This window comes from Pseudoalteromonas sp. APM04 (assembly GCF_022809815.1).
GTDB lineage: Bacteria > Pseudomonadota > Gammaproteobacteria > Enterobacterales > Alteromonadaceae > Pseudoalteromonas > Pseudoalteromonas marina.
In genome coordinates this window covers 576714-634384 of sequence record NZ_CP094442.1, presented here as the reverse complement: position 1 = coordinate 634384, position 57671 = coordinate 576714, and the positions used below count along the sequence as shown (strand labels likewise).

49 protein-coding genes (1 of these 49 only partly in view) are annotated in these 57671 nt (G+C 39.6%); 10 read left to right on the top strand and 39 right to left on the bottom strand.

From position 1 onward, the window contains the following. Window positions 1–1722, top strand: the 3' portion of a protein-coding gene (locus MTP24_RS18710; RefSeq protein ID WP_243534085.1) for a DUF4105 domain-containing protein. It extends 99 nt beyond the left edge of the window; 1722 of the gene's 1821 nt are visible here — the last part of the coding sequence; its start codon lies beyond the left edge, outside the window; the stop codon is at window positions 1720–1722. Between the two features lie 55 nt (window positions 1723–1777). Here MTP24_RS18710 and dapA read toward each other — a convergent pair whose 3' ends face one another. Beyond that, complete coding sequence (gene dapA, locus MTP24_RS18705; RefSeq protein WP_243534083.1) at window positions 1778–2695, bottom strand: 4-hydroxy-tetrahydrodipicolinate synthase; 918 nt, start codon at window positions 2693–2695, stop codon at window positions 1778–1780. Window positions 2696–2867: 172 nt separating this feature from the next. On the opposite strand from dapA, the gene MTP24_RS18700 reads away from it, so the two are divergent. After that, window positions 2868–3521 carry a DUF6058 family natural product biosynthesis protein gene (locus tag MTP24_RS18700; protein WP_008127925.1) on the top strand — a complete coding sequence of 218 codons (654 nt, stop codon included), beginning with the start codon at window positions 2868–2870 and terminating at the stop codon, window positions 3519–3521. Between the two features lie 119 nt (window positions 3522–3640). Here the strand turns inward: MTP24_RS18700 and MTP24_RS18695 are convergent, their stop codons facing one another. The 3 genes from MTP24_RS18695 to MTP24_RS18685 all read right to left on the bottom strand — a co-directional run bounded on the left by MTP24_RS18695 (window position 3641) and on the right by MTP24_RS18685 (window position 6126). Continuing rightward, window positions 3641–3928 carry a putative quinol monooxygenase gene (locus MTP24_RS18695; protein ID WP_243534081.1) on the bottom strand — a complete coding sequence of 96 codons (288 nt, stop codon included), beginning with the start codon at window positions 3926–3928 and terminating at the stop codon, window positions 3641–3643. 64 nt (window positions 3929–3992) lie between these two features. Then, a complete protein-coding gene (dkgB, locus tag MTP24_RS18690) occupies window positions 3993–4808 on the bottom strand; it encodes a 2,5-didehydrogluconate reductase DkgB (RefSeq protein ID WP_008127928.1) in 816 nt (271 codons plus the stop codon). A gap of 145 nt (window positions 4809–4953) precedes the next feature. Next, window positions 4954–6126, bottom strand: a complete 1173-nt coding sequence (locus MTP24_RS18685) for an MFS transporter (protein WP_039037448.1) — start codon at window positions 6124–6126, stop codon at window positions 4954–4956. Window positions 6127–6240: 114 nt separating this feature from the next. On the opposite strand from MTP24_RS18685, the gene MTP24_RS18680 reads away from it, so the two are divergent. Both MTP24_RS18680 and MTP24_RS18675 read left to right on the top strand, forming a co-directional pair. Then, entirely contained in the window at window positions 6241–7128 is an 888-nt protein-coding gene (locus tag MTP24_RS18680; RefSeq protein WP_008127930.1) for a LysR family transcriptional regulator, read from the top strand. Between the two features lie 58 nt (window positions 7129–7186). Next, entirely contained in the window at window positions 7187–8224 is a 1038-nt protein-coding gene (locus tag MTP24_RS18675; RefSeq protein WP_243534078.1) for a metal-dependent hydrolase, read from the top strand. Here the strand turns inward: MTP24_RS18675 and MTP24_RS18670 are convergent. From MTP24_RS18670 to MTP24_RS18650, 5 genes are all read right to left on the bottom strand, one after another. Continuing rightward, the gene (locus tag MTP24_RS18670; protein WP_138739663.1) at window positions 8221–9144 is read right to left on the bottom strand and encodes a diguanylate cyclase; all 924 of its coding nucleotides are present in this window, start codon (window positions 9142–9144) and stop codon (window positions 8221–8223) included. The two genes, MTP24_RS18675 and MTP24_RS18670, sit on opposite strands and share 4 nt — an antisense overlap. Before the next feature lie 5 nt (window positions 9145–9149). Further along, window positions 9150–9956, bottom strand: coding sequence for an alpha/beta hydrolase (locus tag MTP24_RS18665; protein ID WP_243534076.1), 807 nt, complete (start codon window positions 9954–9956; stop codon window positions 9150–9152). 132 nt (window positions 9957–10088) lie between these two features. Continuing rightward, window positions 10089–10355, bottom strand: a complete 267-nt coding sequence (locus MTP24_RS18660) for a hypothetical protein (RefSeq protein ID WP_243534074.1) — start codon at window positions 10353–10355, stop codon at window positions 10089–10091. A 314-nt stretch (window positions 10356–10669) separates the two neighbouring features. Continuing rightward, window positions 10670–11056 carry an OsmC family protein gene (locus MTP24_RS18655; protein WP_008127939.1) on the bottom strand — a complete coding sequence of 129 codons (387 nt, stop codon included), beginning with the start codon at window positions 11054–11056 and terminating at the stop codon, window positions 10670–10672. A 9-nt stretch (window positions 11057–11065) separates the two neighbouring features. Then, the gene (locus tag MTP24_RS18650; protein WP_039037452.1) at window positions 11066–11455 is read right to left on the bottom strand and encodes a cytochrome b562; all 390 of its coding nucleotides are present in this window, start codon (window positions 11453–11455) and stop codon (window positions 11066–11068) included. A gap of 693 nt (window positions 11456–12148) precedes the next feature. On the opposite strand from MTP24_RS18650, the gene MTP24_RS18645 reads away from it, so the two are divergent. Continuing rightward, entirely contained in the window at window positions 12149–14992 is a 2844-nt protein-coding gene (locus tag MTP24_RS18645) for a TonB-dependent receptor (protein WP_243534072.1), read from the top strand. A 45-nt stretch (window positions 14993–15037) separates the two neighbouring features. Here the strand turns inward: MTP24_RS18645 and MTP24_RS18640 are convergent, their stop codons facing one another. The 11 genes from MTP24_RS18640 to MTP24_RS18590 form a co-directional block, all read right to left on the bottom strand. Beyond that, window positions 15038–16816, bottom strand: coding sequence for a sugar phosphorylase (locus MTP24_RS18640; RefSeq protein ID WP_243534070.1), 1779 nt, complete (start codon window positions 16814–16816; stop codon window positions 15038–15040). 40 nt (window positions 16817–16856) lie between these two features. Then, window positions 16857–18077 (bottom strand): hypothetical protein, encoded by a 1221-nt coding sequence (locus MTP24_RS18635; RefSeq protein ID WP_006791735.1) that lies wholly within the window; start codon window positions 18075–18077, stop codon window positions 16857–16859. Next, window positions 18070–19815 (bottom strand): HAD-IIB family hydrolase, encoded by a 1746-nt coding sequence (locus MTP24_RS18630; RefSeq protein ID WP_243534068.1) that lies wholly within the window; start codon window positions 19813–19815, stop codon window positions 18070–18072. The genes MTP24_RS18635 and MTP24_RS18630 overlap by 8 nt, the downstream gene beginning before the upstream one ends. A 144-nt stretch (window positions 19816–19959) precedes the next feature. Further along, window positions 19960–21198 carry a uracil-xanthine permease family protein gene (locus MTP24_RS18625; protein WP_008127951.1) on the bottom strand — a complete coding sequence of 413 codons (1239 nt, stop codon included), beginning with the start codon at window positions 21196–21198 and terminating at the stop codon, window positions 19960–19962. Window positions 21199–21336: 138 nt separating this feature from the next. After that, window positions 21337–21966 carry a uracil phosphoribosyltransferase gene (gene upp, locus MTP24_RS18620; RefSeq protein ID WP_006791732.1) on the bottom strand — a complete coding sequence of 210 codons (630 nt, stop codon included), beginning with the start codon at window positions 21964–21966 and terminating at the stop codon, window positions 21337–21339. Between the two features lie 142 nt (window positions 21967–22108). Then, entirely contained in the window at window positions 22109–23065 is a 957-nt protein-coding gene (locus MTP24_RS18615; RefSeq protein ID WP_243534066.1) for a kinase, read from the bottom strand. 121 nt (window positions 23066–23186) lie between these two features. Next, window positions 23187–23609: a DUF4174 domain-containing protein gene (locus tag MTP24_RS18610; protein ID WP_243534064.1), complete on the bottom strand. Its 423-nt coding sequence runs from the start codon at window positions 23607–23609 to the stop codon at window positions 23187–23189. A 211-nt stretch (window positions 23610–23820) separates the two neighbouring features. Next, window positions 23821–23997, bottom strand: a complete 177-nt coding sequence (locus MTP24_RS18605) for a hypothetical protein (RefSeq protein ID WP_243534061.1) — start codon at window positions 23995–23997, stop codon at window positions 23821–23823. Window positions 23998–24084: 87 nt separating this feature from the next. Next, a complete protein-coding gene (locus MTP24_RS18600) occupies window positions 24085–24894 on the bottom strand; it encodes an alpha/beta hydrolase (protein WP_243534059.1) in 810 nt (269 codons plus the stop codon). A gap of 131 nt (window positions 24895–25025) precedes the next feature. After that, entirely contained in the window at window positions 25026–25859 is an 834-nt protein-coding gene (locus tag MTP24_RS18595; protein WP_243534057.1) for a hypothetical protein, read from the bottom strand. 135 nt (window positions 25860–25994) lie between these two features. Next, window positions 25995–26294, bottom strand: a complete 300-nt coding sequence (locus tag MTP24_RS18590) for a hypothetical protein (RefSeq protein ID WP_243534055.1) — start codon at window positions 26292–26294, stop codon at window positions 25995–25997. A gap of 125 nt (window positions 26295–26419) precedes the next feature. Here MTP24_RS18590 and MTP24_RS18585 point away from each other — a divergent pair, with 125 nt between their 5' ends. Continuing rightward, window positions 26420–27574: an IS110 family transposase gene (locus MTP24_RS18585; protein WP_138740772.1), complete on the top strand. Its 1155-nt coding sequence runs from the start codon at window positions 26420–26422 to the stop codon at window positions 27572–27574. 643 nt (window positions 27575–28217) lie between these two features. Next, entirely contained in the window at window positions 28218–29480 is a 1263-nt protein-coding gene (locus MTP24_RS18580; RefSeq protein WP_243531257.1) for an IS110 family transposase, read from the top strand. Between the two features lie 32 nt (window positions 29481–29512). Here MTP24_RS18580 and MTP24_RS18575 read toward each other — a convergent pair whose 3' ends face one another. The 5 genes from MTP24_RS18575 to MTP24_RS18555 form a co-directional block, all read right to left on the bottom strand. Further along, complete coding sequence (locus MTP24_RS18575; RefSeq protein WP_243534053.1) at window positions 29513–29965, bottom strand: hypothetical protein; 453 nt, start codon at window positions 29963–29965, stop codon at window positions 29513–29515. A gap of 123 nt (window positions 29966–30088) precedes the next feature. Then, window positions 30089–31281, bottom strand: a protein-coding gene (locus tag MTP24_RS18570; protein ID WP_086007403.1) for an IS3 family transposase whose coding sequence is annotated in 2 segments (ribosomal slippage) — window positions 30089–30973 and window positions 30976–31281 — 1191 coding nt in all. Because the reading frame shifts where the segments join, the coding sequence is not laid out codon by codon here. A gap of 85 nt (window positions 31282–31366) precedes the next feature. Beyond that, a complete protein-coding gene (locus MTP24_RS18565; protein ID WP_243534051.1) occupies window positions 31367–31747 on the bottom strand; it encodes a hypothetical protein in 381 nt (126 codons plus the stop codon). Between the two features lie 352 nt (window positions 31748–32099). Then, a complete protein-coding gene (locus MTP24_RS18560) occupies window positions 32100–33188 on the bottom strand; it encodes an IS91 family transposase (RefSeq protein ID WP_243533907.1) in 1089 nt (362 codons plus the stop codon). Beyond that, entirely contained in the window at window positions 33185–34018 is an 834-nt protein-coding gene (locus MTP24_RS18555) for a tyrosine-type recombinase/integrase (protein WP_243533905.1), read from the bottom strand. Before MTP24_RS18555 ends, MTP24_RS18560 begins: the two co-directional genes overlap by 4 nt. 446 nt (window positions 34019–34464) lie before the next feature. Here MTP24_RS18555 and MTP24_RS18550 point away from each other — a divergent pair, with 446 nt between their 5' ends. Continuing rightward, complete coding sequence (locus tag MTP24_RS18550; RefSeq protein WP_243534050.1) at window positions 34465–34596, top strand: hypothetical protein; 132 nt, start codon at window positions 34465–34467, stop codon at window positions 34594–34596. Between the two features lie 167 nt (window positions 34597–34763). Here MTP24_RS18550 and MTP24_RS18545 read toward each other — a convergent pair whose 3' ends face one another. From MTP24_RS18545 to MTP24_RS18525, 5 genes are all read right to left on the bottom strand, one after another. Next, complete coding sequence (locus MTP24_RS18545; RefSeq protein ID WP_243534047.1) at window positions 34764–37019, bottom strand: acyl-CoA dehydrogenase; 2256 nt, start codon at window positions 37017–37019, stop codon at window positions 34764–34766. A 472-nt stretch (window positions 37020–37491) separates the two neighbouring features. Continuing rightward, a complete protein-coding gene (locus tag MTP24_RS18540) occupies window positions 37492–38520 on the bottom strand; it encodes a zinc-binding dehydrogenase (RefSeq protein ID WP_010556710.1) in 1029 nt (342 codons plus the stop codon). 9 nt (window positions 38521–38529) lie between these two features. After that, window positions 38530–39942, bottom strand: a complete 1413-nt coding sequence (locus MTP24_RS18535; protein ID WP_243534045.1) for a TolC family protein — start codon at window positions 39940–39942, stop codon at window positions 38530–38532. Further along, window positions 39935–43087: a multidrug efflux RND transporter permease subunit gene (locus tag MTP24_RS18530; RefSeq protein ID WP_008127493.1), complete on the bottom strand. Its 3153-nt coding sequence runs from the start codon at window positions 43085–43087 to the stop codon at window positions 39935–39937. The genes MTP24_RS18535 and MTP24_RS18530 overlap by 8 nt, the downstream gene beginning before the upstream one ends. 10 nt (window positions 43088–43097) lie before the next feature. Beyond that, window positions 43098–44267 (bottom strand): efflux RND transporter periplasmic adaptor subunit, encoded by a 1170-nt coding sequence (locus MTP24_RS18525; protein WP_243534043.1) that lies wholly within the window; start codon window positions 44265–44267, stop codon window positions 43098–43100. A gap of 120 nt (window positions 44268–44387) precedes the next feature. Here MTP24_RS18525 and MTP24_RS18520 point away from each other — a divergent pair, with 120 nt between their 5' ends. Continuing rightward, the gene (locus MTP24_RS18520; RefSeq protein ID WP_033025041.1) at window positions 44388–45326 is read left to right on the top strand and encodes a LysR family transcriptional regulator; all 939 of its coding nucleotides are present in this window, start codon (window positions 44388–44390) and stop codon (window positions 45324–45326) included. On the opposite strand, the gene MTP24_RS18515 is transcribed toward MTP24_RS18520, so the two are convergent. The 7 genes from MTP24_RS18515 to MTP24_RS18485 all read right to left on the bottom strand — a co-directional run bounded on the left by MTP24_RS18515 (window position 45323) and on the right by MTP24_RS18485 (window position 53311). After that, window positions 45323–46357, bottom strand: a complete 1035-nt coding sequence (locus MTP24_RS18515; RefSeq protein WP_243534041.1) for a diguanylate cyclase — start codon at window positions 46355–46357, stop codon at window positions 45323–45325. The two genes, MTP24_RS18520 and MTP24_RS18515, sit on opposite strands and share 4 nt — an antisense overlap. 105 nt (window positions 46358–46462) lie before the next feature. Beyond that, window positions 46463–47434: a GTP 3',8-cyclase MoaA gene (gene moaA, locus MTP24_RS18510; RefSeq protein ID WP_243534038.1), complete on the bottom strand. Its 972-nt coding sequence runs from the start codon at window positions 47432–47434 to the stop codon at window positions 46463–46465. A 198-nt stretch (window positions 47435–47632) separates the two neighbouring features. Continuing rightward, window positions 47633–49924: a molybdopterin cofactor-binding domain-containing protein gene (locus MTP24_RS18505; RefSeq protein WP_243534036.1), complete on the bottom strand. Its 2292-nt coding sequence runs from the start codon at window positions 49922–49924 to the stop codon at window positions 47633–47635. Between the two features lie 12 nt (window positions 49925–49936). Then, a complete protein-coding gene (locus MTP24_RS18500; protein WP_010556716.1) occupies window positions 49937–50425 on the bottom strand; it encodes a (2Fe-2S)-binding protein in 489 nt (162 codons plus the stop codon). A gap of 235 nt (window positions 50426–50660) precedes the next feature. Beyond that, window positions 50661–51260 carry a nucleotidyltransferase family protein gene (locus MTP24_RS18495; protein WP_243534033.1) on the bottom strand — a complete coding sequence of 200 codons (600 nt, stop codon included), beginning with the start codon at window positions 51258–51260 and terminating at the stop codon, window positions 50661–50663. Between the two features lie 3 nt (window positions 51261–51263). After that, window positions 51264–52283, bottom strand: a complete 1020-nt coding sequence (locus MTP24_RS18490; protein WP_243534031.1) for an XdhC/CoxI family protein — start codon at window positions 52281–52283, stop codon at window positions 51264–51266. Window positions 52284–52450: 167 nt separating this feature from the next. Further along, a complete protein-coding gene (locus MTP24_RS18485; protein WP_243534029.1) occupies window positions 52451–53311 on the bottom strand; it encodes a DUF6279 family lipoprotein in 861 nt (286 codons plus the stop codon). 399 nt (window positions 53312–53710) lie between these two features. On the opposite strand from MTP24_RS18485, the gene MTP24_RS18480 reads away from it, so the two are divergent. After that, window positions 53711–54436, top strand: a complete 726-nt coding sequence (locus tag MTP24_RS18480) for a tetratricopeptide repeat protein (protein ID WP_006791705.1) — start codon at window positions 53711–53713, stop codon at window positions 54434–54436. Window positions 54437–54506: 70 nt separating this feature from the next. On the opposite strand, the gene MTP24_RS18475 is transcribed toward MTP24_RS18480, so the two are convergent. Then, the gene (locus MTP24_RS18475; protein ID WP_243534027.1) at window positions 54507–55925 is read right to left on the bottom strand and encodes a coniferyl aldehyde dehydrogenase; all 1419 of its coding nucleotides are present in this window, start codon (window positions 55923–55925) and stop codon (window positions 54507–54509) included. A gap of 139 nt (window positions 55926–56064) precedes the next feature. Next, the gene (locus MTP24_RS18470; protein ID WP_243534025.1) at window positions 56065–57531 is read right to left on the bottom strand and encodes an SLC13 family permease; all 1467 of its coding nucleotides are present in this window, start codon (window positions 57529–57531) and stop codon (window positions 56065–56067) included. Between the last annotated feature and the right edge of the window lie 140 nt (window positions 57532–57671).

Genomic DNA, 57671 nt, shown 5'->3' with positions numbered 1-57671 from the left:
CTAAGTTTAGGCCATTACAAAAAACCAGCGTTTAATGAGAGCTATATTACAAACACGTCATTTTTTATATCTCCACTGGGAGCAACAAGCCCTTTTGAAGAACTAAAAGCGACTGTGCAAAGCTTTAATTCAAATCCATTAACACAATGCAAATACCCAGCAAGATACACGTGGCTACAAAAACAAGGGCTCACATTTACACAGCCTAAATCCTCCTGTATTGAACTAGAACAATGGCGAGATGAGCAGCCTATACATTCTATAAGCCTAATATTTGCATCGGGTTATATGAGTAACCCCGCATCACTTTATGGGCATTTGTTGTTAAAACTAAATCGGTCATCAGCCAAAAATAATAAACTACTCGATTACAGCATAAACTATGGTGCTCATGTACCGGATAACGAAAATGGACTAGTTTATATAACAAAAGGCTTGTTTGGCGGTTATAAAGCGGGATTTTCAGATCAATTATTTTACCGCCACCAACATAATTATGGCGAGATAGAACTAAGAGACCTTTGGGAATATAAGTTAGCCTTAAAAAATAACGATACAAGGTTTATTGCTAATCATTTATGGGAAATACTCGGTGCGCAATTCGATTACTATTTTGCTGATGAAAACTGTGCTTTTCATATTGCGCAGCTAATAGAGCTTGTTATAGGAGAGCAGTTAACAAATAACAGTTCGCCTTGGATGATCCCTACAACTGTTTTTTCAAAATTAAATCAGGCAACTTATAACAATAAAAAGCTGGTTCAAGACGTACTCTTTACGCCATCTAGGAGTACTGTTTTTATTGAGTACATGAAAAAGCTGACGGCCAACGAATCAAACATTGCAGAGAAAATATACAAAACACCTGATTTTCTTGAGCAAAATGATTTCACCTCACTCAATATAAAAAGTAAAAAGCGAATTATTGAAACATTATTTGAACTAGTCCAATTACAGCAAATAAAAAAACACAATATTGACCATATTAAAAGCTTAAAAAAGGCGCTTATTAAAACGCGTTTAACACTCCCAATTGGTAATGAAGTGCTAGTCTCATCATATACCCAACAAGCGCCTCACAAAGGGCAAAAGCCGTCAAACATTTCTGTTTCTTCAACACGAGTAAATGAACAGCACAACCTAGGGTTAGGATTTAGGCTAAGTTATTTTGATTCCTTAGCGTCAGATGTTGCACGCATTGCGTTTTCTAATTTAGAAATGGTTGATACCGAAGTCTCAATTTTAAACTCTAAGGTGTACCTAGATAAACTACACTTACTGGACCTTGAGTCCTTTTCACCAGCCTACGTTGAATGGCCACAAGAAAATAACTTATCATGGAAAATTAATGCTGGTTTTGAAAGACAGAATACACTTTGCCGAAGCTGCACAAACACGTTTTTAATGGGGGGAATAGGTAAATCTTATCTCACTAACAATAATAAAACCTTAATATTCACGCTTGCTAACGGGTATATTGGAGATCTCGCTGCTACAGACAAGATTTATGATTCATCGTTAGAACTAGGTGTAATAACAACACTATACTCAGATATAAAATTAAGAGCTTCTCACGAACAATTTATTTTAGGAAATGATGAGAAGTCATCAACTCAAGCTGAAATATCAATTCCAATTAATCAAAATTTTGACATTCGTTTCAGTTATAAGCATGCAAACTTAACAAGCTGGAAATTTAAATTAAATTATTACTGGCAATAAAATAGGCCAAAATTGAATTCGTCTGAGCACGTTTCACTTTTGGCTTAAATCTTAATTAAGAAAGAGTTAATACTTCATCGCTGTTAAGTAAACGCGCCTTGCCACCTACTACATCAGCTTCATTTAACTGATTAATGAGTGGCAACCCTATTTGTTGCTGCTCATCATTCAGTGGCAAATACGGCAATCTAAATACGGGGGTTACCGCGCCCGTCATCATCAATGCCGTGTTTATTGCAATCGGGTTTGGCTCGCAAAACAACCAGTTCATTAAAGGTTGTAATGAGCTATTTAACGCATCATTTTTAGTATCCATTAGCTGGCGAAACAACCCAGGAATAAGATTAGAGGTAACCGATATAACACCGTGGGCTTTGTGTACATGGCGTGCGTCGTGCGCTTCGTCATCGTTACCAGACCAGCACGCAATACCTTGCTGCTCGTAATGTGCAATTCGCTCGTTACCACCGCATTCTTTTACACCAATTAAGTTAGGGTGTTTTGCTAATGGCTCAATAATATCAGGTGTTAAATCTTGCCCTGTGCGCCCTGCTACGTTGTAAATAAACGCAGGGCCTATATCGAGCACGCGTTTAAAGTGCTCTTTTACACCCGCAATAGACGTACGGCCATAATATGGATTAATTTGCAGCGCTGCATGCATTCCACTTGCAAAGCCATATTTAGTAGCTTTTATTGCCTCGCGTGTATTATTACTGCCTGTATTACCAACAATTAGTAACTGATTGCCATACTTGTTTGCACTGTGCGCAATAAGCATTAAATGCTCTTCCCAGTTCATTAACTGACCTTCGCCGGTTGTACCACCAACCACAATGCCATCTACACCCGCTGCAATTTGTATTTCGACGAGTTCATCATACTTGACTAAATCTATTTCACCATTAGCTAAATACGGGGTTTTAATAGCAGTAATTAAGCTTGCTTGTTTAATTTGTTCTAGGGTGCGCATAAAAATTCATTATTTATAAAACTTGCGCTATTTGTAACATACTTACACGCATTTTTGCAGGCCTAAGCTAATAATAAACGTAAAATGGCTTGTGTTATTTAGTTTGATAATACAAAATACAAACACTGTACATTTAAACAGTGTTTGTATTTTTAACTTTAAGCGAGCCTTTATGCGTTTATCTGACTACTTAGCCACTCATTTTTATACCACCGATGAGCTTTGCCATGCTTTAAATATTGACGCCGAGCAACTAGATACGTGGCAGCAGCAAAGTATTTTTCCTAAACCAAGTTATTGTATAAAAAGCCAGTTAAGTTGCAGCTCGTATTCTGGTTTGTATGAATGTGAAGAGTACGATGATTATTACCCGCGAGGTTGTGTAAATTGGGGGCAAGGGCTAATAAAACAAAAAATTGAATCCTCAAGCAATGCCTTTAATTACTTTGCGCAGCAGTACACAGCAAGCCTGAGTAAACTTGCTCAGCAAGGCTTTAATTTTAATGAAGAATTATTTGGCTGCGAAATAGACGAGCATTTACAGCAAGTGTGGCAACAGTTTTTATGCAGCAAATACGGTGTACTGACACAAAACGGGTTAATTGACGAAATAGTATGTGTGGATATAGGCCGCTTGCTGGTAGACGATATTACTGAATTGCGTACTAAAGGAAGTTTAAACCAACAAGAGCGTACGCAGCTTCACCCCGCTATGAAGCTGCTTAATAAAGCATTAGGGCACGGGGCTGATCACGAAAAACAACACACATTGCGTGCCCGTTACATAGATGCACTTATTTTAAAGTACGATTTATCGATTAAATAAATATAAATACGGCTGAGATTTATACAAGCTTGGGGTTTAAAATACAGAGTAACGCAAATGGCGATATATGTTTACGTCGCCACTGTATTTTACTAACTAACTAATAAGAGTGCTTTTTACTATCCAATGGTGTTGTAAACGTCAATATTACTGCTTGTTAGAAGCCCGGTAACTTGTGTTCCAAAAGCTTTAAAATGTGGCTCGTTTTTGTGCGATTCAAAATGCTCATCTGATGCCCACTGTTCAGTCACTAAATAAGTCGTTTGCTGCGCGTCACTTTTTACCGATAGCTCATAACGTAGACAGCCAACTTCTTGGCGCGAGTACTTTTGCAGGTTTTCGAGTGCAGTTAATACAACATCTGCATCAATATTTTTGCTCGCGATTGTGGCAATTACCGTTAACATGATCAGTCCTTTTTAAAAACAAAGGTGCAGTTTTGCTACACCTAATGTTGTTTTGCGTATTTTATTACTGATCCCACTGCGGCGCAAAATCAGGCGTTGCTTGGCGGTCGCCACAATCAAGTGCATCAATACGGGCAATGTCTTCATCGTCTAACTTAACATGGTCGTTAAAGTTATCTTCCAAGTTTTTACGCTTGGTTGACGATGGAATAGTAGTCATATCATTTGCGTTTTCCCAAGCAATTACAATTTGCGCAGGTGAAGCGTTATGCTTATTCGCTATATCAAGAATCGTTTCATCTTTTAGTACTTTACCGACCACAAACGGCATATAAGCCGTTACGTGTATACCGTGCTGAGCGCAAAACGCACGTAATTTTGTATTGGTTAAGTACGGATGTACCTCAACTTGGTTAGTAAATATTTCACGCGAGTCTAGCGTTTGCATTGCTTCGTTTAAGTTTGCAATAGTGAAATTAGACACGCCAATATGTTTTGTTAAACCAAGCTGTTTAGCTTTTAAAAGCTCAGTTAGGTACTCACTCATTGGCTCATCGTTTGATGGCGCAGGCCAATGAATAAGCAATAAATCAACAGAGTCTACTTGCAGCTTTTCTAAAGACTTTTCTACGCTTGCAATAAAATCAGTTTTATTGAGTTTGTTATTCCACACTTTAGTCGTTAAAAATATTTCGCTGCGCGGAATGTTACTATCTTTTATAGCTTGGCCTACTTGCTCTTCGTTACCATAAATTTGCGCTGTGTCTATATGGCGAAACCCGACATCTAATGCCATTTTTACCGAGTTGTATGCAGTATCGCCTTCTAAACGAAATGTTCCAACACCTAAATTCGGCATTTCAATTACACGTTGTGTCATGAATCTATCCTTATACGTTGGTTTAAAATACAGCTATTGAATAGCGTTAAAAAATACACCTTTTACTTTCTCAAAAAATAACCTCACAGTAGCTATGAGGTTATAAAAATGCGTTTCAAGGGTTTAATGATACAAAGTTTACACTTTATGCTCGCTGAATTTCACGCTTATCGAGCAAGCCACTGTAACGAGTCACTATAAGTGCCAATACAGAAATGACGGCGCCTATCCATGCTGTGTCTCGCAGAGTCATACTTTCCACTACGCTTCCACCAATGATTGAGCCAAGTGCTATACCAATATTAAAAGCGGCTATATTTAATCCAGATGCAACATCCACAGCATTAGGTGTATGTTTTTGTGCTTGTTTTACAACGTAAAGCTGTAAGCCTGGCACGTTACCAAACGCAAAGGCGCCCCAAACTAAAATGGTAAGTACGGCAGCTACTTTATTATCCATGGTAAATGTAAGTGCCAATAAAATAATGCTAAGAGCACTAAATATAATACTGAGTGCACTTATTGGTCCGCGTTTATCCGCAAGTTTTCCACCCCAAATATTGCCTACCGCTACAGATGCACCATAAACCAGCATAATTAAACCAATAGCTGAGGGTGCAAAGCCAGTTTCCTGCTCTAAAATCGGCGCTAAATAAGTAAATGCTGTAAACGTGCCGCCATAGCCTAAAATAGTCATTAAATATACGAGTAATAAGCGCGGTTTAACAATAACCTGAAGCTGTTCTTTAAAGGTTGCAGGGATAGACTGCTTCAAGTTTTTGGGTACCAAAATAGCACTTCCTACCAAAGCAATTAAGCCCAACACTGATACCACTAAAAATGTTGCACGCCAGCCAAAATGCTGGCCTATCCACGTTCCTAATGGCACTCCTGTTACAAGTGCAACCGTGAGTCCCGTAAACATAATTGCAATAGCGCTGGCCTCTTTATCTTTACTTACTAAGCTTGTGGCAATCATAGAACCAATTGAGAAAAACACCCCATGGGCTAAGCCTGTTAAAATACGCGCAAGTATTAATGTTTCATAACTTGGCGCTTGCCATGCTAATAAGTTCCCCAGCACAAATAAGCCCATTAAGCTTATAAGTACAATTTTACGATTCCATTTCCCGGTGAGTGCAGTAAGTACCGGTGCACCAATAGCCACACCTACCGCATATAAACTCACTAGCAAACCCGCTGAAGGTAGGCTTACGCCTAAATCGTTTGCAATAGTAGGCACTAATCCCACTATTACAAACTCGGTTGTTCCTATTGCAAATGCGCTTAAGGTGAGCGCCCACAAAGCCAATGGCATAATTAAATCCTCATTATTTGTTAAGACTTACAGTTTGACTAAAAATGTGTTTGCAAAAAATAGCATTAGTGACAAAATACTTTTGTAATAAATGCAAAAGTAAGGTGCTAAAATATGGCTCAGCATGCAAAAACCGAAGACTTAGAAATGTTTTTAACGGTAGTAGATAGCGGGAGTTTTTCAGCAGCCGCGAATTTGCTTAATCAGCAAGTAGCAAAAGTGTCGCGTGCCGTGTCTCGTCTTGAAAATACGCTACAATGTACGTTACTAAACAGGACCACTCGCCGATTAGAGCTAACCGAAGAGGGCCATACCTTTATTAAATATGCTCGTGATGGCTTAAACACCTTACAAACCGGCGAAGAGGCAATCAAACTGTTAAAACAGTCGCCCAGTGGAAAGTTACGTATTGATGCAGCAAGCCCTTTTGTACTGCATCAATTGGTACCTTTGATTGCTGAGTTTAATATGCAGTACCCCCACATTACGCTTGATATTACCTCTCACGACAGCATTATTGATTTACTAGAGCATAAAACTGACCTAGCCATACGTATTGGTGATTTAAAAGATTCAAACCTGTATGCAAAAAAGTTGGGGGCCAGTAAATTGCATTTGGTCGCAAGCCCTGAGTATTTGAAAAACGCACCTGAACTTACTCAAGCAAGCGATTTGGGCCAACATAAACTTATCGGCTTTACCGACTCACCCGCGCTCAATAACTGGCCTCTTAACATACCCTCAAAGCTTTCGTTTGAAATCACAGCAAGCAGCGGCGAAACAATTAGACAACTATGTATAGCAAACCAAGGCATTGCTTTACTCTCGCATTTTATGATTGGAAACGATTTAAAAGCTGGTAGGTTAGTCAATGTTTTACCAAATAGTATTAAAACACCAAACCACCGAGAAGATATACAAGCCGTTTATTACAAAAACAGTGCGGTGTCGTCTCGCATTGTTGCATTTTTAGATTTTATAAAACCAAAGCTTGCATTATAAGTGGCCTTTTTACGCTTTTAATCAGTATAAACAGACTTATAATTAATAAAGGATTGATATGGACTCGTTAACACAGGTTGCTTTGGGTAGTGCTGTAGGCTTCGCCGTGCTAGGCAATAAAATTGGTCGTAAAGCGGTATTTTGGGGTGCAGCGCTTGGCACCTTGCCCGACTTAGATGTTTTTTTACCTTATGGCGGCCCTGTAGAGTCATTTACTTATCATCGCGGTTTTAGCCATTCCTTCTTTATCCATTTATTAATAAGCCCACTTATCGTATGGCTTATATTAAAATTACACTCTGGCATGCAAACTTACAAAGTGAGATGGTTTTGGTTAGTGTTTTTGTGCTTATCAACCCACGCATTGCTAGATAGTTTTACCGTATATGGCACCCAATTAATGTGGCCGTTTACTGAGCACCCTTTTGCGTTATCAAATATGTTTATAATTGATCCCCTTTATACACTTCCATTATTGCTAGGATTGGTGTGTACGTTACTTCCTAAAGTATCATCAAACACCGCCTACAAAATTAATAGTATTGCGCTTGGATTAAGCTCACTTTATTTATGTACGTCTTTTGCATTGAAAGTCATGATTGATGACAAAGTAAAAACGGCGCTAAACAACAAAAACATTACGTATGAGAAGTATATAAGCACACCAGCGCCACTTACTACCTTGCTTTGGCGAGTCGTTGTTATGTCTGACGATCATTACTATGAAGGCTATGCCTCTGTATTTGATGAACCCGACGAGGTAACACTTAGTGCATATCCTACAAATCCCTCGCTATTAAATAACATTAAAAATGAATGGGGTGTAAAACGCTTGCAATGGTTTACAAAAGGGTTCTATTCAGTAAGAGAGCAGCAAAACAAAGTGATTTTGTCAGACTTGCGCATGGGAATGGAATGTCAGTATGTGTTTAATTTTCAAGTAGGTGAAATAAATTCAGAGGGACTCACAGCCAGTAATTTTGACAAAATAAGTCAACGTCCAAGCTTCAATGATATGGATAAAATATGGGATAGAATTTGGCAACCCAGCAATTCACTCCTCAACAATACATGCAACAACGATACTAATCATTAAATAGTGTTATCGTCCCCAAACAGCTGAGTTCTATTTTTACCAAGCGATTTTGCTTGGTAAACAGCGTTGTCTGCTTGTGTAAATAAATCTATAAATGTGTTTATTGTATTACTTATGGTCATACCTATACTCACAGTCACAGGCTTATTATCGACTAATATGTCCGCAATAATGGCATGCAATCTATTACAAAATAGTAAGGCCCCTTTTTTATCTGTGTCTGATAGCATGATTAAAAATTCTTCACCACCATAGCGGGAAATTAAATCGGTTTGTCGTCCAAAACTTTTTAGTGCTTGCCCAAGCTCTTTTAAAACACGATCGCCTTCTAAGTGGCCAAAAGTATCATTAATTAATTTAAAATTATCTATATCTATAACAAGCAAGGCTACAGACTGCTTTGATCTTAACGATTGTTCTAACAGTAAAGTACTGCGGTAATTCATTTCTCTTCTGTTTAACAAATTAGTTAGCTCGTCAGTAGAAGCTAATGACTTTAACTCTTCAGCCTGCTCTTCTAGTTTTTCTCGTGTTTTTATTAGCTCATCATAAAGTTGATCCTGCTTTGATGAATTGAATAGGCTCCAAAACACCAATCCCTCTTCATTTATATGCGCGTTAATAGTCATCGGGGTTTTTCGCCCTTGCCCATTAAAAATGATCAACTGCATTTCTTCAGACTTTTTCTCATGAAGTACGGTGGGAATAAGGTAGCTTTGAAAAAAAATTCTTGACGATTTTGTCAAAATTTTATTTATATTTTGACCCACTAACTCGTCCGGCTTCCAAAGTAAGTGGCTTTCAAAATAGTTGTTTACATAAACAATTGTATTTTTAGAGTCAGTTATTAAAGCACCGCATAGAAAGCAGTCAACTGAATAAGTTGTTGGTGTTACATTATTTGGGTTGAATTTACTCACACCAATTACTGCATGTAATTAATAATAGATTCACTTACAATCTCGGGATGAGTCATTTGTAAACAATGACCTTGGGCGGCTATAACAATGAGCGAGCTGGTTTCTATCTCTTGTTTTACGAACTCACCAACAGATACATCCGCCAAAGCATCATCTTGGCTTTGCAAAATTAATGTAGGTTGTTTTATTTTCTTTAATAGAAAACGATAGTCAGAAAAAAACGTCGCCTCTGCGAAATTTTTGGCTATAACAGGATCGGTAGAACAAAAACTACCTGAAAGCTCGCCAATCAACTCAGCCGAGTTAGCATTACCTACAACTAAAGGTGCAAGGTAATCAGCCCAACCGATATAATTTTTATCCATTAAGCTTAATAATTCTTGCAAGTCTTCTTTATCAAAGCCACCTTGGTAATCTGGCGGGAAATTTAAAAAGCAAGGCGAGGGGCATACCATAATTAACTTACTAATTAAATCAGGCCTTTCAAAAGCAGCCAAGGCACCAATCATACTACTGACAGAATGACCAACAAATACAACATCAAATAATTCCAAAGCAGTACATACTTCTATAACATCTAATGCATAACCTTCTAGTTTCTTGTATCGCTGTTTGTCGTATTGAGATATATCCGAATTACCTGACCCCACATAATCGAAAAGCACAACCCTAAATTGCGTATCTAAATAAGGGGTTAAAAAACGCCACATGTTTTGGTCACAACCAAAACCATGTCCGAATAATAATGTTTTAGGGCCGCTACCAATTATTTTTACGTTATTTCTAGATTTTATTGTTTCTGAATTTAGCACGTTAAAATACGCCTTTATCACAAGTAACTAATCAATGTTGTCGCTAAGCTATTAAAAGTTAATTTGTATTCACTTTTAACTAAATTAGCAGCCATATAAAATACTTTTAAACATACTTACAATAGTACAGAATTAATTTTGGTGTTCGTATTGGCCTCTGTATACCTCAAAAACTTTTAGGACTGTGAGTTGTTCTTTTGACAAATTATCGTACCAATCATCAAATAATTCGTCATTTTCTTGCTCGCTCAACGCCATATAGTGAGCCAGCAGCTCAATAATATCGTTGTGGTTGCATGCAAGATGGTTAACTTGCTGTGCTAAGGCACTATGGTCGCGCTCTCTTAAGGTCTCCATTACCCCTTGATCTATTTGTTCTTGTTGTATTGCGTCGCTCATAAAATACCTCAGTACCTACTGTAAATATGGTTTAACTATTTTTATTGTTGTGTTTATAGTTATAACAGCCTAAACATGAATAGCCAGTATTTTTGAACTAAGTGATTACTTTTTGATTTATTTGTTTAAATAGCCATCAGGAGTGTTTATAAAAGCATCACATATTGAAAAGCCAATAAAAAATACACCAAATTACAACTCGTAATTGTTGTGTTTATAGCTATCTAAAAACGTCGTATTTTAGGGTGAGCGGCAAGGCAAGGGTATTAAAATGAAAGAGGTAACTCGTTAAAGTTACCTACATATTGGTGAATTTATTTTACAACAACAGAAAACTCAGGCACAGCTTGAATTACTTTTTTAACAGTACATGTATTTACTGCCGCAATTAATGCTTTTTTATACTTTTGAGGAAAACCATCAGGCAAATTAATTTCGATTGAAAATAACTTTTTACCATTTTCATCTACATTTTCGTTGTTTTGTGTAAGTGTCATACCTTCTGTAGAAATGTCACGTTGCTCACAAAATTTTCGCGCATAAAACCCTGCACACAAAACCATACTCACTAAAAAGTAGTCAAATGGTTCTGGGTGCTCTGCACCACCACCAGCCGAAATACTCTGATCGCTAATGACTTCCAAATCACCAAATTTAGCACTTTGCTTTTGGCCTTCTAATAATGAAACCGAAATTTCCATAACTATTCCTTACTTTCCAAACAATAATTCAAAAAAGCCTGGTGGCTCATGTAGTTTATGATATTTTTTTCGTAAATCATCAATGCGTTTAAGCGGTACTTTAGCAGCAGTAAGCCCTTGCTGATTAGCCGCTTGTTTAGCAAGCCTTGCTTGTGTAAGCACTTTATCAAGCCCCTTAACCGACTGTTCGGGCTTCTTGTAAAACTTTGCCGTTTTGCTTACTTCAACCAGCTTAATAAATTCATCAATTGCGGTATTAAACTCTGTTAACTGGCTAGCTTGTACCGCTTTTTTATAAGCAAGCCCTGTGTTTTTCATGTTTAATTCTAGATCAATAGTCTCGCTAGCATAACTGAGCGAGCTAAATAAAATGACAATAATGAGGTAAGTGTATTTCATGAATAACCCTAAAAAAACTGATAATACAAATTGTATCAAGTAAACAGAATAAAGTAACGAATCAGCAATCACTCTTTATATGCTGTAAAGGGGGTTTACAAATTATTATTGGTAATTGTCAGCATTAAGTTAAAATCAAATAACTACCTATCTTACTAACATTGAATATATCTAGATCAACAAATGAATAACGACACATTTAATAAAGATGATGAAATTTACTCAATTTAAACATTTATTTTAATAACACCATTGAACGCCCCGCTCGCTAAATCAGCAAAAATATACATTTAAGTAACTTAATAGCACAATTAACAAACACACCTGTTAATTACATCTGCAATTTAACTATCATTTTGACGAGTCAAATAAACAGCAAATAGATCAAAAATACCGCGCCAATTTTAATATTAATAACTCAATGTAAACAACGTGGCCAAAAAAGGTAAACAACCAAGAAAAACCCCATCTTATTGTCATCATAATTTAAACAAAAGTAACAACTTAAAACACTATAAATAAAATTAATTTCAAACCTTAATACAACAATATAGAGGCTTTCAGAGGGTTTAATCTTATTTACGAGCGTGTAATAATCGTTAGTTCTTTAGCCAAATGTGATGACAATGTTGCTATTTAACTATGCCAATTTTGTTAAGCATTTTTTCATAACAAACACCCATTAGGGAACTCATGAAACATTATTCTTTAATTTCCAACAGCATTAAATGTGCACTACTAACCGCTGCTGCAACAGCGAGTAGCACAGTATTAGCTCAAGATGAGCAAGTAGCAAAAAAAATAGAACGCGTTGAAGTAACAGGCTCACGCATATTACGTGAAGGCGCAATTGCACCGGCACCCGTAACCGTAATCAGTGGCGATCAACTTGTAAATAGTGGCGCTGTTAATATTGGTGAAGCATTAAATAACCTTCCTGCACTGGGTAGCACTTATTCAATGGCTAACTCTGGTCGTTTTATAGGTACTGCAGGTTTAAACATCCTTGATTTACGTAATATGGGAACAGACCGCACACTTGTACTTGTAAACGGTAAACGTCACGTATCAAGCTCTGCGGGCTCTCAATCAGTTGACACTAATACAATTCCAAGCGTATGGATTGAACGTGTTGAAATTATTACTGGTGGCGCCTCTGCTGTATATGGTGCTGACGCCGTAACGGGTGTAGTTAACTTTATTTTAAAAGATAATATTGAAGGTTTAGATGTAAGCCTAACCCGTGGCTTTGCCGACCTAAATAGCTATAACAACAAAAAAGCGACTTTTTCATACGGTTCAAACTTTAATGATGATCGTGGTAATGCAGCTTTTGCAGTAGAGTATTCGTCACAAGAGTCGTTAAATGCTTTAGACCACCCTTGGACTAGCACATCGTTCAGAAGCCTACGTAATCAGGCGCAAACCGATGAAAACAAAGACAGCGCAGACTTTCCAGACAAAATACTAACACCTAACGCTGGTTACTACGCGATCAACAACGCAGGTGTTTATGCATTAGAAAATGGTTACACAAATAGCTTCAACCCAGATAGTACCGCTCGCGACTTATACATTGGTGACAATGTTGACGGCCTTTCATGTGCTAACTGTGACTTTTTTAACCTAGGTCAGTTTGAAGAAATTCAACCTGAGTTTGAACGTTACAACGTAAACTTTAAAGTTAACTACGATGTGACTGATGATTTAAATGCTTACTTCGACGCTAAATATGTAAATAGCCAAGGCGAAAGCATAGGCCAACCTGCGTTTTTCTTTTTTGACAGCGACAACAGCATTAAGCTAGATAACCCATACCTAGACCCAAGCATTAAAGCGCGTATGGAAGAAGAAGGTGTTGAGTCAATCATGGTTAACCGCATGATGACTGACTTAGGCCGCCGCGTTGAAAACAACACCCGTGAAACAACCCGTTTTGTTACAGGCTTACAAGGCACTGTATTTGAAGATTGGGAACTAGATACATCAATCGTATACGGTAAAACAGAATTAGAGCGCGAAAATGGCGCTAACATGATTTTAGCAAACTACTTTAATGCGCTTGATGCCGTTGAAGATGCAAATGGTAATATTGTGTGTCGTAGCGCAGAGGCGCAAGCTGATGGCTGTGTACCTGTTAATATTATGGGCTTTGGCGCACCAAGCCAACAAGCCATTGATTACATAAACACAGTGTCTATTGGCGACTCCACCATTGAGCAAACTGTTGTATCAGCTTCGCTTGCAAACGGCGCTATTTTTGAGCTACCAGCCGGTTATGTAGGTATTGCTTTTGGCGCAGAGTATCGTAAAGAAGAAAGCGAAACGAACGAGCCAGATAACGCAGAAGGTACATTTTTTAACGCACTAGGCGAAGATAAAGGCTCGTTTAACGTGCGTGAAGTGTTTTTTGAAGCTTCAATGCCTATCTTAACTGATTTACCGCTTATTCAAGACTTAGTGTTTGATACCGCGGTACGCCATGCCGATTACAGTACTATTGGCGAAGCAACTAGCTGGAAACTAGGCCTTGATTGGACAGTAAACGACGAGCTACGCGTGCGTGTAACGCAATCTGCTGCCCTTAGAGCGCCTAATATTGGTGAAGTTTTTGGCGCACCTAGCCAAACTTTCTACAGTGTTGACGATCCATGTCGTGCTGAAAACCTAAATGACTTGTCAAACAGCACGACCCGCCGCGCTAACTGTGCCGCATTAGGTGTAGCAAATGATTTTAACTCAGACTACGATTCAGCGTCTTTAAATGGCTTAACAAGCGGTAACCGTGACGTAAAAGGTGAAGAGTCAACAAGTACAACGGTAGGTATTGTTTACCAACCAGAGTTTATTGACAACGCAGTATTAACTATCGATTACTGGGAAATTGAACTTGAAGATGCCATTGATACAATCAGCGCGCAAGATATTCTTGACCGCTGTGTAGACAGCACTACTGGCATCAACAACCAGTACTGTAATTTAATTACGCGCGATGCAAACAGCGAAATTTCGTTAATCCAAAACTCTGTATTAAACGTGGCGGGTCAAAAAGCATCAGGTGTTGATTTCGAACTAGGCTACGATTTTGAAGCCCTAGAAGGTAGCTTTAAAACACGTTTAATTGGTACTTACTTAATTGAACGAAAAGACTACCCTTTCCAAGATGATCCAAGCAACTTTATTGAAGCAGCAGGTACTTCTGGCGAAGCTAAATGGCAAGCAAATCTATCTGTAAGCTACTCAATTGACCGCTTTTTCAGCACTGTTGAAACACGCTTTATTGACGAAGTAGACCTTTATACAAATGTTGAACTTGCTCAAAACTCAAACCCTAATAGCAACATGAGCTACGGTAAATACTTTATTACCGATATGACTGTAGGTTACAACTTCGATAGCGGTGTTGGCGTTAAAGTAGGTGTAGATAACCTATTTAACCGTGAACTACCATACGGTACACGCGGTACAGGCGCCGGTAGCGCAAGCTACGATAACATTGGCCGCTTTGGTTATGTAAGCTTTTCTTACAAGCTTTAATTTAAAGTGAATAATAGGCCAGGCAACGCTTGCCCGGCCTATTTGTTATTTTATATTACTTAGCCAAACACATTGATACGGTTCAAGTTCAATCGTTAACTGCCCTTCCTCTATTGTTTTTCCTGACACTAAGTCAAACCACTGCTGAGTATTAATTAAATTTAAGTCAGCTAATAAAAGTGTTTGCGGTTTATCGCTAATATTAAATACACAAAAAATACTTTGTCTGCGGTCTATACTCTGGCGCCAAAAGCCAAATAATCCACCAGAAAGATGTAACGTAAACTGAGTGGCATTAGGATGGAATGCACGTTGTTTTTTGCGCACACCTAATAAGTTTTTAATTGAAGTGAACACTTTGTGATGATGGCTGTATTTTTCGCCAATTGCGGCTAACAGTTTTGATTCTTGCCAACGATGGCGATTAATTGCCCTGTTGTGTTGCGAGTTTTCAAAACGTTCATAATCGTTGGTTGTGGCAAGTAAACTATGAATATATAAGCCAGGTATCCCCTCAAGCGCGAACATAATGGCATGCGCGCACATAAAACGCTCAAAGCCAAATTTGTCAGGCCCATTATGTGTTCCTTGCATTGCATCAAATAACGCAATATTTAACTCATATGGTGTATGGGTGCCATCGTTACTGGTTCGCATTGAAACGCGACCACCAAATTGCATGGTTGTACTGACCAGCGACGCCACTTCAGTTGGCTGCAATAATCCCTCAATTGGACGAAGCCCTATACCATCATGAGACGCAATAAAATTAAAGTATGCGGTACCGTTTTGCGCAGGTGGCATGCTCATCATCCAATGCTTGAGTGCCGAACTATCACCACTTAATAAGGTATGCAGTAGTAACGGAGGTAAAGCAAAGTTATAAATAGCATGCGCTTCATTGGCATTACCAAAATACGACAGGTTTTCTTGGTTTGGTATATTTGTCTCAGTGATGATCACCACACTTGGCTCAACATGCTCAATAAGTGTGCGCATTAGCCTAACGGCTTCGTGGGTTTGTGCCAGATTAATACAACTTGTATTAAGTTGTTTCCACAAAAACGCCACTGCATCGAGCCTAAAAAGCCTCACACCGTTATCTAAATAATGACGAATAATGCCTACAAACTCTTTCAAAACTTCCGGGTTTGCAAAATCAAAGTCAACTTGATCATGGCTAAACGTACACCATACATGCTTTTCACCACTGGGAGTTGTTACTGTATTGAGTAAAGACGATGTGCGCGGACGCACAACTTGGCTTAAATCATCGCTTAAGCTTGCAGTTTTAAAGTAATCTTTGCCGGGGTGTAAATCATTTAAAAAATTTTCAAACCAAACACTTCGGCTAGAGCAATGGTTAATAACTAAGTCAGCCATTAGCTTTACATCTTTAGCAATGCGTTTTATGTCTTCCCAATCACCTAACGACTCGTTGACTTGCACGTAGTTCATCACCGCAAACCCCTCGTCAGAGCTATACGGGTAAAAAGGTAAAATATGCAGGGCGTTAATTTGCATATCGCACTGCTCTTTTATAAATCGATGCAAGGTTTTTAGTGGTGCTTCGATTGGGTTTGCTACCGCAAACTCAGTGTCGTCGTGCTTTATAATCGAATCACCATAAGCAATCAGTACAATGTCTTGCTCATCCCATCGGTTAGTGTGTGGAGTTGGGTCGCGAAGTGGACTGTCACCTAAAATAATTTTAATGAGTTGCTGTGCAAACTCTGCTATCGATATAGGCAGCTCAACATCTTGGTAAATAATGTGTAGGTGCTGCTCTACTCGCTGTAAAAATAATTCATTCACTGTACTCACACGCGACTCCTTTAACCGTTTTTATATTTATTTTTTTAACTTAACTGTATTCTTCGTTATCGAGCTCTACCGCCTCTTTTAAACGTTCAAATACATCAGGCATAGCCGATACCACTCGGTTCCAACTTGGCACAAATGGCGCTTCCATTGGGTTATCTAAAAAGTGTTGGCCTGCTTCCATAATGTTTTGTGCAAACATTTCTACGGCTTTTTCTTCTTGGTGAACATCCAGTGTTAGTCCGTTCATAAGCGCATCATTGTGGTAGGTTTCAATAAAATCTAAGCCAATTCGGTAGTACGTTGCTTTTAATGAACGAATTGTTTCGCTAGTAAATGTCACCCCTTGCGTAGCGAGTTTTCTAAATAATGCCTTGGTAATATCAATCGACATTTTAGACAAACCGGCACTTTGATCGTCAAGCGACAACGCTTGATGTTTGTGATCGTAGTTATCGGCAATATCTACTTGGCATAAACGGTTATGCGAATAGTTTCGATACATTTCACTTAATACGCCTATTTCAAGCCCCCAGTCACTTGGAATACGAATATCGTTTAATACGTCGCGCCTAAACGAAAACTCACCCGCTAATGGGTACCTAAACGAATCCATATATTCAAGGTAGTCTGTATTACCTAAAATGGTTTTAAATGAGCGTAACAAAGGTGTGACTAATAAACGCGATACGCGCCCATTAATTTTGCCGTTGGCTGTACGCGGGTAAAATCCTTTACAAAACTCGTAGTTAAAACGAGGGTGTGCAACCGGATAAATAAGACGTGCAAGTAAGCTTCTATCATAGGTTAAAATATCGCAGTCATGAAGCGCTATAGACTCAACCTCGGCGGTCGCGAGCTTGTAGCCCATGCAATACCAAACGTTACGCCCTTTTCCCAGCTCTCTTGGTGCAACGCCTAATTCTTGAAGCTCTTTATCAAGTGCTTGCAAGCGTGGGCCGTCGTTCCACAACACTTTGTGATTTTGGTTTAACTCTTTAAAAAAACCAAGTGCATGGCGGTATTGCTGCTCATCGGCCCTATCTAAGCCAATTGTTATTTGCGACAAATACGGTACTTCTCTTAACTCTTTTATTATATTTTGTAGTGCAGGACCTTCTAGCTCACTAAATAAAGAAGGAAGAATTAGTCCCATAGGGCGTTGTTTACTAAAGCTTATTAGCTCTTCTTCTAGTGCTTCAATCGGTCTATCTGCAATATTGTGTAAAGTCGTGATAATGCCATTTTGATAAAAATCAGCCATGTGATTTTTGCTCCTCAATAGTATTTAAAATGCTGCTAATGCTTGGCAATGTTGTTATTTCTTCAACCCAGCCCTGCGGCGCGGGCGATTGAGAATAACGTGCCTTGTTATGCGATAATTTAACCGGCTTTTTACTGCTTGGGTTATTGATGATGATGGCGATATCAGCGTGTTCTAACATCTGCTTATCGTTGTCGCTATCACCTAGGGCTATTACTGTGAGAGGCTTTCTAAAATGTTGAGTAAATTGTTTAACTAACCACTGCTGCGCAGCGCTTTTATCTGTATTTTTAGCAATATGAATAAATCGGCCACCTATCTTTATTTCGTAGCCAAGTGCTGTTACGTCATTTACAAAGGTATCGAGTAATTCATCACTGCCATACCAGTACAAAGGATCGGAGTAATCGCGTGTTTGAGCGCGCCTAGCTTGCGCATTGTTTAATCCGGTAAGCTCGCTTATTTGCTCGCTGCTTAACTCACTAAATAATTTATAGTGTGCTTTATATTGTGCATCTAATGAGTCTAAATCACTTAACAAGCTTGATAGCGGAGACGCTAAGGCGTAACACCAATAACCTGCCACTTCTTTACAGCCTATTGGCTTAAGCTCAAAATAGTTTTGCGGTATAAATACTGCTGCGCCATTTTCAACAATAAAAGGTTGCTGAATGTTTAACTCGTTTTTTATTTCAACCACTTCGCAAAATGTTTTGCTGGTATTAAATACCACAGGAATGTGTGCGCTTTGTAACTGCTGAAGTAGCTCACTTACATTGTTTGTGTTGTAATCTGTATGGTCGAGTAAAGTACCGTCTAAGTCAGTAAAAATAATAGGCTGTAAGGTATCATCACTTGTTAAGTGCATGCTTACTATGTCTCGATTGCTATCAAGCTCAATGAGTGCGTTTGCTTTGCGACTCAATGTATTTAAGTTTTCACGCGTTATACGCTCAAAGTGAGAAATAAAATAAACTAACTGCTCGTCTGTCATCGTGCCTGTACCAACACCACTTTTCGCTATTAGCTTTTGTTCTTGCTCTTTTCGCCACGTAAAAACATCTGAAAAGCTAGGCGCTTTGAGCATAATTTTATAATCTATTTTATTAAAAATAGATTTATATTCGTTTGCTAAGCAGCTATTTATACAACGACGCCACACACCTTCTTTATCATTTAATTGTTCTAATTCATTCAGTGGCTCGCTTAGTGAAAATAGCGGCTGTGGCTCGCTTCCTACACACCACCCTTCTAAAAAAACAATATCAACAGGGGCTACATTTTTAACCCAATCTTGCTCTGCAACGCAGTCGTCTTGGTGTTTGTTAAAACGTGGTAATGCTATGCCCACCTCACCGGCTAATAACTGAGTAATTGTTTTATTCATCAGGTCGGTATCGTGTGTACCGGGTACGCCACGTGTTACAAATAAAAGATGTACGTCTTGAGCTAGTTGCTTACGGCTTTCTTTACCTAGATAAAAATCGTCGATTGATAAAGCGACCGTATTTAACGACGTATTGTTGCTAAACCACGTGACTAAAAAGTCTGCAAGGGTTGTTTTGCCGGAGCCTTGGCAACCATTAATGCCAACAAAAATAGGAGTTGATGATTTTTTTGATTCGAGAATGTCATGCGCAAGAGGTACAAAGTACTGCTCACTTAAATATTGATACTTTAAAGGCAGTTGATGCTTTGCTAAAAACGGGGTTATATCCACAATATTGGCCTCTGACATAGTAACTCCTTAAATACATAGTGTTCAGAGTACTAAATGCAGGGACTAGACCAACATTATTTTTATAACCTTTTTAATAGGTTATAAAAAAGGCGCGTTTAAAACGCGCCAAATTGGTGCAAATATTTTAACTAATGTTCAAAGTTAAGCAGCGGTTTGCTCTACTTTGGGGAGTACTAAATTAAGCACTATACCTAAAACGGCACACAAGCTAACGCCCTCTAAACTAAATTGACTGCTGCCTATGTGCATTCCGCCAATGCCACACACTAAAATAAGGGCAACAATACTTAAGTTACGGGGCGCTGTTAAATCATCACCCGACTTAACCAACGTATTGAGTCCAACGACCGCAATCGAACCAAATAATAAAATCATAATACCGCCCATCACAGGCACCGGTATGGTTTGTAACCCAGCCCCCATTTTTGCAATAAATGCCAGAGCAATAGCAATAATAGCGGTCCACATCATTACTTTTGGATTAAAGTTTTTAGTTAGCATTACCGCGCCAGTCACCTCTGAGTACGTGGTGTTTGGCGGGCCTCCAAATAACGATGCTGCAGACGTTGCTAATCCATCACCAAACAAAGTACGGTGCAGACCTGGCTTTTTTAAAAAGTCTTTTTTAGTCACTTGGCTTATAGCCATCATATCGCCTATATGCTCAATAGCTGGCGCAATGGCCACAGGCACCATAAACAAAATAGCCTGCCATTTAAACTCTGGCAGTGTAAAGTTTGGAATAGCAAACCAATGTGCATTACTTACCGCATCAAACTGTACTACCCCCAACGCAAGCGATAAACCATAGCCCGATATTACGCCTGCCAATATAGGAATTAACTTAAATACTCCTTTACCCCACACGGCAAAAATAAGCGTTACCACAAGTGAAAACATGGAAATTAAAATAGCACTGTTGTAATCAATAAGCTGAACGCTGCCATCACCTGTTTTACCCATTGCCATATTAACTGCAACAGGCGCAAGCGCTAAACCTATCACCATAATAACGGGGCCAACAACAACCGGTGGTAAAATTTTATGAAGAGTCGCCACACCTTTAAATTTAACTAACAAACCTAACAACATATAAGCAACACCAGCGGCCATTAATCCGCCCATCGTAGCGGGTACGCCCCACATTTGTGCACCTGCAATAATGGGAGCTATAAACGCAAACGAAGAGGCTAAAAATATTGGTACCTGCCCTTTAGTCACTAATTGAAATAGTAATGTGCCAACACCTGCAGTAAATAGCGCCACACTAGGATCGAGTCCCGTTAATAACGGCACCAGTACCAATGCACCAAATGCAACAAATAGCATTTGTGCGCCGGTTAAAATTGTTTTAATTGAAAACGTTGCGTTACTTTTCACTACACACTCCTAAATTTAAACATTGCTTTTTGCAGTTATAAAGTAATAAACAAACACGAAAAAGGCCTTCCTCAGAAAGCCTCTTTAATGATTGCGTTGCCCATAACGCGAAACACAATTAACGCTAATTAATGACGACTACACCGTACCAAATATTTTATCACCCGCATCACCTAAACCAGGCACTATATATCCTTTCTCGTTTAAGTGGCTATCTACCGCTGCGGTAAATATTTCTACATCAGGGTGAGCTGCTAACGTTTTTTCTACCCCTTCAGGGGCTGCAACTAACACTATAACTTTGATTTCTTTACAGCCCGCTTTTTTTAACATGTCTATTGTGGCAATCATCGAGCCACCTGTTGCAAGCATCGGGTCAATAACCAAGCTAAGACGTTGTTCAATGTTACCAACCAACTTCTCAAAATAAGGAATTGGCTCAAGCGTTTCTTCGTTGCGTTGAAGGCCAACTACACTCACTTTAGCCGCAGGCAACAACTGCATAACACCATCCATCATACCTAAACCTGCACGTAAGATAGGCACCACTGTAATTTTTTTGCCTTTAATATGCTGTACGTTAAGTTTGTTACCGTCCCAACTAGTTATTTCATTGTCTTCAAGGGGAATATTTTTCGTTGCTTCGTACGTTAATAATGTGCCAACTTCTGAGCACAGCTCACGAAAGCTTTTAGTGCTAATGCCGAAAGCGCGCATTAAACCTAATTTATGTTGAACAAGTGGATGAGTAATAACGTGAATAGCCATGATGAAAACCTACTTAGACAATAATTAGCGATATTTTATATTAAAAATGATCATTTGACCTGTAGTTTTAAACCAATTCTCATACATTGTGCGCAAATATATGTGTTTGTTTGATATTTATGCACAACACAATTGTAAAAGTTCAGCTGTTGGTTTCAAACCAACTAACAACTTGGTCATGCATATAACTATTTATTTTGTAATGCTCTGGGCTCCAGCCGGCTAAAAAGCGATAAAAATCAGCCCAAGCAGCAGGCCACAACGCTTTCCATTCCTTTGTTACCGCTTGAGCAGGTATATTAGGCTGATACTGAGTTAGCGCATGTTCTAACTCATAAAAATAATAGGTAAGTTCGCTTGTTGCATGAGCATGTAATTCTTCACAGCTATAGCAGCTCGTCATAAAATACATAACATCGACTATACCAACGCCAGCGCCTGTGTACTGAAAGTCGTAACCACGTATCTCATTATTTGAATTAACGGCAAAATTGGCCACTTTAGCATCGCCATGTAGTAACGTTTTATACTTAGGGTGTTCTAGCTGATAAGCTATTTTTTTAGCTGCCACTTTTATATCTAACTGGTTATCAGGGTTTGATACAAGCGCGTTAAATTCATCTGGCCGGGTATTTAAATGCCAATAACACCCTTGCTCCCACAAATCATCATGTTGCTTATTTAAATTAAACGCATGAAAGTGAGCAAGCCACTTTAATATTGGCTTTATATGCAACGAGCTGGCTTGCGTAAACCCAAACTGAGTAAAATTTTTAAACACCAGCGCATACTCATCGCCACAATTAATAGCACTCACACATTCAATACTGTTTGCTGTCTTAGGTAAATGCTGGCTGTAATGCTTATAAAAATTATATTCAACATTATAAGACTGCTGCTTTCTTTTTAATGCAAATTTGCTTTGCTTGATTTTTGGATGGTTTATGTGGCTGGGTATTCTAATCGCCTTAATAACACAAGACACATTATCAAGCCTGCACTCAATAATACTGCCACACCCGCTCCAAAGCGAAGTAAGTGTTGCACCTATTTCAATATGTTTAAAGTGAGGCTGTAATAAAGGAAGGTAAAATGCCATAGCTGTAATAAGTAATTAATTTTTTGTAGTTTAGCATTAGACGGTATTATTAGTGAAAGTACTTAATTAAACCCAATGCTTTAACAAGCCCACAGCTTTTATTTTTAAATGGCACCCATTTTTAATTTTTTAGTTGTACTTCTCGCTGTCGCATATACATGGCATCTATAATCGAAAAAAGTGCCTTAACATCAATGGTGCTTCCTTGAGATTTAATGCCCCCATCTTTTCCTATTAAAGTAACGGTATTGTTTTTGAGTTGATATTGCTGCCTAACATTTAACATGAACGACTCGGATAACCGACCAGAATAGTTAGTTAAAGCCTCACTTTCTTTCAAAATAAACCAAACTATGTGTCGGTCATTAATCCCTTCTGAACTGTGTTTCATTAGGCTTAATACGTGCTCAGTATCTGTAGGTTTATTTAATATAATCAGGCGATTTTCCCATCGTAAACTGGATAAGTCATTCAATGGAATACTTTCACTAGCATTCGAAAACACGCTGAATACGAGTAATAGAAGGTATTTGAGATATTTCATAACATAGCCTAAAAATAGAGTTTATAAGTAAAATACGTTCTATTTGGCTTTGCGGTTTTGCTTATTTTACTTTTTAGCGTTTATTGCTGTAGAGTATTTGTATGGGTATCGTTGTTGTTTTTGTTTTAACCCGCTTAAAGTGCAAAATTTATAATAAGTGTCTTGTTAATCTTTCCCATAGTCACTTGTTAGCAGTTTATGCTACCAGCCTCTAAGCTGATATTTTTAATAAAAACAAACCTAACCCACCAAATAATGTTAGAAAAACCACCAACATAATTATTAACGTTTTAGATTCACCTAGAGATTGCATTAACCCCATTTCAGAAGGTAATACTTGCTCAGGTAAACTTGGATCTTTAATTTTATTATTTTGCTTTCTATCCATGATACAAACCCCATAAAAGACTAATATTACTAACACTTGGCTTAAGCGGCGAAAATGCTCTTTATTTTTGTTCGTTTTAAGCGTTTGTTATACACCTTCCACCAATTTCAAGACAGACTTAATTGCTTTAAAAGTGAATTCGGGATCTTGAATTGGCAAATTATGACCTACTTTGTCTGTGACAATATGAGTTGATATTGAGTTATTTGAAATAAGTTCTTGGTGTAGTGCTCTCCAAGCAATTTTTCCTTTCTCACTGTGTCCAATCCACCAATCCGATTCCCCTATTTGAGACGAGGTGACTATTACGGTTGGAACGTTATGAGTAGGTTGTGAAGGGAAAAGTACGTTATTAGTGTAGATATCCTGTAGAATTTGCCATTCAGATTGATTTTTTAATATCGAATTAAGTCTGGCATTGTCATTTTTGGCCTTTTCTGGGTCAATTGCTTCGAGCTCTTTTTGAAAAAGCTCATGACTAGGATCTAGTAAGACCAAACCGGAAACTCTATCCACAAAATTGTGAGCAAAGTTTCTTGCATGAAAACCACCAAATGAGTGACCAACAAATATTAAATTATCTTGTGCATTTAGCTGAAACAGAAGTTTTTCTAAGCGCACTAAAGAGCGTTCTAAACTGACTTTAGATGAAGCACTAGATGAGCCATTTCCAGCGCGTGAGTAAATGATTACTCTAGAATTTAGTCTATCAGCAAATGGTAAAAAAGAGTCCCAATAGTTGACGCCCATGCCAACACCCGACTCAAAAACAAAAGTGTACTTTCCCTTCCCAAAGTCCAAATATTCAATTGAAAGATCGTCCACCTGAATTTGTTTGGTTTGTCCAAGAGCAGAAAATGAAATTGAAAAAATCAGAGCTACAATATATCGAAACAACCGCTTAATTCTCCGTAGTGTATAACGCCCATTTAAGGGGCAAAATAGAGTTGGCTAAAATAGGTGAACGGAGTGAACAAAACAGCCAGCTTTATTTTGTCCCTCTTGAAATTCTTGTTAAGTGCCCGTTCTTATTCATACCAAGAACGAGTATCGACCTCTAAAGCATTCTCATTTACAGAGATGTCATCGGGATTCGTTATACAGGCGTCAACGGGGATATAAAATGGGAAGTCATTTGAGATTTCGCAGAAGTCATCACCTTTTCCGTACTCTTGGGTAATATAAATTGTTCCCTCAACCCCTATCGTGATTCCGTTCTCTTCCAAGTATTCGATTTCCATTTTCTCTGGAGAAACCTGTTCTACTATCACTCTGTGGGCCAGAATAGATAACTCATCGGGACACGAGTTAATTACAGCATCAAATACTTTATCTTGAATGCCATACTCTAAGCTTTGTGTAACCATGCTTTCCAATGAATCTAGCTCTTCAATGACTTCCTGAGAGCGTTGAATGATAAACTTCATATCAGTGTAAAACTTTTGAGGACAAGCTCTGAAGTGTTTAGCAGTGATATGGGTATATTTATTAAAAAAGTTAAACTCTTTCAAATAGTCTTTAATGCTCTGATTAAGATCTTCAATCGTAGGATCGTCCAGATAAGCATCAGACAAAAAACCTTGCGCGCAAAACTTGAGTTTCTGTCGTCTTGTAACATTAAATTTGTCACTTTCTTTTTCGTACCAACAAGCCTTTTCGACCTCTTTATCTGGTGCACGCCTGTTTAATACTTGAAGAACTAATTCTCTCATAGAAAAAGCAAAATTATGAAAACGCAATGGGTTTCCATGAGAGCAGTAATTTCTCAAACTACATAAGAACAACTCCCTTTCGAAATCGGTCTTTAACAGTTTCTCAAATTCAATTATGAAAGAGTGATTCAGTAACTTTTTTAACTTCATAGTTTAAATAAAACACCTTAGGGCATTTAACTTTTAAATAAGGGGCGCAGACAATCCGAACGAAGTGAGCAGCCCACGTGTGTGCGTCCCAACGAACGAAGTGAGTGACTTAATTTTTTTGTTATGTGCCATTTACTACAAAACGTGAATGTCATTTATGGTGGCACTAAACTCATTGTTATTGACTCGAAAAAACTCGAACTCCGGGGTGCAAAAAGCTATATCGGTATTCTCGATTTTAAATTTTGATTCGCTACCATAATAGTCAAAAACAGCATCTCTTATTTCCTTTTTACCCCAGCGAGTACCGTAATTGTTAGGGACGGTTACCAAATTAAGAGCTTGATCAAAATCATTCTGAGACAGGTGACAAAGCCATTTTTGACAGTATGCTTTTAACTCAGATTCAATATTTGGGTTTAACAGTTTGAGCATGACCGTCCTTAGGCACATAGACATAATGACTCCCACACGGTGTTAGCCTCCGCTTTCGTGGGTTAGCTTAATTCAAAGCCAGAGCCATAATTAGTTTGTCAATTAACTAAACAGCAGAGGCTAACATGAATAAACATAGCATACTTTTTATCGGTCTTGATACACATAAAGAATTCAATGAAGTTGCCTATATTGAAGAACATAGAGGTGCGCAACCTGTTCATCTTGGCCGAGTTTCGTCTTCCAAAATGGCCGTTCAAAAGCTTGTTCGCCAGTTCGAATCGAAATACCCTGGCGCAACACTTCATTTTGTTTATGAAGCTGGCCCATGTGGTTATTGGATTTACCGATTAATTACCAGCCTTGGCCATTGCTGTTATGTGGTTGCACCTTCTCTTATTCCTAAAAAACCTGGTGAGAAAATTAAAACCGATAAACGTGATGCCCTTAAGCTTGCTAAATTACTTAAGTCTGAAGATTTAACACCTATCTATGTTCCTGAGCCTGAAGATGAAGCTGTACGTGATTTATCTCGTGCACGCGAAGTAGCCATGAAGGATTTAAAAGATGCCAAATATCAATTAAAGGCGCTGCTGCTTCGCAATAATATTAATTACAAAGGCACTGCGAATTGGTCACAAAAACATTTACGTTGGCTCACTGAGCTTGTGTTGCCACACCCCGCTCAGCACATCGTCTTACAAGAATTTTTACACACAATTACCGAACGAATAAGCCGACTTGAGCGGCTAGATAATGAACTAACACACCACGTTCACCAGTGGCGTTATTATCCTGTAGTAAAAGCAATACAAGCTATGCGTGGTGTCCGTTTGTTGGTCGCCACTGGCGTTGTTGCTGAGCTTGGCGATTTATCGCGTTTCGACCATCCCCGCAAATTAATGAGTTATCTCGGTCTTGTACCCAGTGAACACTCGAGTGGTGGCAAACGCCATATTGGCGCCATCACAAAATGCGGGAACGGCCGAGCAAGGCGCCTTCTTGTGGAAGGTGCACATACTTATCGCTATGCAGCAAATATATCCACAGATATGCAAAAACGACAAGAAGGTTTACCAAAGGACATTATTGATATTGCGTGGAAAGCACAGATTAGGCTCTGCAAACGCTATAAAAAAATGATAGCCAAAGGGAAACACTACAATCTGGTTGTTACCGCCATTGCCCGAGAAATGATTGCGTACATATGGGCTATTGCAAGAGAAGTGGTGCTTACGCCAGTGAATAAAAAACTTAGATTGGCAAGAGTACCCGCATGATAAAAGAATTAGAGTTAATGCATGGGATCAAGCATCGGGTGTGGCACAACCACCGACGGCGTTAGGATGGCAATGCAGCTAACGCTGCATTGAACCACGAACATAGACTGAAGACAGGTGCCACGACGAAATAAGTAAGGTCTGCTCTGTTACTAGAAATAGTAATAACCAACGAATATCAGCAAGATAACCGACGACATTACTTGCTTCATCCTATGTATTAACTCGCTCTAATTCGAGCTAAAATAATTATGGCTTAAAAAGTTAGGCAAGGATCAGTGCGTTTAACTTGACAATGGGAGTCATACCAACGCCTCATTCAGAGGCAATAAAGTAGTTGGTTAAAATAAGCGAGGCACGAGCAAAAGCCAACTTTTTTTTTGTCCTGCTGAAATGACTTATAGTTCGACCAAGCCACTTAATTTAAAAGTAACTGACTATTATATTAAGTGGAATATGCTTCTGTTGGTTACGAATATTGAATGACGAACATCCAATGTTTTTAACAAGACGTTCGAGCCAACAGAGCACCTCGATTTCAAAACGCATACTCAGGGATTGCCGACCAAGACTATCTATAAGACCTGCGAGAAACGAGATTTAAGCACATTCCGTCCTTAACTTTAACCGTAGGCGCTATAAAATGAAAGCATATAACGTTGATAATTTTGCTGCACTCATTGGCATTGATTGGGCCGATAAAAAACATGATATTTGTGAGCATCCAACAAGCACTAATAAATATCATTACACCGTTGTTAAACACAGACCTGAAGCGTTGCATGAATGGGCTATGGATATTAAACAGCGTTATCCAGACCAGAAAATAGCGATTGTTTGCGAACTTAAAAAAGGCCCGCTTATTTATGCATTAGCTAAATACGACCACCTTACTTTATTCACCGTTAATCCTTGTGCTGTTGCTAAATATCGCCAGGCTTTTACGCCCAGTGGCGCAAAAGATGACCCATCAGATGCCTTTCTGCAAGTTGAAATTCTTAAGTTACACATGGATAAGCTCTCTGTCATTGAGCCCGAGTCAGCAGCTATGCGAACGCTGTCTCAGCTTGTTGAATATCGCCGAAGTTTAGTGCAAGACAGTGTCGATTTATCCAATAAAATAACGGCGACATTAAAGAATTATTACCCGCAGGCACTTGAATGGTTTAAAGAAAAGGACACGTATATATTCTGCGACTTCATTCAGAAATGGCCATCACTCACTGCGGTTAAAAAAGCAAGAAAACAGACCTTACTCGACTTTTTTGAGAGTCATAATTCACACTATTGCACGGTTAATAATGCACGACTAGACAGTATTAAAAATGCGATGCCATTAACTCTGGACGAAGGAGTAATTGTACCTAATCAAATGCTCGTTGAAGTGCTTATCACGCAATTTAAAGTGTTATTAAAGGGCATTGAAAAGCTCGATAAAGCAATAAAATCGGCTTATAAAGCCCAGCAGGATAAAAAGATATTTGATAGCTTACCCGGCGCAGGTCCACAACTCGCCCCACGTTTACTTGTTGCTTTTGGGAGTAATCGTGCGCGTTACAATGATGCTGCAGAACTTCAAAAGTACGCTGGTATAGCGCCTGTTATTGAGCGCAGTGGTCAAAAAATGTGGACGCATTGGCGTTATAGTTGCCCCACTTTTTTAAGGCAAACATTTGTAGAATGGGCAGGCTTTTCTATTCGTTATTCATTTTGGGCTAAAGCGTATTATGAGCAACAAAAAGCCAAGGGTAAGCCGCATAACAGCATTATTAGATCACTGGCATTTAAATGGATAAGGATTGTATTTAGGTGTTGGAAAACGAATACACCCTACGATGAATCGACGTATTTAGCAGCATTGAAACGCAGAGGCTCACCACTTTTAAAATTTGCAATTAATAGCTAAATTTTACTAGTCGTCCACCTCAGGGCGTGTTGTTAGGCTTCAACTTCTACAGCCTCATTTTTTGTTCTTAATTTCCTTAAGTATGCCCCCCAAAAAGCTCCAGATAATAGAAACAAGGTGGTTTGAAAGATTGATTGAACTTGAAAATAATTAACACTTGGATCTATTTCGATATTCTGGGCCTTTACATTCTCAACAGCTACTTTAGCTGCGTTAATATCTCCAGAAATACCGGCATAAACTGAAACAAGTGAAATAAGTAATGCCGTAGATATTATTGAAATAGCACCCCATGCAAGAAACACATAGTTACTATCTATTAAGTCTTGATTATCCTTAACATAACAAATCAGAATACCTAACATTATTGCGGAAATTAACAGGTCAAATATATCCCAATAGCCTGAAGTTACTAGAAAAGAAACAATTACTGTAGATGAACCTAAAACTAGTAGATGCTTGTTGTGTTTATCGATTTCAGACACGATACCTCCTTGATGCCTAACGCCCTAATAACAGGCAAAAATTGTTTGCTAAAATGTTGAGGAACGAAAACAGCAAACTGTTTTTTGTGATCTTCACCCGATAAAGTGGACACCGTCCACGTTTCAATTAACTGCCGATTCAAACTCGGCAGGTGATTTATATCCTAAACTCGAATGCAATCGCTGTCTATTGTAAAAGTAATTTAGGTAAACCTTTAATTTTGATAATAGTTTACCGCTACTCTCAAATTTATTTCCTCGAATTAAGTCTGCTTTAAGCGAATGAAAGAACGACTCGACTTCTGCGTTGTCAGTACAACACCCAGGCCTATTCATACTGGCTTTGATGTTTTTGCTAGCCAAATACTTTTGTACAACGTGAGCACGGTATTCTGCACCTCGGTCAGTGTGAAATAATACACTTTCTGTTGGCTGTCGTTTTTTTATCGCAAGCCTTAGCGCCTTTAACGTAAGCTCCGTTGTTTTGTTTTTACCAAACGCCCAGCCGATTACTCGACGTGAATATAAGTCGATAACCACTGCAAGGTAATGCCAACGAGCCCCGACTTTTAAATACGTAATATCGCCAGACCACTGTTGGTTGATTGCTGTGGCCTTTTCACTATCTTTGCGTTTATTTTCTATCTCTTTATAAAAGAACTTAACCTTCGCCGGTTTACTGTAAGTCTTAAGCGCCCTAGCTCTTAAACCGTTTTCTCGCATTAAGCGGGCAACACGTTTTTGGCTTGTGTTTACACCTTCTTTTTTTAGCGCATGAAATACGCGTGGGCTACCATAGGTTTGATGATTGACATTGAAGACGTGTTTTATCTTCAGCAACAAATTAGCATCTGACAGCGCTCTAGCTGACACTGTACGCTCACGCCAAGCATAGAACCCACTACGCGACACATTAAGCCAAGAACACAAGTATTTGACGCCTAAGGCTTGTCCGAACTTTTGGATGAATCCAAATCGTTCTGATGTACTTCCGCCAGATACCGTTGCCACTTTTTTAGCAGGTCATTCTCCTGCTTGAGACGCTCATTTTCTTTCTTAAGCTTTTGAATGTTATCCAGCTCTTTTTTTGTTGGGAGTTTACTCATTGTTTTGTTGTTGCTTTGATGGCGCGGCGTGTTTTTAAACTTACCTTCTCGATACTCTTTTCGCCAACGACTAAGCATTAACGGATGAATATCCAGCGCCTCGGCAACGTCCTTTGACATGACATCGTCTCGTAAGCTTAGTTCGACTGCTTTGATTTTGAAATTAACGGGGTAAAACCAAGTCTTTCTAGGTTGGGTATATCTAGGCATGTTAGCCTCCTCAAAGTGATGAGGAGGTGTCCACTAAAACGGGTGAGGAGCATTGTCCTTGTTTATTAGCTTGTTAGGTAACAAATTACACCTTACCTAGCTTTGTGGCAAATTCTAAAGTACTTCTATCATTTGCCCACGTATTAAGTTTTACAAAAGACTCTTCAAGTAACTCATATAAATCCGTTTTGAAGTCATCAATTTTCAAAGCCTTTATGGGAGTTTCGTGCTTCCAGAAACGTTCATTAGCTTTATCTTCAGATGCACACAACCATAAATTAAAATATCCACCAGTTTCAGATGAAAGGTAAAGCTGAATTAAGCATCTAACGTTAGTGCCCCAAACAATTGAGCGCTCAGGACAATCTTTCTGATTTTTTGTAATTATTAAACTGTGTTTATTAGCAAATTTTTCGAAGATAGGATCTAGTTCTAAAAGAGGTTTTTCTAATTGATTGAAATCCATAATATAAATTAAACGCTATACGTTCCTTGTTACCTAACATTTTAGTATTTATGCGACACGCTGTTTGTGTTGCATAATCGCTTGTTGGACTGAGCCGCTACCTGCTCGGTGTGTCAGAGTTGGTGTTGTTTATGCTATGGGAATTTGCTTTTTGGAGGCTCTCACTTTCCTAGCTGATTTAATCAGCTAGGAAAGTGTTATGTAAGCTTTCCCTGCATTGCTCAGCGCTTATTATGTATTCATTACACCTAAATTTGCCTTAATAAGCAATTATATTTTTTACACGTACAGAGGCCGCTAGCCTGAGCAGTTAAGCAGGTTAACTAATTGATTTTAAGCAGCTACCTAGCTGCTAACTCGTTCGCTCTACTTTGGTCGTTGTTTCATATAACTTGAATACGCCAATTAATCGCATGATACCTACCTTACAATGCTGGCAAGGCCAATGCGGTATCAGTGTTACGTTTTCTGTCTTTAGCTTCTCCACTTTACCTATGTGTGATTCTTGTGACCTTATTAATGCTAACTTTCGCTTGCGACATGCATTAGCTAAAAAACCATAGTGACGAATGCGCATAAACCCTTTGGGCAATACATGTTGTAAGTAACGCCGTAAAAATTCATCACAGCTCAGTGTCATTACTTTATCGCGGTTGTTATCTGCATAATCGCGGTATTTAAAGCTCACTGACTGCTCATTCGCTGACACTAATCGCGATTCTGACATCACGCCTTTTCGTGTATAACGAGCAAGGTAACTAACTAGCTTTTCACTGTACGTTAAACAGGCTTTGCTATACACGCACCATTTGGTTGGCGTGTTTATCTTCGCGAATGAACCATCGCCTTCATTGAGCGCCGCCAGCATTTTACCTCTAAAGACTGTTGATAACGCTTTTACGGGGTATAAATAGCCTTTTTCTATTTCATGCCAGTGCGTTTTTTCAAGTGCACCTGCGGGTATCAAACAATGCAAGTGGATATGCTGACTTAAGTTTTGCCCCCATGTATGCAGTACGCTTGTCATGCCTAACTGACCATGCCTCTTTCGTTTCGCAAATTTACACAGCGTTTGCCATGCGGCTTTAAATAAACACTGGTACAACGCGTTTGGGTTATAGTGCGCAATGATATTCAACTCATGGGGGAGCGTAAAAACAAGGTGGAAATACCGACACGGTAATAAATCCTCTTGCTGCCTTTGCACCCACTTAGCCGTAGCCATGCCTTGGCAACGTGGACAATGACGGTCTCGACAGCTACATCCAATCTTTTGTGACTCACCACAGTTATCACATTGCCATGCTTGGTAACCGAGCTGACCTGTTCTGCATGATTGAAGATGCTGACAGACACGCAGTTGTTGATAGCTCATCGTATGATGCTGGCGATAATTCTCAAGATTCGAGTTTAAAATATCAGCGAGGTGTAAAGCGCTCATTGTTTACCCCAGCTCGCAAGCAAATCAATGCCGCCATGACCTAACTCTGGTAACCAATGTAAGTAACTTTGTGTGGTTTTAATATCACTGTGACCAAGCTGATGTTGCAGTTGATGAAGTGGCATACCTGATTCAAGTTGGTGTGTTGCATAAGCATGGCGTAAAGCATGTGGATTACAGTGCTTTAAGCCACACGCTTGTGCATGTTTTCTCAATGGCTTTCTGAAACTTGAGGGTGACATGGGTTTATCCATTAACCATCGTGAATAAAACATCCAGCCTGTTGGGTGGTACATTTTCCAGTAACTGCGTAATTGGTTTAGTACGCTATCTGAAACTACAACATAACGCGATTTATCTCCTTTACCTTGTTCAATTAAAATGGTTTTACGCTGGCCATCGATGTCTTGCACTTTGATACGTAACAATTCGCCAATACGTAAGCCACACCCATAGCACACCATAATCAATGTTTTTAAGCGCATATCGGTGCAACTCTCTATAAGCCGTCGCATGTCATCGCGCGATAAATACGTGGGTGCACGCAGTTTTACTTTTGGCAGTGTAATATCTAAGTTCAATGGCCGGTGTAAAATATTCTTAAACAAGAACCAAATACTGTTTATCTGTATTTTTTGACTCGATCTGGAAAGTTCACGAATCGCAGGATCGTTAAAAAAGGCGTTAATCTCGTCATCAGTAATCGAATCGAGTGGTTTATTAAAATAATGACTGAGTTTTAGTAAATGTTCACAGTAGCTTTTACAGGTACTTTGCGAATAACCACGATAGGCTATTTCAGTTTTGACTTGTTCAATGAGTGTATTCATGACTTACCTCCAAGTTATGGGATAACCCCAAGGTAAGTGTGGCTCAAATGGTCAGAATAGGATCTCCGCGTAGCGGCTTAGTTCAACATGTTTATAGCGAGCTAATCGCGCGTATTTCTACCACAGCGTAGCTCGTTTTCTTATTGGTTTATTATTAACAAACTTGCCAACTAATTGCCAGTGTTATTAAAATTCACCCGCGCGCGTTTTCTTCTTAGTATAAAACGAGCGAATGGGTCGTTTTCTTGACTATGCGAGCGACGAAGCCATGGCTGTGCATATATACAGCGCTAATTTGACGAATTGAAAATAAAAACTTGCTCTGCGTATTTAAATTACATTGCGGACTATATGCTCACTCGACAGTATTCATTAATAACTATTGATGCTTATTTGAGTTGGGTCCAAACTTTATTCACTTTCACAACAAACGCCACCCAAGCTCAATGGGAAATTCAGAAGTCGAAGCGTTTTTAGACCATATTCTATTAAAACGTAACATGTCAGCTAAAACACAAGCTGCTAATGGAGTTGTTAGCCTTTTTCAAGATTATGAGCGTCTCTTTCTAATCCTCTAGCGTTACATATTCGCTTTAAGACCAATATCGCTATCTATTGCTACTTTAAAAACACATAAAAAAGCCCCGTTTGGTTTTAATCAAACGGGGCTCCACACTAATTATTGACTCAAGAATAAAAGCGCCGATTTTGCTGGCGCTTTGCATCATTGAATTAGCTTTGTAGCTTACTGGTTAACCACACTTTTAAGTGGGTTAACTGGTTGTGCGTTGTCATCTAATATGTTCATATCAAAATCGAACTCATCAACACGAATCGCTTTTTCACGTTTCTTGTTGTAATCAATTAACTGAGCAAACTCAGCATCTGTAATTACGTTTGCAGCAAGTGCGTTTTCAAGCGTAATGCTAAAACGAGCACCTGGCTTGATGGTTCTTGCACGTAATGCTTTTTTAACTTTCGCAAGTTCAGCTAGTGATGCAATTTTAGCTTTATAAGCTTGCTCGTTAATATGATGACCGTCGCCTTCAATAGGCTTAACTAAATGCGTTATTTGCGCTTTAAAGGCTGTATCAAGCTGTGCTTGTTCAGCTAATTCGCGGATTAAATCATCGCTGATTTTTGGCATTTTAGTTGAGTAGTTCATTGTAACGAAACGAATAAACTTACTAGTACCACTTGCAGGGAAGTTATCTAAGAACTTGTGCAATGCTTCTTCTGCGCTTTGTAGTGCAAAACGAGTTGCATAATGGAAGTAAGGTGCTGCTTGCTCGCGCTCGCTGCTCGCCACTTTTTGCTCGTAGTATTTAATTGATGCCATAGCTGCATATAAGAAGCTCATTACATCGCCTAAACGTGCTGATAGCATTTCTGCTTGCTTTAATTTACCGCCAAGTACTAACAACGAGAAGTCAGCGTATACTGCAAGTTTTGCAGATAATTTGTGAACTGCTTTTTCGTAGTCACGTACTTCTGGTAATGCTGAGCTTGCGCCAGCTGTAAATGGTAATACACCTAAACGGAATGCACGTAAGCTGTTTGCTGTACTGTAACCAATTGTTTTACGTAAAATACCGTTAAATTCTGCATCAGCGCCTTTGTCGTCGCTGTGGATTGATTCAACCATAGATTGTAAGTATGGGTGACAACGCATAACACCTTGACCAAATATCATCAGGTTACGAGTAAGGATGTTTGCGCCTTCTACAGTAATTGCAATAGGTTGTGCAACGTAGCCACTTGCTAGTGTATTTTGTGGACCGTTTTGAATCGCTTTACCGGCTTGAATATCCATCGCCGAGTCTAATACGTCGCGACCAAGTTCAGTCATGTGGTATTTAGCAATTGCCGTTACTACCGATGGTTTTAAGCCCATGCCTAAACCTTCAGTTGTAAGTACACGCATTGCTTCTTGAAGGTATGTTTTACCCGCAATGTCAGCAAGCTTTTCTTGAATACCTTCAAACTGACCGATTGATAGGCCAAACTGCTCTCGTACTGCTGCGTATTCAGATGCAGATTTAAGTGCAACTTGCGCTGTACTTACACCTAGCGCGGGTAGTGAAATACCACGGCCAGCACCTAAACAGCTAACCAGCATTTGCCAACCACGGCCGATGTTTTTCTGACCACCAATAACAAAATCCATTGGTACAAATACTTTGTTACCACGTGTAGTACCGTTGTAAAAACGGATACCCATTGGATCGTGGCGATTACCAAGTTCTACACCTGGGTGCTCTTTTGGAATTAAGGCACACGTGATACCTAGGTTTTCTTTACCGCCTAATAAACCGTCTGGGTCAACTACTTTAAATGCTAAACCAAGAACCGTTGCGATTGGTGCAAGTGTGATATAACGCTTGTCCCATGTAATTTCTAGGCCAAGAACTTCTTCGCCGTTGTGCATGCCTTTGGTTACTTTACCAACGTCTGGAATGCCGCCGGCATCAGAACCCGCTTCAGGGCTCGTTAGGGCAAAACATGGGATGTCTGTGCCGTTTGCTAAGCGTGGTAAGTAATGCGCTTGTTGCTCTTGCGTACCGAAGTGAAGAAGTAATTCACCCGGACCTAATGAGTTAGGTACCATTACCGTTACTGCTACTGCAGAACTTTTAGTCGCAATTGTGCCAACAATTGTTGAGTTTGCGTAAGGGCTAAACTCTAATCCACCAAATGACTTAGGAATGATAAGCGAGAAGAAACGTTCTTTTTTCAAAAACTCTAAAATGTCATTCGGTAAGTGAATGCCATTTTGAATTACTGAATCGTCAATCATGCCTAGTAGCTCTTGTACAGGGCCGTCAAGGAATGCTTGTTCGTCAGCTGTTAGTGTAGCTGCTGGTACATCGCGTAATGCACTGAAATCAGGCTTACCTTGATAGATAGAACCTTCAAGCCAAACATCACCCGCGTCTAGCGCTTCTTGCTCAGTGATAGAAATACTTGGTAAAACTTTTTTTAACTTTTTACGTAAACTCATGATTGAACTCATCCGACCAGATAAATAATACCTACATTACGTCATAAAAATCGCTTTAGATCAATTACTCTATTCAATTAATTAACAGTTTTTTCAATTTATTTTCTTTACTCGAACGTAAACTGTTGAAACACAAAGGCTTACACCTGTACGCTGAAAATGATAAATTTTTTAAGATTGATTGATAAAACGCCGTGCAAAGGCACCAAAAAGCAAATAATCTGCAAAGCGGGTAATGAATTAGGGTGTTTTTTTAAATACAGACTGTTTTAATTTTTAAATTTAAGCCTGATTTATTGTATTGAACAGGGTAAGTTGACACGTTAAATACGTGATTTATGGCCACTCAAGTTGTTTAAAATGCTTTTGCTTATTAGTGTAAATGTATAAAAAATAATAAGTGAATGACACCTAAAAAAGGCATAAAAAAGCGCAGCTTAAACAGGCTGCGTTTTGTATTAATCAGAGTTTTTTAACAGCCTATTTTTACGACATGCTTGCCTGTAAAACCACCCGCTAGCTGCGTGTTTAAGGCATTAGATACCGCGTTTGCGTTAAACTCAACAGGCGTTAAGGTCGGTGCTTTAATATCACCATTGGTGGCGCCTTCGAGTAATAAATTACCCATAAAGCTCAAGCGTTGCTGCGCACATAAACTATTAGCGAGCCATGCACCACCAAGCGACACAACACTTATATTTGGCGCGCGCCGGTACATTAGATCTTGTTCAAAACAAGGTAATGGATTTAAACACGCTATTTTTCCGCAAAAACGCATGAGTTCGATATTACGCGCTGTCGACTCACCACCCACGGTATCGATTACTGCATCGAACCCTTGCGGCCCTAGCTCTCTACGAATTTTTTCACACAACTTTTTATCGTTGTAGTCAAACACAACATCCGCACCAAGCTGTTTAACGAGTTTATGGTTTTTCTTAGAGGCTGTTGCAAATACATCAGCGCCACGCTGTTTAGCGTACTGAATAGCAAACTGCCCCACAGCACCTGCTCCACCTTCAATAAAAACAGTTTGACCTTCGGTGATACTAATTTTATCTAAGCTAATTAGTGCTGCCATTCCGGCGCAAGGCAGCACAGCAGCAACCGCTGGGTTTAACTCTTGCGGTACAATAGACACTGCAAAATTAGGCACTTTTGTGTATTCACTCAGTACCCCTTGCCCACCTACGTTGGCGTGCCACATGACTCGCTCGCCAACATTAGGAAAAATCCCTTTACTTGCTTTTACTACAACACCTACCGCATCAAGCCCCAAAATATGAGGGTACTGCCACTGACAAAAACCTGATTTTGCAAAATGCCCATCAACGGGGTTTAAACCAACATATTCTACTTTTATCAGTAGCTCGTTATCTGAACACTCAGGAACAGGTAACTCAATGTCAGCTAAATTTATTTGATCATTCGGTTTTTCCAATACAATGGCACGCATTGTATGCGGTATAGTATTTTGCGTTAAAATATCAGTATCAGACATCGTTAAACTCTACTTATTTGTGTTACTTAGTGCATAGCTCCATTGCCCATTAAATGATTGGTACGCATTGACCTTAGCAAGTAACGATAAAATGGTTGTTTCAACTGCATTTTCTTGTGCTATTAAAACATCCTGCCGCGCATCTAACAACTCTAGATAAGGGATTTGGCCTTCTTCATACATGGCTTCTGCTTGTAAAAAGGCTTTATTAGCAAAGTCATAGCGTTCATCTGCAAAACGTTTTTGCTGTGCCTGATTAACTAACCCCTGCAACGAAAGCTCACTTTCACTAAGTGCTTTAAGCACCACGTTTTGATAATCGCTGTAAGCGGCTTCACTTAAAAACTGTTGTGCGTCTCGTTGTGCTAAAAGAGCAGGATAGCTTAAGATTGACCATTGCAACTTAGGCGCAATTTGCCATTGCTGCTGTGTATCGCTAAAGCCATTACTACCTAGACTTAACACACCTGCAAAGCCACTTAGGCTTACATCAGGTAGTAAAGCTTTACTGGCTGCCACACTTAAACTATTGGCTTGGCTAAAGTCATAAATTGCACGGCTAATATCTGGCCTCAGTGCAATAGCAGCATTTGGCTTACTAAGTGTTACGTCAAATTTATTGCGTAACACACTCAGTTCATTTGTTAATTCAATATTTTGAGTTAAACGCCCTGTAAGAACAGCAAGCGTTGATAAATCACTGTACTTTGCAAACTCAATGGCAGGAATTAACGCTTGTTGCTGGCGTAATTGCGCTAGGGTGCGGTTTAAATCAAGCTCACTTGCAACACCTTCATCAACTCGCGCTTGTAACACATCAATACTTTGCTCAAGCGCTTGTATTTGTAAGCTAATAATGCGCTGTTTTTCAGCATTGCCTTGATAGCTAACAAACCCTTTAACAACCGCTGAAACAACTTCAATTTGGAGTAAACGAACTTGCTCTGCTTGGCTCATAGCCGATGCATTTGCGGCATCAACTAAAGCAGTCACTCGGCCAAATAAATCAAGCTGCCAATTAAGTGCAAAATTAGCACTTGATTGGCGTGAGTTTGTATCTCCTAAGCCGCTTCTTTGAGCGCCTACCTCAACACCACCTTGCGGTAAATATTGTGCTTTTTGCTCGCCCAGCCTAGCTAATGCACTTTTTAGTACAAGCTGACTTGTTTTTAGGTCGTAGTTTTTAGCGAGTGCATCTGATACTAATTGGTTTAGCTGCTCAGACTTAAGCGCGTGCCACCAGCTAGTTTCATCTGCACCACTTAGTTGGTCTGCAACTGCAGCACTGGCAACAAATTCGTTAATTGTTTTTTGCTCGTCAAGCACGTCAACCTTACTTGCACAACCAGATATGAGCGTGACCATTAATACAGAAGCTACGGTTAACTGTGTTTTAAACCGCTTTGCTATTTTATTAGTCATTTGATAACTCCTGTGTGTTACCTTTTTTCTTTACAACAAGCATGTAAAACACCGGGGTAAACAATAAACCAAACACGGTTACACCAATCATCCCAGAGAACACGGCATTACCCATTGCATGGCGCATTTCAGCCCCTGCACCCGTTGCAAGTACAAGTGGTATAACACCCGCTGTAAAGGCGATTGATGTCATAAGTATTGGGCGTAAACGCATACGACATGCCGCTAATATTGCATCAATATGCGATAAGCCTGTATCGTTTTTATCTTTTGCAAATTCAACCATTAATATCGCATTTTTAGAGGCCAAGGCCACCAGCACAATAAGCGCTATTTGCGTAAATATATTGTTGTCTGAACCCACAAACCAAACACCAAGTAATGCTGAAAATATCGTCATTGGAACAATTAAAATAATTGCCAGTGGTAAGCGTAAGCTTTCATATTGTGCAGCCAATACCATAAACACCAGTAACACAACTAATGGGAACACATACACCATAGTGTTGCCTGCTAATACTTGTTGGTACGTTACTTCAGTCCATTCGTACTCAATACCACTGGGTAAGTTGTCGGCCAAAATAGCCTCAATTGCTAGTTGAGCTTGGTCAGAACTAAAACCAGGTGCAGGGCTGCCGTTAAGCTCTGCGCTTGGGTAACCGTTATAGTGCATTACACGATCTGGACCAATTGTTGGCGTAACCGTTAGGATTGAGCCTAATGGCACCATGTTACCTTCACGGTTTCTTACTTTGAGGTTAAGAATTTGATCAGGGTCTAGGCGATAATCAGCATCAGCTTGCGCATTTACTTGGTACGTTCTGCCAAACATATTAAAGTCGTTTACATACACAGAACCCAAGTATATTTGTAAAGCATTAAACACTTCGTCAAGCGGAATGCCTTGAATTAACGCTTGTTCACGGTCAATATCAATATCCATTTGTGGAACTTGAATTCTAAAGCTTGAGTAAAGCCCCATTAATGCTGGATCTTGTTGCGCTTTACCAATCACTGTTTGTAGGCTATTAAATAACGCTTCAAAACCTTTGTTTGCTCTGTCTTCAATTTGAAGTTTAAAGCCACCTGTAGTACCTAAACCTTGAATTGGCGGCGGCGGAAATACTGCCACAAACGCTTCGTCAATTGCTGCAAACCGTTGATTTAACTGCGCGGCTATAGCCATGGCCGATTTACTCGGATCGGTTCTATCTTCAAATGCATCTAACGGAGTAAACACAATCCCGCTGTTAGGGCTGTTAGTAAAGCCATTTACTGATAAACCTGGAAACGCAACCGTATTAGCAACACCTGGTACTTCAAGTGCAATTTGCTGCATTTGTCTAAGAACATCTTCAGTACGGTCAAGGCTTGCTGCATCAGGTAGTTGTGCAATGGCAACTAAGTACTGTTTGTCTTGTTGTGGAATAAACCCACCAGGTACTGCATCAAACAGCTTAATGGTTCCACCAACTAGGGCAACATAACCGATCATTACAATAAAGCTCATACGAATTAGTTTTTTAACTAATTTTTCGTAGCCTTTGGCGCCTCGGTCAAATACACGGTTAAAAGGTTTAAATAACCAGCGGCCAAATAATTTATTTAACAAACGTGTGAATGCATCTGGCTTAGTATCGTGAGACTTTAACAACAGTGCCGCTAAGGCTGGCGACAGCGTTAACGAGTTAATTGCTGAAATCACCGTTGAAATAGTAATTGTTAAGGCAAATTGCTTATAAAATTGCCCTGACAGTCCGGTAATAAATGCCGTAGGAATAAACACAGCACACAATACGAGTGCAATGGCAATAATTGGCCCTGTTACTTCGCTCATAGCAACACGTGTTGCCTCAAGCGGCGATAACCCTTGTTCAATGTTACGCTCAACATTTTCAACTACAACTATGGCGTCATCCACCACAATACCAATGGCAAGTACTAAACCAAACAGCGACAAGGTGTTAATAGATACGCCTAACCACTGCATTACCGCAAATGTACCAATGAGTGAAATAGGCACCGCAATAAGTGGAATAATAGATGCACGCCATGTTTGTAAAAACACAATGACAACAATCACTACTAGTACAATAGCTTCAAGCAACGTGGCAATTACAGCATCAATAGAGCCACGAACAAATACAGTCGGGTCATAAACTATGTCGTATTCTACACCTTCAGGGAAGTCTTTTGATAAACGCGCCATGGTTTCGCGTACTTGGTCCGAAAGCTCAATTGCATTAGACCCTGGGCGTTGAAATATAGGCATTGCAAGTGCAGGTTGTGAGTCAAGCTCAGCACGCAAAGAATAGCTGTCTTGGCCAAGCTCTACGCGGGCAATATCAGTAAGGCGTGTTATTTGGCCTTCATCACCCACTTTAATAATTACTTGTTCAAACTCTTCAATACTGTTTAAACGCCCTTTTACATTTAACAGAACTTGAAATTGACTGTCGTTAGAAACCGGCTGTGCACCCAAGCTACCTGCTGCTACTTGTTGGTTTTGTGAACGAAGTGCTGTTATTACATCTGTTGCGGTTAGCTCGCGTGCTGCTAGCGCATCTGGGTTTAACCATACACGCATGGCATATTTACCTGCGCCAAATAAACGCAAGTCACCCACACCCGGTAAACGTGCTATTTCGTCTTTAATATATAGGTCGGCATAGTTAGACAAATAAGCGGTATCGTGCGATTTTTCTGGTGAGTACAAGTGCACCACCATGGTTAAATCGGGTGATGATTTTTCAGCCACCACACCTAAACGTTGCACCTCTTCAGGTAAACGTGGCAAGGCGCTGTTTACACGGTTTTGTACTTGTACTTGGGCGCGGTCTAAATCAGTACCTAGTGCAAATGTAACCGTCAGCGTCATACGACCATCACTGGTTGCTTGAGAAAACATATACAGCATGTTTTCTGTACCATTAATTTCTTGCTCTAACGGCGTTGCTACCGTTTGCGCTATTACCGTTGGGTTAGCTCCTGGGTAGCTTGCTGTTACAACCACGGTAGGAGGCACGACTTCTGGGTATTCACTTACTGGCAGTTGGAATAACGAAATACCACCGGCAATTAATATAACCAAAGACAGCATGGCCGCAAAAATGGGTCGCTGTATAAAAAAGTGTGAAAATTTCATCTAAAAAACCTTATTGCTTTGCGACTAAGCTTGAATCGTCATTGTTCATGGTGAACGCAACATCACTGCTATCAATGGTTACTTTGTTCGGTGCCACAGGCATACCTGGTCCAACACGAGCAGGGCCATTTACGGCTATTACATCGCCCTCTGAAAGACCTGAGGTGATGGCACGAAGAGAGCCATAACGCTCACCCACTGTAACTAATTTGTACTGCAGCACATTGTTTTCACCCACAGTCAAAACAAAGCGGTTTTTTAAATCAGTTCCTATTGCTCTGTCTGGCACAATTATTTGCTCTGTCACTGAATTAGCAGCAAGCTTAATACGCGCAAACGACCCTGCACGTAATTGGCTGTTATCCTGATCAAATACAGCACGCACACGCAGCGTACCTGTTGATGAGTTAATTTGATTATCAATAAAGTTTATGTACCCTTTGTAAGCAAAATCGCGTTCGCCTACTTTTTGCATTACAACGGCTTGGCGACTTTTTGAGGTCACGTTACTAAAATCGCTATTCCAAGTGCGTTCGTCCACATCAAAATAGGCGTACATTTTTTCATTAGAAACAATGCTTGTAAGAACGCTTTGCCCTGCAATGATGTTGTTACCTTTCGTGATATTGGCACGCGAGATCACACCGTCGATAGGTGACACAATGGCTGTAAATTCTAAATCAAGTTCAGCTGATGTTAGCTGTGCTTGTAATGCAGCAAGTTGTGCTTCGCGTTGGCGTAATACAGAAGTACGTGATTCTGCTTGCTCAGTTGAAATTGCTTTACGTTCAGTTAAACGTTCAGCGCGTTTAGCTTCGCTTTTTGCTTGCTCGAGCGCAGCTTGTGCACTGTTAACTTGGGCTTTTAAACTAGCAACAACCGCCGCAAACGGACGGTCATCAAGCTTAAATAATACATCGCCTTTTTTAACAAGGTCGCCTTCATTAAACGTAATTTGTTCTATAACACCAGATACTCGTGGCATAAGTGCAACTTCTTGCGGAGACTCTAAGCGAGTTGTGTAGGTGTGCCAGCTTTGTACTGGTTTAACAAGTACGTTAGCAACATCTATGGGTTGAATCAATTGTGCTTGAGCCGAAGGCGGTGTACTTTCATCAGCACAACCAGCAAGTGTTAAAAATGCGCCTGCAAATGCAGCAGCGATAAGGTGTTTTTTCATGAAGACGCTCCTTTAATTGATTAAGAACGCATACTACGGGTTATACCTGCGGACAAAAACCATAGATTTTTAAATTCATTAATGCCAAAATGGCATCAATAGTATTGTTTTGGTGGTTATATGGATACGACAAGTCGGCTTTTAATGTTGCTTGAAGTGGTTGAGCAAGGCTCTTTTGCTAAAGCTGCCGAATTACGTAATATCGATCGCTCTGTGATCTCTAAACAAATTAGTCGTTTAGAAGATGAGCTAGGGGTTAGATTGCTAAACCGCACTACTCGCTCATTTTCACTCACTGCCGCTGGTGCAGAAATGATAAAAAAAGCCGGTGAGCTCAGAGAGCTGCTTGGTGAAACCGTGCGCATGGCAGAAAACTACCACTTAGAGCCTCGTGGCGTCCTCAAAATTACTTCATCAACACTCATTGGTAGGCGCTACTTACAACCAGTACTTAATGACTTTCAAAAGCGCTTTCCTCAGGTTGAAGTTGAATTAAGGCTTGATGACAGATTAGTAGATATTGTATCTGAAGGGTTCGATTTAGCATTTCGTATTGGTGAGCCAAAAGATTCATCACTCATCGCAAGAAAAATTGCACGTAATCGCTTATTAATTGTTGCCGCCCCCGAGTTTATCAGCACGTATGGTATGCCATCCTCCATGGAAGAACTAGCAGATTTGCCTGCGGCAAGTTATGCGAGCAACTCGATGAGAGTTGAAACAGTTGACTATTACAACAGCTCGGGTGAGCCATGTGAGCAAAAGATAAAAAGTGTGTATCGCGCCAACGATGCTGAAGCACTGCTAATGAAGGCCATATCTGGCACCGCTTATTTTGTAGCACCGGCATTTATAATCGGTGACGAAATTACTGAGGGTAAATTAATTCCTATATTAACGGATGTAAAGTTAATGGATTACAGTGCTATGTATGCTGTTTATCCGCACAGAGATTTACCTGTACGTACACGGTTATTTTTTGATGCAGTGCGCGAATATTTAGGAAAAGATAAACCAATTTGGGAACGCGGCATCCCAAACTTTGAAAAAATGTATTAAGCAGGTACTTCTATTTGCTTTAATTGCTCTTTTGAACTTGCATATACTTTATTTCGACCTAAGCGTTTTGCTTTGTAAAGCTGTTTATCAGCTGCAATGAAAATAGATTCAAGCGAGGGGTTAGCTTGATAGTCAGCTACACCAATACTGATAGTAAGTTTAATTGCATGCCCCTCAATATTAAACGGTGTTTTTTCAACAGTTTCTCTTAACTTTTCAGCTGCAAATAAGGCTTCGTCTTTGCTATTAAAAGAATGAATAACGGCAAACTCCTCACCGCCAACCCTAAACACGTACCCCTTTGCTAAGGTTATTCTTAAAAGCGTTGCAATTTCAGTAAGTACTTTATCGCCTACATCATGGCCAAATTTGTCATTTATTTGTTTGAAGTAATCTAAGTCGAGTAAAAATAAATAGGTATTTGTTTTATCAACCAGCTCTACTTCAAAATAGTGGTTCATTGATAACCGGTTACCTGCGCCAGTTAATGGATCAAGTAGTGCTAGGTTTTTTAAACGTTTAGATGAAAGCGCGCGGCTTCCCTCAAAAATATGCGAAACAGTCCAAATACTGACATAGGCCAATAGTAAGTTAATCGCCATATTTAAATTTACTATAGGATCAGGCGAAGATTTACTTAATAAAATCAGTGATTGAATAAAGAGGACAGTACCTGAGAAGAAAATTCCGTATCGCTTTCCCATTAATAAGTAACACAATACAGGCAAAGCGAATGACCATACAAATAAGCCATATTTAGGTTCTGATATATAATTGGCGTACAAAACTATAATACAAACCAATACACACATTACAACAGACTGCCAAAACCGCAATGCATGCTTACTTAAATGATGAATGGTATACAAGCAATAAATTGAAAAACAGAGCTCTAAAAAGCCGAGCAAATAGACACCACTGAATACGTTTAATGCGCTAAAAAATAATGAGACAGAACCAAAAAACAAACACATCCATATAAGAACGTGCTTTCTTAATGCTTTAGTACTATTTAGAGCGGTGATATCCATTCAATTAACTCAATAACGTCGAACTAAGGGATTATTCTACCCTGTAATAAATATATAACAAGTGTAATCGAGTGTTATTGCACCACATTGTGGCATTTTTAACCGCTAACCACCCAGCATTGAAAGGTTAGTTGTTACACCTGTTTCGCCCTGATGTAGCAAATGAGTTGGCTTTTTAGTTTTAATATAACGAGATAACTGATCTATAAGTGCTTGGTTTGAGTTTTCGTTCATGTACTCTCGTAATGAAATACCTTGCTCTGAAAACAAACAAAGGTGTAATTTACCCAAAGAAGACACTCTCAGCCTGTTACATGTGTTACAAAAGTCGTTACTGTAAGGCATTATTAAGCCAATACGCCCTTGGTAATCAGGGTGGTAAAACTCCTGAGCAGGACCGTCTGTAATGCTTCTAATGACAGGTTGCCACCCCGCTGCACGTAATCGTGCTTTAATTGATTGACCCGACACGTGATTTTTATCAAAAAATGCCTTATTGTCGTTAGTTTGCATTAGTTCAATAAAGCGCATAGTGACTGGACGATGCTTTAAATACGCTAAAAATGTGTCGAGCTCTTGACCATTATATTGCTTCATTAACACGCTGTTTATTTTTACCGATTCAATACCACTTTCTAACGCTTCGTCTATGCCTTTCATCACGGTATTAAATTTATCGTGACCGGTAATAGTATTAAACATTCTTGGATCAAGTGTATCAATACTCACATTAATCGCATTAAGCCCTGCATCTACCCAATTGTTAATGTGCTTATGCATTGAAAAACCGTTTGTTGTAGCAGCTATTTTTGTAATGCCCGGTGTATCTTTTGCCACACGAATAACATCTATGAAATCTTTTCTAAGGGTGGGTTCACCGCCAGTAATACGTAGCTTGGTAATACCATGATGCGCAAAAGCACTAATAGTATTACTGATTTCATTCAGTGAAAGGAATTCTCTGTCATGGTCACATTGGTAGCCATCGGGTAAACAATAAACACATTTAAAGTTACACACATCGGTAATCGATAAGCGTAAGTAACTAAATTTTCGCCCTGCTGGGTCGATGAGCATAAAAAACCTTCACTTTACTTTGTTTAACTGGGCCTGTGAGTATTACAGGTTATGCTTTTATTATGGTTGTAGGTTAACACACGGAATTTGGCTTTATTAATATAAAATAAAGGCCTTATGTATTTAATCTAATATGAGTCTAATAACTCGCACTGCAAAAGCGTGTAAATTTAAGGTTTACACGCTTTTGGTGTTTATTCAGGCTTTTAAACCTTTTATAACTGCACTTGGTTTCATTGGTAAGTCACGTAAACGTACACCTACTGCATTGTATACGGCATTGCCAATTGCTGGCGCAACGCCAATAACACCTGGCTCCCCTAACCCTACAGGAAACTCATCACTTTGCACAAACTCAATGTCCATTTCGGGTACATCTTGCATTCTCAGTGGAAGGTAAGTATTAAAGTTTGTAGCAGCTACTTGGCCATTTTTATAAGAGTTGGACTCATGTAAGGCCATACTCGCTCCCCATAATAATGACCCTTCTAATTGAGCCATCGCACCATCAGGATGTACAATTAAACCGGCGTCAACAACAGCGTATAATTTTTTAAGGGTGATTTTACCATCGCTTTTGTTAACGTGAACATGGGCTGCGGTGCCAATCCATGCCGGCATATGGCGCTCTTGCCCTGAACTAACCGAAAAACCAATGCCCTCGTTTTCGTTAAGCTTTATTGAGCTAACTTTGTGTGACACTTTTTTTAGTACGTCATGTAAACGGCGGGCGCCACCCACACTTTCAGGTGCTTTGCCCGCTTGTTTTCCTTTACCGTCAAGCATTGATAAACGAAACTTAACCGGATCAATACCTTGCTTGTGCGCTATTTCGTCTATAAAAGACTCAAGGCTCCATACAATCCAACCCAGTCCAACTGAACGTAACCAACCCGGCGTAAAAGTGCTTTGTGCTAACTCGTTATTGATAGCACGAGCACGATGGTTACTCATGCTATACCAGTGATCAGCACCTGAGGCCGAAAACGAATCAAATTTACCATTACCATCAACACCAGGAGCCAAAAATCCTGGCGCCATTGCTTTAGTTGGCCAGCCTGCAGCAAACGCATGCTCTAATGCACTAAGCTCTCCCTTTTCACCGAACGAAGCGGTTAATTTAGCCGTAGACGCTGAGCGAGACTGATCAAATAAACTGTCATCTTCACGGGTAAATACAAGCTTAACCGGTTTACCTATTGCTTTTGCCGTTAATGCAGCAGGGACTGTCCAATCACCAAATAAACGACGCCCAAAGCCACCACCCAAATAGTAAGGACGAATAATGACTTTATTTTGCTCTATATCAAGGGCTTTGGCTAAAGCAGGTAACGTGAGTGATTGCCATTGGTTACCCGTATGTACAATCCAGTTACCGTTTTTAAATTCAGCTATGGCGTTAAGTGGCTCTAATTGGTAGTGACTCGCTGTCGCCGTGGTGTAAGTTGCATCAAATGTGTTTTTTGCATCGGCCAAAACCTGAGGCGTATTGCCTTCATCTACAAATAAAGTACCGGATGCGCTATCGTCACATAATTTTTTACCCTGCGCCTGAATATCTGCCTCGGAGACGTTAGCCGTTTTGCCTACCTGGTAGCTTACATTTAACGCATCAACCGCTTTAATAGCACTGTGATAATTGTCAGCCAGTACAACAACCCACCCCTCAACGGTATTACTAGGATCGTTTAATATTTCAAAACCGCGATAACCTTTAATTGCTTTTGCGCCACTGTCATCAACGCTTGTTACTTTACTACCGTAACGTGTTGGAGGAATAACCGGACGCGCATACACCATATCTTCTATTTCAACATCAATGCCATACACTGCTGATCCGTTTGTTTTAGCGGGTATATCTAATGCTTTAAAATCTTGGTTTAAGCCGGTTAAATGACGTTTGTTGGCTGGTTTTAAAGGAAGCTTTGCAACTTCTTCACTTGTAAAGGTAAGATTAAATTCACCTTTTTGTACAATATCAGCGTAACTTACCGATTGACCACCAGCAACAATTTGCCCTTTTTGTGCAATACATTGCTCTGGTTTAACCCCTAGCATTTTTGCCCCTGCATCAATAAGGGCTAAGCGACCTGCGGCACCCGCTTGCGATAGCGGTTTAAAACTTTGAAATACTGACCACGAACCACCTGTAACCATATATCCCCATTTCTCATGGGTGTCTACGTAAGTAATTGATACTTTATCCCAATCACACTCTAACTCGTCGGCCACTATTCGTGCTAAAGCAGTACCAATGTGTTGGCCCATTTCAGCCTTTGCAATGCTAACCTCTACCCCACCATTGGTATCCATTGTCCACCAAATAGTGGGTGAAAACGCCTGTTGTGAAATTGATTCTTTGGCGCTTAAAGAACCTGAAAGTAACGCAGGCGCAAATGCCATTACCAAGCCCGCACTAGCACTGCCAATCATAAATGAACGACGATTTAAGTTGACGGTTTCGCTGTTTTTTTGAAATAATTTTTTCATTATCCGCTCCGATTAAACGTCTTGCTCATTTGGGTTAAACATCTGTACTGCGCTTTGTGACTCATCGGCCGCACGTTGTATTGCCGACTTTATACGTTTGTACGCCATGCAGCGGCAGTAGTTACCATTCATATGATTGACAATTTCTTCGTCTGTTGGCGACGGATTGTCTGCAAGTAATGTTGCCGCTTGCATAATCTGCCCAGACTGACAATAACCACATTGCGGTACTTGCTCTTCAACCCATGCTTTTTGAAGCGGGTGTTCGTTATTGAGACCTTCAATAGTGGTAATGTTTTTACCAGCTACAGCTCCTACGGGTAATACACATGAACGTGTAGCCTGTCCATCTAAATGCACTGTACACGCACCACACATTGCTATGCCACAACCAAACTTAGTGCCCTTTAGTCCTACTTCATCGCGAATAACCCATAGCAGTGGTGTATCTTCACTTGCTTGTGATTCAATCACTTTGCCGTTAATTGTAAACGTTACCATAACCCGCCCCTTGAATTAGCTTTCAATCAACTGCACTGCGATTTGTGCTGAGCAGTTGGTAATACCATTAAAATTAAAGCAACTTGATCCTCGACATTGCTCTTAAGTAGTGTGCGCAACTTTATGCGCTGCGCAGAATGTATTTATATAAACATGTTCAACTAAAGTTTAGTTTGTTTTTTTATTTAAGCTGGACCCCTGCTTGCGATATATCGATTGCTTAAAGTTTAATTATTTAATTTAGCGCCTGTTTAGCGGTATAACAATTTAACTGCTCAACGGTATCTATGTCTGCGCTTGCCTTATTTAGTAAAACGCAGTTTACAATACCGCCGGATTCACGAAGTAGATGTTGAGCGCCTTTGTCATTCGACAAAGTGGTGAGTAAATCAAAATCATCATGAGGAAAAATTGCCGGCACACCTAATCGTTCTCCATAGTTAGCACACCATCGAGTGGGGTTATTCTGAAAACGAGTGACTAACTGCTGAATATCGCACGCCTCCAATTCAATCTGATCTGCTAGCATAAATAAAATGCCATCCCAACCGTCACTATGCCTTAACTGATTAGCTGCAAGCGCGATTGATTTACCTAACCCTTGCTGCCAATCTAAATTACAGATAATTTCGACATTATTGTAGTGCTTTAGCGCTTGAGTAATTTCGTTATGCCAGGCGCCTGAAACAACATAGACGGCACCCGCGTCTAACTGTTGTAAAACGTCAACTGCACGAGCAATCATAGTTTTATTATTGCCCACATTTGCTATTAATTTGCATCCATCAAAACGAGACGACTGTCCTGCGGCTAACAACACTTTTGCTATGCGCATACTTCATTGACCCCAATTGCTTAGGGATGTAGCATCTTTATTAGAAAGCACGGCGTGTATTTCACTAATAAGTGACAATGCAATACTTTCTGGCGAGTCGCCACCTAAGTTAAGCCCTACAGGCCCAAAAACAGGCGCTTTAACCTCTTGTATAGCTATATTAGCTTGCTCAAAAACTTGTGCTCGTCGGTGTTTAGGACCCAGTAGCCCCATATATTTTAAATTAGACTTGTTCAACGCATAAAGTGCATTTGCATCAAGCTCAACACTGTGGGCCATTAATATGCTCGCATCCACCTTTTGCTTTTCGCAATATTGGGTTAGCTCTTGAGGCGGACAACGTAAAATTGCATCTGCCTGCTGAAAATATTGCCTTTTAGCATTAGCCGCGCGGGGATCCCACACAGTCACAACCCAACCCAGCTGCTTAGCCATAGAATAAACGGCAACAGCGTCGGCACCGCCACCCACAATTAAAATATGTGGGGCTGGGTATACGGCCACTTGTAGCCAATGCTGATTATTTTTTTCAATGATCTGTGCTTTACGATTAACAGAAAGACCATCAGAAACATTACGTTTTGAAAAAACGCCCTGCCCCAACGCACAAAGAGGTTGCACTGGTTGTAAATAATAACCTGACACTTTTTCTTTAAGAGCATTAAAAACAAAATCGAGATTTAGGTATTTATTGGCGCTATTAACTGGCTGTAAAACAATATGGACAACACCACCACAGCCAATACCTAACTGAAAAGTTAAGTCATCTTCATCGGTGGCATCATAGGTAATCGTTTTTGACGTAAGGGAGGTCATTACTTGTTTGGCGTGGCGCTGAATATCTGCCTCTAAGCACCCACCGGAGAGCATACCCAATCGCTGCCCTAAGCTAGAAATAAGCATCATGGCGCCTAGCTTACGGTAGCTTGAGCCTTCAATTTTATACAATGTAGCCAAAACCCATTGCTGTTCGTCTCGTAAAGGGTGCCACGTTGCAAGCATGCTTTTTAAATCAGTTACCATATAAGTGCCATTAGAATCCTTTATTTATGTATTTTCGTAGCCTATAAAATTTAGCTGTAAATAACTGACTAATTTTAAAAACGTTTAACTTACGTTGAGCCTACTTAGTAAGATCATATTTATATTATATAAATGAAATTTTCGTACTCAATGTAAAGGTTTAAATTTTAAGGTTCCATTAAATCGTTTAAGGTTTCAATTAGGCTGTCAAATTCATCATTAACACTTTCGCGCTGTTTTTTATTCAATGTCGGGGCTAGTTCTATTAATAAATTAACATATAAATCAAGGTTGCTGGCATTTATGGCTAATTGCTCTTCGCTCATAAAGGCTTCACGCTCTTTTATTACATAGCTTAATTTAGTTACAAACTCATCTTCAGAGAGTGTTTCATCAACCATTATTGATTTTGCTGCATCTAATCGAGTTTGTTTGTAATCAAGCCACAGCCCGCCTGACTCCGTATGCTTGTTATTTGCGTCTGTAATAAGTTGCTTTTGCTTGTCAGTGAGCTTACCCAGCCAATCTGAGTAGTAGTCTAACTGGTTTTCTAGGCGTTTAGTTTTGCGCTCTTTACTAGATTGTTCGTTGTATTGCTCACGATCTTCGTTAATTTGATCTTGAATATTTTGTATAAACTCATCGCGTTGATCTGTAGAGAGCGTATACCCTAATTGCGCAAGCGAAAAATGCGCATGCTCAAGAAGATTTTTCCAGTGGGCCCTAGCAAATACTACCTGCTCTTTTAATTGAGCATGATTCAGATTTTGATTAAACAGCGACTTTAAATTTTCAATATCTTGCTTGTATGCTGGCAACTGTGTATCGCGATGCCATTGCTGTGTGGTGTTAATAATCTCTTTTAATTGCTTGTTCTGTTGTTTGTTTAAATCAACGTAATCATCAACCCAAAATGACGATAACCAAGTTAAATTATTATATGTAAACGACGCAGAACAACTCGTTAATAGCAGTACGCTTAACGCAATAGTTATATGTGACAACTTATTTTTTATTGTTTTTAACATTTTCACCTCTGCAAATATAAACACTTCACTTAGCTAAGCACTTACGTAATGAACCTACGTAACGTGAACTCGCTATCTTAAATAGCATAACAGTCAAAAGTTTATAATTAGCAACTTTTCGCCATGCTTTGACATAGTTATTTCTTTTAAATTTTCTGTTATATCTGTATCTTACGCTTATAAAATCGAACGTGTTAGAAAAAACGCCCCCGATTTGAGCTATAATCACAAACAGAGTTTATCTAAACTTAAATGCACGCTAGTTTGTTTGTAGTAATAAAATAAACCTAAAATATAGCAACGTTATACGCCCTTAATTAGCTGCAAGTGCAATAGTGTTGTAAATAAAATGGTTTTATTTAACTCACAGTGAAACGATTACTTTTTGGAGACATCGCTATGTCACAGTTTAATTTAAAAACGTTATTACTTACGGGTGCTTTAATTGCGAGCCCTTTTGCGAATGCTACCCTTGAAGAAGGTATTATTGCGGCGAACGAAGGTCGCTTTGAATTCGCTTTAAAAGAATTTGAATACCTTGCCGACAAAGGGTTTGCACCTGGCATTTACGAGCTCGCTAAATTATACGAAGAAGGCCACGGCGTTACACGCGATTATTACAAAGCAGCCGATCTATACAAAAAAGGCGTAAAAAAGAATCACGCAGACTCAATGTTTGCATTAGCGGTATTATACGACGAAGGCAAAGGCGTTAAGTTAGACAAACAAATGGCTTTATCTCTATTCGAAAAAGCAGCCAAAAAAAACATGCCTGCCGCACAGTTTAACTTAGGCGTGATGTATTCAAATGGTGATGGTGTTAGTCACGACTACAAACTTGCTAAAACATGGTACGAAAAAGCCGCTGGGAATAACTATTCTTTAGCGCAATTTAATTTAGCGCTTATGTACTTTGAAGGACTAGGAATGCCTAAAAACCTCGAAAAGTCATACATATGGAATACAATTGCGGAATACAATGGCAATATGCAAGCAAGCCATAGTCGAAAGTTAGATGAGCGTTCAATGTTACCTAAAGAAATTGAAGAAGCAAAAGAAAAAGCTGATGCAATTTACACTAAAATCCTTGCAGGTACCTACGCAGGTGAAGGACGTCTATTTTAGGTTAAGCAAAAAATTAAAGCTGAACTTAGTGTCATTGTGCATAGTTAGTTCAGCTTTTTTTGGGTTTGTTTTACTTAATATATAACCACTTCAGTAGCTTGGTTAAAAGTTTACTTTGCTTAAGTAACAACCCTATACGCGGGTTAAAAGAACCAGAAACGAGTGTATTTTTAGCGTGACTAAACGTTAAAAACCCTTCCTTACCGTGATAGTGCCCCATACCTGAATGACCCACCCCACCAAATGGCGCGTCGTCAGCAGTTACTTGTACTAAGGTGTCGTTAACCGCAACGGTCCCACTAAGCGTTTGTTTAATAATGTACTCTTGCGCCTCTTTATCTTGACCTAAAATATAAAGAGCAAGTGGGTTAGGATGCTGTTTAATATAATCAAGAACGTCATCTAACTTCCCATAACTCTTAATTGGCAATATAGGCCCAAATAGTTCATCTTGCATAAGTTGCATGTCGTCGGTCACGTTCGTTACTAAATGCAGACCCATACGATGTTTATCTGCATCTTGTTGATTTTGTTCAAGTGGCTTAATGACATTTGCCCCAAGCTCTTGTGCTTGTACTAAGTATTCGGCTAAACGCGCATAATGTGAGTCACTAATAATAGAGGTTAAGTTTTTACCTTCAACACCCTGCTTAAAATGCTTTTTATAAAGCTCACATAACTGTTTAATAAGCTGGCTTTCTAGGGTTTTAGGCACAAATACATAGTCTGGCGCGACACAAATTTGCCCGGCATTTGCCATTTTCCCAAATAACAGCGCGTGTGCTGCTTTTTTAACATCAGCTTGCTCGGTAATAATCACTGGTGACTTGCCGCCAAGCTCTAAAGTAACGGGAGTTAAGTTTTTACTGGCTGCTTTCATTACTAATTTGCCAACCCCAGTAGAGCCGGTAAATAATAAGTGCGCAAAAGGAAGAGACGAAAATTCGCTGGCAACGTCGCTGCCGCCTTGGACCACACATACATGCTGACTCATTTTGTCATCAAAAAGCTTTTCTAATACGGCATTAGTATGTGGTGTAAATTCGCTGAGTTTTAACATTACTTTATTACCGGCTGCGATAGCGGTGATCACTGGCACAACCGCTAGTTGTATTGGGTAATTCCACGGTGCGATAACACCTACCACGCCTTTAGGCTGATAGGTAACACTCACTTTTGACGGCCATAAGCTAAGCCCCACAGAACGTTTACTAGGCTTTGACCATTTAGGTAATTTTTTAATAATGTGCGAAAGCCCTTGCACGGTAGGCAAAATATCACCAAGTAAGGTATCAAACGCAGTCCGGTAGCCAAAGTCTTTAGATACTGCACTGATAAGTTCTTCTTCTAGCTCTACAATGCGCGAACGTAATTTTTTTAAAATGGCAATTCGAGAATGAATAGAAGGATAAGGATTATCTAAAAACGCATTTTGTAAACTAGTAAATTGCGCTGATAAAGAGGCTATTTGTGCTGTGTCTGTTGTCAAAATAGATTACTCGACTTTTAATGTTATTGTCGACTATAACCTTGATCTGTTTTTCGAGCAATAACACTAATTTACCTATTACAACCACACACATAGTGATTAAGAGTCGCTTTGTTTAAGATACAAACCGACTCAATTTTTAAAAATTAAATACTGTTTTTGCGAGCGTTATTGTTACAAGTGTAATTAATACGATAGCGACTAGGTTAAGTGCAAAACCTGCTCTGATCATATCGCGAATTTTAATTTTTCCCGAGCCAAATACAATGGCATTTGGTGGTGTAGCAACTGGCATCATAAACGCACAACTGCATGCTATAGCAGCAGGAATAACCCACACTAAAGGCGAGCCAAAAATACTTTCAGCAACTGGGCCTAATAACGGCAAAAAGCCCGCCGCAGTAGCTGTATTACTCGTGATTTCGGTTAAAAAGGTGATAAGCGCGACAACAACCACTATGCCCATAACTAATGGAATAGCACTCGCCCCTTCTATCATTTGTGCAATGTATTGCGCTAAACCAGAAGATTTAATCTGTGATGCTAACGATAAACCACCGCCAAATAATAACAATACGCCCCATGGCACTTTAGATGCACTTTGCCAATCTAAAATTCGCTCATCACTGCCCTTCTTAGCTGGCAAAACAAATAACAACAAGGCTGCTGTAATAGCAATAGCAGTGTCTGAAATGCTAAGACCCGATAAATCAGCTAATAGCGGTCTAAAAACCCAACATAACGCGGCTAGTACAAATACTGAAAACACACCTTTTTCAGCCCGTTGCAACGCACCGAGTGCAACAAGTTCATTACCAAACATAGCTTTACTGTCTTTAATGTTTTCTGCATTTTTATCAACTTTATAGCTGAATTTAGTAAGCCATATCCAACACACCAGTAACATCACAATTGCTAAAGGCACACCTACCATCATCCATTGCCCAAAGCCTATTTCAATTTGGTAACTTTCAGATAAGTATGCTGCCATAAGCGCGTTAGGCGGTGTTCCTATTAACGTAGCAATACCACCAATGCTGGCACCATAGGCAATTGATAGAAGTAATGCTTTTGCAAATCCATCTTCACCAGAATCAGAGTGACTCACTAAATGAATAATTGATAACGCGATAGGTAACATCATCACCGTTGTAGCCGTGTTTGACATCCACATAGATAAAAATGCTGTTACTAACATCATTGCTAAAATTTGTAAGCTCGGTTTTTTACCCGCATATAACATAGTGGTTAACGCAATTCGTTTATGTAACCCCCAACGTTCCATAGCTATTGAGATTAAAAAACCACCCAAAAATAAAAATATAAGTGGGTGTGCATAAGGCGCTGCAGTAATTTTAATAGGCGCAATATTTACAAGTGGCGTTATGACGAGCGGTAACAATGAAGTTGCAGGAATAGGAATTACCTCAGTCACCCACCAAGAGGCCATCCAAAATGTTAAACCTGCGGTTTTAAAGGCTGTATCAGATAGGCCATTTGGTGGATCTAATAAACAGGTTAACAACATTACAATGGGCCCAAGCCAAAGCCACACGCTTCGTATAATAGGATATGTTTGATTAGAATTGTTTAGGTTGCTTACCATCACCGCGCCAAAAGCTATTTAACAGACGTCACAGTAAAGAAGATAGTAAGGACTTGTCAAATGGATATCAGCCATAACCAAATTTGCACAGAGTTAAAGGCTTAGAGCATTTAGTAAGAGTGATAAGTGTAAAGCATCAA

Coding starts and splice junctions, on each gene's coding strand:
- MTP24_RS18485 (WP_243534029.1), bottom strand. CDS start 53,311: ATGTTAAAAACAATAAAAAATAAGTTGTCACATATAACTATTGCGTTA.
- MTP24_RS18550 (WP_243534050.1), top strand. CDS start 34,465: ATGGGAAATTCAGAAGTCGAAGCGTTTTTAGACCATATTCTATTAAAA.
- upp (WP_006791732.1), bottom strand. CDS start 21,966: ATGGCTATTCACGTTATTACTCATCCACTTGTTCAACATAAATTAGGT.
- MTP24_RS18535 (WP_243534045.1), bottom strand. CDS start 39,942: ATGACTAATAAAATAGCAAAGCGGTTTAAAACACAGTTAACCGTAGCT.
- MTP24_RS18490 (WP_243534031.1), bottom strand. CDS start 52,283: ATGGTAACTGATTTAAAAAGCATGCTTGCAACGTGGCACCCTTTACGA.
- dapA (WP_243534083.1), bottom strand. CDS start 2,695: ATGCGCACCCTAGAACAAATTAAACAAGCAAGCTTAATTACTGCTATT.
- MTP24_RS18500 (WP_010556716.1), bottom strand. CDS start 50,425: ATGGTAACGTTTACAATTAACGGCAAAGTGATTGAATCACAAGCAAGT.
- MTP24_RS18560 (WP_243533907.1), bottom strand. CDS start 33,188: ATGAGCGCTTTACACCTCGCTGATATTTTAAACTCGAATCTTGAGAAT.
- MTP24_RS18615 (WP_243534066.1), bottom strand. CDS start 23,065: ATGGCATTTTACCTTCCTTTATTACAGCCTCACTTTAAACATATTGAA.
- MTP24_RS18675 (WP_243534078.1), top strand. CDS start 7,187: ATGGACTCGTTAACACAGGTTGCTTTGGGTAGTGCTGTAGGCTTCGCC.
- MTP24_RS18650 (WP_039037452.1), bottom strand. CDS start 11,455: ATGAAATACACTTACCTCATTATTGTCATTTTATTTAGCTCGCTCAGT.
- MTP24_RS18565 (WP_243534051.1), bottom strand. CDS start 31,747: ATGGATTTCAATCAATTAGAAAAACCTCTTTTAGAACTAGATCCTATC.
- MTP24_RS18635 (WP_006791735.1), bottom strand. CDS start 18,077: ATGGCTGATTTTTATCAAAATGGCATTATCACGACTTTACACAATATT.
- MTP24_RS18605 (WP_243534061.1), bottom strand. CDS start 23,997: ATGGATAGAAAGCAAAATAATAAAATTAAAGATCCAAGTTTACCTGAG.
- MTP24_RS18470 (WP_243534025.1), bottom strand. CDS start 57,531: ATGGTAAGCAACCTAAACAATTCTAATCAAACATATCCTATTATACGA.
- MTP24_RS18515 (WP_243534041.1), bottom strand. CDS start 46,357: ATGGATATCACCGCTCTAAATAGTACTAAAGCATTAAGAAAGCACGTT.
- MTP24_RS18610 (WP_243534064.1), bottom strand. CDS start 23,609: ATGAAATATCTCAAATACCTTCTATTACTCGTATTCAGCGTGTTTTCG.
- MTP24_RS18645 (WP_243534072.1), top strand. CDS start 12,149: ATGAAACATTATTCTTTAATTTCCAACAGCATTAAATGTGCACTACTA.
- MTP24_RS18585 (WP_138740772.1), top strand. CDS start 26,420: ATGAATAAACATAGCATACTTTTTATCGGTCTTGATACACATAAAGAA.
- MTP24_RS18680 (WP_008127930.1), top strand. CDS start 6,241: ATGGCTCAGCATGCAAAAACCGAAGACTTAGAAATGTTTTTAACGGTA.
- MTP24_RS18655 (WP_008127939.1), bottom strand. CDS start 11,056: ATGGAAATTTCGGTTTCATTATTAGAAGGCCAAAAGCAAAGTGCTAAA.
- MTP24_RS18530 (WP_008127493.1), bottom strand. CDS start 43,087: ATGAAATTTTCACACTTTTTTATACAGCGACCCATTTTTGCGGCCATG.
- MTP24_RS18555 (WP_243533905.1), bottom strand. CDS start 34,018: ATGAATACACTCATTGAACAAGTCAAAACTGAAATAGCCTATCGTGGT.
- MTP24_RS18695 (WP_243534081.1), bottom strand. CDS start 3,928: ATGTTAACGGTAATTGCCACAATCGCGAGCAAAAATATTGATGCAGAT.
- MTP24_RS18545 (WP_243534047.1), bottom strand. CDS start 37,019: ATGAGTTTACGTAAAAAGTTAAAAAAAGTTTTACCAAGTATTTCTATC.
- MTP24_RS18495 (WP_243534033.1), bottom strand. CDS start 51,260: ATGCGCATAGCAAAAGTGTTGTTAGCCGCAGGACAGTCGTCTCGTTTT.
- MTP24_RS18595 (WP_243534057.1), bottom strand. CDS start 25,859: ATGAAGTTAAAAAAGTTACTGAATCACTCTTTCATAATTGAATTTGAG.
- MTP24_RS18480 (WP_006791705.1), top strand. CDS start 53,711: ATGTCACAGTTTAATTTAAAAACGTTATTACTTACGGGTGCTTTAATT.
- MTP24_RS18520 (WP_033025041.1), top strand. CDS start 44,388: ATGGATACGACAAGTCGGCTTTTAATGTTGCTTGAAGTGGTTGAGCAA.
- MTP24_RS18700 (WP_008127925.1), top strand. CDS start 2,868: ATGCGTTTATCTGACTACTTAGCCACTCATTTTTATACCACCGATGAG.
- MTP24_RS18580 (WP_243531257.1), top strand. CDS start 28,218: ATGAAAGCATATAACGTTGATAATTTTGCTGCACTCATTGGCATTGAT.
- MTP24_RS18540 (WP_010556710.1), bottom strand. CDS start 38,520: ATGTCTGATACTGATATTTTAACGCAAAATACTATACCGCATACAATG.
- moaA (WP_243534038.1), bottom strand. CDS start 47,434: ATGCTCATCGACCCAGCAGGGCGAAAATTTAGTTACTTACGCTTATCG.
- MTP24_RS18525 (WP_243534043.1), bottom strand. CDS start 44,267: ATGAAAAAACACCTTATCGCTGCTGCATTTGCAGGCGCATTTTTAACA.
- MTP24_RS18630 (WP_243534068.1), bottom strand. CDS start 19,815: ATGTCAGAGGCCAATATTGTGGATATAACCCCGTTTTTAGCAAAGCAT.
- dkgB (WP_008127928.1), bottom strand. CDS start 4,808: ATGACACAACGTGTAATTGAAATGCCGAATTTAGGTGTTGGAACATTT.
- MTP24_RS18590 (WP_243534055.1), bottom strand. CDS start 26,294: ATGCTCAAACTGTTAAACCCAAATATTGAATCTGAGTTAAAAGCATAC.
- MTP24_RS18505 (WP_243534036.1), bottom strand. CDS start 49,924: ATGAAAAAATTATTTCAAAAAAACAGCGAAACCGTCAACTTAAATCGT.
- MTP24_RS18660 (WP_243534074.1), bottom strand. CDS start 10,355: ATGAGCGACGCAATACAACAAGAACAAATAGATCAAGGGGTAATGGAG.
- MTP24_RS18685 (WP_039037448.1), bottom strand. CDS start 6,126: ATGCCATTGGCTTTGTGGGCGCTCACCTTAAGCGCATTTGCAATAGGA.